Annotated in this window: 41 protein-coding genes (1 of these 41 running past the window's edge); 23 read left to right on the top strand and 18 right to left on the bottom strand. The window is 34.5% G+C overall.

Going from position 1 to position 57,671, the window contains the following annotated elements; translation table 11 throughout:
* The first annotated feature begins 422 nt into the window (after nucleotides 1-422).
* The 9 genes from rsgA to Q0X14_RS01060 all read left to right on the top strand — a co-directional run bounded on the left by rsgA (nucleotide 423) and on the right by Q0X14_RS01060 (nucleotide 10,528).
* Complete coding sequence (gene rsgA, locus Q0X14_RS01100; RefSeq protein WP_366522791.1) at nucleotides 423-1,379, top strand: ribosome small subunit-dependent GTPase A; 957 nt, start codon at nucleotides 423-425, stop codon at nucleotides 1,377-1,379.
* A 144-nt stretch (nucleotides 1,380-1,523) separates the two neighbouring features.
* Nucleotides 1,524-3,278: a hypothetical protein gene (locus Q0X14_RS01095; protein ID WP_297841288.1), complete on the top strand. Its 1,755-nt coding sequence runs from the start codon at nucleotides 1,524-1,526 to the stop codon at nucleotides 3,276-3,278.
* 154 nt (nucleotides 3,279-3,432) lie between these two features.
* Nucleotides 3,433-4,791, top strand: a complete 1,359-nt coding sequence (locus Q0X14_RS01090) for an isochorismate synthase (protein WP_297841285.1) — start codon at nucleotides 3,433-3,435, stop codon at nucleotides 4,789-4,791.
* On the top strand, nucleotides 4,781-6,505 hold the full coding sequence (gene menD, locus Q0X14_RS01085; RefSeq protein WP_297841282.1) for a 2-succinyl-5-enolpyruvyl-6-hydroxy-3-cyclohexene-1-carboxylic-acid synthase: 1,725 nt from the start codon (nucleotides 4,781-4,783) through the stop codon (nucleotides 6,503-6,505). The genes Q0X14_RS01090 and menD overlap by 11 nt, the downstream gene beginning before the upstream one ends.
* 9 nt (nucleotides 6,506-6,514) lie before the next feature.
* On the top strand, nucleotides 6,515-7,360 hold the full coding sequence (menH, locus tag Q0X14_RS01080) for a 2-succinyl-6-hydroxy-2,4-cyclohexadiene-1-carboxylate synthase (protein WP_297841279.1): 846 nt from the start codon (nucleotides 6,515-6,517) through the stop codon (nucleotides 7,358-7,360).
* A 12-nt stretch (nucleotides 7,361-7,372) separates the two neighbouring features.
* Nucleotides 7,373-8,215 carry a 1,4-dihydroxy-2-naphthoyl-CoA synthase gene (menB, locus tag Q0X14_RS01075; RefSeq protein WP_297841276.1) on the top strand — a complete coding sequence of 281 codons (843 nt, stop codon included), beginning with the start codon at nucleotides 7,373-7,375 and terminating at the stop codon, nucleotides 8,213-8,215.
* A gap of 19 nt (nucleotides 8,216-8,234) precedes the next feature.
* A complete protein-coding gene (gene menA / locus Q0X14_RS01070) occupies nucleotides 8,235-8,795 on the top strand; it encodes a 1,4-dihydroxy-2-naphthoate octaprenyltransferase (protein ID WP_297841273.1) in 561 nt (186 codons plus the stop codon).
* Entirely contained in the window at nucleotides 8,785-9,120 is a 336-nt protein-coding gene (locus Q0X14_RS01065; protein ID WP_297841269.1) for a UbiA family prenyltransferase, read from the top strand. Before menA ends, Q0X14_RS01065 begins: the two co-directional genes overlap by 11 nt.
* Nucleotides 9,121-9,127: 7 nt before the next feature.
* Nucleotides 9,128-10,528 carry an AMP-binding protein gene (locus Q0X14_RS01060; protein WP_297841267.1) on the top strand — a complete coding sequence of 467 codons (1,401 nt, stop codon included), beginning with the start codon at nucleotides 9,128-9,130 and terminating at the stop codon, nucleotides 10,526-10,528.
* Here Q0X14_RS01060 and Q0X14_RS01055 read toward each other — a convergent pair whose 3' ends face one another.
* Nucleotides 10,529-10,930 carry a thioesterase family protein gene (locus tag Q0X14_RS01055; protein ID WP_297841264.1) on the bottom strand — a complete coding sequence of 134 codons (402 nt, stop codon included), beginning with the start codon at nucleotides 10,928-10,930 and terminating at the stop codon, nucleotides 10,529-10,531. It abuts the gene before it with no gap.
* Nucleotides 10,931-11,051: 121 nt separating this feature from the next.
* Here Q0X14_RS01055 and Q0X14_RS01050 point away from each other — a divergent pair, with 121 nt between their 5' ends.
* Together Q0X14_RS01050 and Q0X14_RS01045 are read left to right on the top strand one after the other, a co-directional pair.
* Nucleotides 11,052-11,459 (top strand): YbaN family protein, encoded by a 408-nt coding sequence (locus Q0X14_RS01050; protein WP_297841261.1) that lies wholly within the window; start codon nucleotides 11,052-11,054, stop codon nucleotides 11,457-11,459.
* Nucleotides 11,460-11,593: 134 nt separating this feature from the next.
* On the top strand, nucleotides 11,594-12,793 hold the full coding sequence (locus tag Q0X14_RS01045) for a T9SS type A sorting domain-containing protein (protein WP_297841258.1): 1,200 nt from the start codon (nucleotides 11,594-11,596) through the stop codon (nucleotides 12,791-12,793).
* A gap of 25 nt (nucleotides 12,794-12,818) precedes the next feature.
* Here the strand turns inward: Q0X14_RS01045 and Q0X14_RS01040 are convergent, their stop codons facing one another.
* Both Q0X14_RS01040 and Q0X14_RS01035 read right to left on the bottom strand, forming a co-directional pair.
* On the bottom strand, nucleotides 12,819-13,580 hold the full coding sequence (locus tag Q0X14_RS01040; protein WP_297841255.1) for a carbon-nitrogen family hydrolase: 762 nt from the start codon (nucleotides 13,578-13,580) through the stop codon (nucleotides 12,819-12,821).
* Between the two features lie 4 nt (nucleotides 13,581-13,584).
* Entirely contained in the window at nucleotides 13,585-14,064 is a 480-nt protein-coding gene (locus tag Q0X14_RS01035; RefSeq protein ID WP_297841253.1) for a hypothetical protein, read from the bottom strand.
* Between the two features lie 130 nt (nucleotides 14,065-14,194).
* On the opposite strand from Q0X14_RS01035, the gene Q0X14_RS01030 reads away from it, so the two are divergent.
* From Q0X14_RS01030 to Q0X14_RS01005, 6 genes are all read left to right on the top strand, one after another.
* A complete protein-coding gene (locus Q0X14_RS01030; RefSeq protein WP_297841250.1) occupies nucleotides 14,195-15,616 on the top strand; it encodes a PAS domain-containing sensor histidine kinase in 1,422 nt (473 codons plus the stop codon).
* A gap of 14 nt (nucleotides 15,617-15,630) precedes the next feature.
* A complete protein-coding gene (locus tag Q0X14_RS01025; RefSeq protein WP_297841247.1) occupies nucleotides 15,631-16,986 on the top strand; it encodes a sigma-54 dependent transcriptional regulator in 1,356 nt (451 codons plus the stop codon).
* A gap of 164 nt (nucleotides 16,987-17,150) precedes the next feature.
* Nucleotides 17,151-17,510 (top strand): hypothetical protein, encoded by a 360-nt coding sequence (locus Q0X14_RS01020; protein ID WP_297841244.1) that lies wholly within the window; start codon nucleotides 17,151-17,153, stop codon nucleotides 17,508-17,510.
* 240 nt (nucleotides 17,511-17,750) lie between these two features.
* Nucleotides 17,751-18,098: a c-type cytochrome gene (locus Q0X14_RS01015; RefSeq protein ID WP_297841240.1), complete on the top strand. Its 348-nt coding sequence runs from the start codon at nucleotides 17,751-17,753 to the stop codon at nucleotides 18,096-18,098.
* A 20-nt stretch (nucleotides 18,099-18,118) separates the two neighbouring features.
* Nucleotides 18,119-20,296 (top strand): cytochrome b/b6 domain-containing protein, encoded by a 2,178-nt coding sequence (locus Q0X14_RS01010; RefSeq protein WP_297841236.1) that lies wholly within the window; start codon nucleotides 18,119-18,121, stop codon nucleotides 20,294-20,296.
* 56 nt (nucleotides 20,297-20,352) lie between these two features.
* Nucleotides 20,353-21,849, top strand: a complete 1,497-nt coding sequence (locus tag Q0X14_RS01005) for a NapC/NirT family cytochrome c (RefSeq protein WP_297841233.1) — start codon at nucleotides 20,353-20,355, stop codon at nucleotides 21,847-21,849.
* Between the two features lie 7 nt (nucleotides 21,850-21,856).
* Here Q0X14_RS01005 and Q0X14_RS01000 read toward each other — a convergent pair whose 3' ends face one another.
* From Q0X14_RS01000 to Q0X14_RS00980, 5 genes are all read right to left on the bottom strand, one after another.
* Complete coding sequence (locus tag Q0X14_RS01000) at nucleotides 21,857-22,945, bottom strand: peptidoglycan DD-metalloendopeptidase family protein (RefSeq protein ID WP_297841229.1); 1,089 nt, start codon at nucleotides 22,943-22,945, stop codon at nucleotides 21,857-21,859.
* A 73-nt stretch (nucleotides 22,946-23,018) separates the two neighbouring features.
* On the bottom strand, nucleotides 23,019-24,032 hold the full coding sequence (locus Q0X14_RS00995; protein WP_297841226.1) for a PorV/PorQ family protein: 1,014 nt from the start codon (nucleotides 24,030-24,032) through the stop codon (nucleotides 23,019-23,021).
* Nucleotides 24,033-24,051: 19 nt separating this feature from the next.
* A complete protein-coding gene (locus Q0X14_RS00990) occupies nucleotides 24,052-27,498 on the bottom strand; it encodes a hypothetical protein (protein WP_297841223.1) in 3,447 nt (1,148 codons plus the stop codon).
* 15 nt (nucleotides 27,499-27,513) lie between these two features.
* Nucleotides 27,514-30,240 carry a TonB-dependent receptor gene (locus Q0X14_RS00985; RefSeq protein WP_297841221.1) on the bottom strand — a complete coding sequence of 909 codons (2,727 nt, stop codon included), beginning with the start codon at nucleotides 30,238-30,240 and terminating at the stop codon, nucleotides 27,514-27,516.
* A 150-nt stretch (nucleotides 30,241-30,390) separates the two neighbouring features.
* Nucleotides 30,391-31,977 carry a T9SS type A sorting domain-containing protein gene (locus tag Q0X14_RS00980; protein WP_297841217.1) on the bottom strand — a complete coding sequence of 529 codons (1,587 nt, stop codon included), beginning with the start codon at nucleotides 31,975-31,977 and terminating at the stop codon, nucleotides 30,391-30,393.
* Nucleotides 31,978-32,154: 177 nt separating this feature from the next.
* On the opposite strand from Q0X14_RS00980, the gene Q0X14_RS00975 reads away from it, so the two are divergent.
* A complete protein-coding gene (locus tag Q0X14_RS00975) occupies nucleotides 32,155-33,087 on the top strand; it encodes a hypothetical protein (protein WP_297841214.1) in 933 nt (310 codons plus the stop codon).
* 179 nt (nucleotides 33,088-33,266) lie between these two features.
* On the opposite strand, the gene murQ is transcribed toward Q0X14_RS00975, so the two are convergent.
* On the bottom strand, nucleotides 33,267-34,208 hold the full coding sequence (gene murQ / locus Q0X14_RS00970) for an N-acetylmuramic acid 6-phosphate etherase (protein WP_297841211.1): 942 nt from the start codon (nucleotides 34,206-34,208) through the stop codon (nucleotides 33,267-33,269).
* A gap of 143 nt (nucleotides 34,209-34,351) precedes the next feature.
* On the opposite strand from murQ, the gene Q0X14_RS00965 reads away from it, so the two are divergent.
* On the top strand, nucleotides 34,352-36,715 hold the full coding sequence (locus tag Q0X14_RS00965) for a glucosamine-6-phosphate deaminase (RefSeq protein ID WP_297841208.1): 2,364 nt from the start codon (nucleotides 34,352-34,354) through the stop codon (nucleotides 36,713-36,715).
* 40 nt (nucleotides 36,716-36,755) lie between these two features.
* Nucleotides 36,756-37,883, top strand: a complete 1,128-nt coding sequence (locus tag Q0X14_RS00960; protein WP_297841205.1) for a dipeptide epimerase — start codon at nucleotides 36,756-36,758, stop codon at nucleotides 37,881-37,883.
* A 64-nt stretch (nucleotides 37,884-37,947) separates the two neighbouring features.
* Here Q0X14_RS00960 and Q0X14_RS00955 read toward each other — a convergent pair whose 3' ends face one another.
* The 9 genes from Q0X14_RS00955 to mutS form a co-directional block, all read right to left on the bottom strand.
* On the bottom strand, nucleotides 37,948-38,103 hold the full coding sequence (locus tag Q0X14_RS00955) for a hypothetical protein (RefSeq protein WP_297841203.1): 156 nt from the start codon (nucleotides 38,101-38,103) through the stop codon (nucleotides 37,948-37,950).
* Between the two features lie 62 nt (nucleotides 38,104-38,165).
* Entirely contained in the window at nucleotides 38,166-41,153 is a 2,988-nt protein-coding gene (locus tag Q0X14_RS00950; protein WP_297841200.1) for a fibronectin type III domain-containing protein, read from the bottom strand.
* 122 nt (nucleotides 41,154-41,275) lie between these two features.
* A complete protein-coding gene (locus Q0X14_RS00945; protein ID WP_297841197.1) occupies nucleotides 41,276-43,672 on the bottom strand; it encodes a family 10 glycosylhydrolase in 2,397 nt (798 codons plus the stop codon).
* Between the two features lie 146 nt (nucleotides 43,673-43,818).
* Entirely contained in the window at nucleotides 43,819-46,719 is a 2,901-nt protein-coding gene (locus tag Q0X14_RS00940; RefSeq protein ID WP_297841195.1) for a T9SS type A sorting domain-containing protein, read from the bottom strand.
* A gap of 190 nt (nucleotides 46,720-46,909) precedes the next feature.
* Nucleotides 46,910-49,444: a reprolysin-like metallopeptidase gene (locus Q0X14_RS00935; RefSeq protein WP_297841193.1), complete on the bottom strand. Its 2,535-nt coding sequence runs from the start codon at nucleotides 49,442-49,444 to the stop codon at nucleotides 46,910-46,912.
* An 80-nt stretch (nucleotides 49,445-49,524) separates the two neighbouring features.
* Nucleotides 49,525-50,841: a toxin-antitoxin system YwqK family antitoxin gene (locus Q0X14_RS00930; protein WP_297841191.1), complete on the bottom strand. Its 1,317-nt coding sequence runs from the start codon at nucleotides 50,839-50,841 to the stop codon at nucleotides 49,525-49,527.
* An 83-nt stretch (nucleotides 50,842-50,924) separates the two neighbouring features.
* Entirely contained in the window at nucleotides 50,925-51,938 is a 1,014-nt protein-coding gene (aroF, locus tag Q0X14_RS00925; RefSeq protein ID WP_297841189.1) for a 3-deoxy-7-phosphoheptulonate synthase, read from the bottom strand.
* 26 nt (nucleotides 51,939-51,964) lie between these two features.
* Nucleotides 51,965-52,600 (bottom strand): DUF1684 domain-containing protein, encoded by a 636-nt coding sequence (locus tag Q0X14_RS00920; RefSeq protein ID WP_297841186.1) that lies wholly within the window; start codon nucleotides 52,598-52,600, stop codon nucleotides 51,965-51,967.
* Nucleotides 52,593-55,205 (bottom strand): DNA mismatch repair protein MutS, encoded by a 2,613-nt coding sequence (mutS, locus tag Q0X14_RS00915; protein WP_297841181.1) that lies wholly within the window; start codon nucleotides 55,203-55,205, stop codon nucleotides 52,593-52,595. The genes Q0X14_RS00920 and mutS overlap by 8 nt, the downstream gene beginning before the upstream one ends.
* Before the next feature lie 514 nt (nucleotides 55,206-55,719).
* Between mutS and Q0X14_RS00910 the strand changes: the two genes are divergently transcribed.
* The 3 genes in view from Q0X14_RS00910 to Q0X14_RS00900 are tightly spaced (at most 46 nt apart) and all read left to right on the top strand, a layout consistent with a single transcriptional unit that may run on beyond the window.
* On the top strand, nucleotides 55,720-56,442 hold the full coding sequence (locus tag Q0X14_RS00910) for an alpha/beta fold hydrolase (protein WP_297841179.1): 723 nt from the start codon (nucleotides 55,720-55,722) through the stop codon (nucleotides 56,440-56,442).
* Between the two features lie 46 nt (nucleotides 56,443-56,488).
* On the top strand, nucleotides 56,489-57,448 hold the full coding sequence (locus tag Q0X14_RS00905) for a hypothetical protein (RefSeq protein ID WP_297841177.1): 960 nt from the start codon (nucleotides 56,489-56,491) through the stop codon (nucleotides 57,446-57,448).
* Nucleotides 57,449-57,459: 11 nt separating this feature from the next.
* Nucleotides 57,460-57,671, top strand: partial view of a carboxylate-amine ligase gene (locus Q0X14_RS00900; RefSeq protein WP_297841174.1) — the start only. The gene runs 904 nt beyond the window's last position; only the first 212 of its 1,116 coding nucleotides appear in the window; it begins with the start codon at nucleotides 57,460-57,462; its stop codon lies beyond the right edge, outside the window.

Genomic DNA, 57,671 nt, shown 5'->3' with positions numbered 1-57,671 from the left:
AAGTGTTTCAAAAGTAGTGAGAAGCGAAAAGATAGTTGCGGGTAGATCGAAGAGTTCTGAATTAGAGTTCACAGCAATAATTGTAATTCATTTACAGAAGCAGAGTATTGATTTTAGTGAAGATGAGTTAAATTGTTAATTAATTAACTAATTCAGGTTTTAAGTATCCGATAATCGAATATTGGGATGATACAATCCAATCAACATTACAAGTCTCATTTAGTTATTAATCTATCCATTCATCCATTCATTCATTCGCTTTTGTGCTTTACATAGTTGTGTTGAAAGATTTCTCCCCCGACAGGTCGGGGTCGAAATGACAATCAGTCATTCTATTCAATCATCCAATCAAATTTTGTTTTCGCTATAAATGTTGATTTTCAGTTGTATTTTTGCATCAGTATAAATAAAGGAGTAATGCAATCGAAGGAATTATTTCGAGAGTAGAAAGCAAAGATTACTATGTTTATGAATTAAAATCGCACGCACTTATTCGTTGTGTGTTGCGTGGTAAATTCAAAAAAGATTTTTCTCTCAAAAAAGATAAATTATACCAGACAGACATTGCTGTTGTTGGTGATAAAGTTAAGTTTGATCTGAACGATGATGGAACCGGTTTTATATATGAAATCTTTCCGAGAGAAAATTATCTTTCCAGAAAAGCACCAAGAATTCGTGGTGCGAGTTATAGAGGAGAACGACTTGAACAAATTATTGCTTCAAACATTGATCAGGTTTTTATAGTTACAAGTATTTCAGAACCGAACTTTAACAACAAAACTGTTGACAGATTTTTAGTTGCCTGCGAGAGCTCTCGTCTCAGTGTTAAAATTATAATCAATAAAACAGATCTTGATAAAAATAATTCAGTAAAACATTGGCAATCTCTATATACTAAAATTGGTTATGAAGTGCTTTTAACTTCCATCAAAACAGAAACAGGAATTGATGAACTAAAATTAAAACTTCCGGCTAAAAAGAATTTATTTTGGGGTCAATCCGGTGTTGGGAAATCATCTCTTCTCAATAAAATTTATCCGCATCTTAACCTGAAAGTTGGGGAAATCAGCAATTACACTTCCAAAGGAACTCACACAACAGTTACAAGCACAATGTTTTTTGTCGGAGATAACACTTATATTATTGATACGCCAGGCGTTCGTGAAATTGATCCGTATGGAATCAGAAAAGAAGACCTCGGTCATTATTTTATTGAGTTCTCCGGATTTATTAACGAATGCAGATTCAATACCTGCACACACAACCACGAACCGGGTTGTGCAGTTGTACAAGCTGTTAAAGAAGGATTGATTTCCGAAGAGCGTTATGATAGTTACTTAAGAATGCTTGAAACAGTTGAAGAGGATATAAACTTCTAATAGTTCATCTTAATAAATTATTTTGAATTGATATTATTCACATTGTTTATCTGCCTTACTCTTTTTATTAATTTTGAGTTAGTAAATCAAAATAATTTTTTAATCTCTTGTGTGGTTCTTTAATAAGATTTCTGGAGGATTCAGATGAAAGTGAACCTCTTAAATTTATTTGTTTCATTTTCTCTAATTGTACTCTGCAATCAACTCATAATCGCACAAATTAATGATACTCAATTGCAGGTTCGACAAAAGGTATTTTATAAAAATCCTCAACTAATAAAAATCTCATCAGAAAAATTTCAGCTAAACAAGCTAAAACCAATTCAGTTCAAATCTTTTACTTACCATGATTTTAAGTTAAATAAATCGGCATTAATTAAATTAAAAAACGGCAGGTCTGTTTCTGCAGAGAAATTTCTGGATGAAGTAAATGAGATTGAGAAGAAACTCAATGAGTTTGGTTATTCACTTCGTAATCAGGATGAGGAAATAATTTTAGGACGATTTAAATATTCATACGATCATCTGCAAAGACAATCATCTTTGCTAAATGAATCAGCAAATTATTCTGCTAAAGAAAATCTAAGAGTAACTCCTTGTGGTTTGCTTACTGAAAAAGAAGTTCAATCGGCACTAAAATCAGGGACGCCCAAAGAGTCCTGGCCAATCAAAAAAAATAAAAACTGGTCTGTTCAATTTGGTGATGACAATTTTGGTATCGGATTAGAATCCAGACTAAAATATTCTGCAGAAGAAAAGAATTCTTCAGTTATGGTAAATGCAGATACAGAAGTTGATATTCAAATAAAAATTTTCAATGAAAACATTCCTGTTCTTAAACTAATTGACAGAGTTTTTAATTCTCCGGCTCAGAATAATTTGATGCTATTTCTTTTAAACAATGAAACAATTAAGGATAATCTTAATTCGACTGCAAAGAAAAATTATTTCAGAGAATTAAATTGGGAATCAGGTATTGAACTTTCGTTAGGTCCGTTTGATGTTGAAGGAAATATCAGAACAAAAGGCAAAGCCGGAATACAAAAATATTTTAATCCTTCAAACCGAAAACTTGAGGAACAATTATCTCCATTCATTGATTTAGATTTTTCCGGTGAATTAAATGCAGGTTTTGAAATAGCTGAAGCTGGTATTGATGGATTTGTTAAAATCATAGATGATACACTGAAGCTTTCGAGAAATATTCAACTGAAAAACTTCTCCTCAGAAAATTATTTTGATTATGAGACAGATGCCACCAACAATTTATCAGCACTGAAGGGGAAGATATATGCTTACATTAAAATTGATTATTTGATCGGTTCAAAAAAATTCATTTTTATTTTTTATGATAATCAAGAAGGTTTATCATTAACTCAAAAAATTCTAAAAGATCACTACACACAACCATCCAAACGGGATCGTGAATTATGGCTTGAGATAAGCAGAATTAATGGAATAACAAATTACACAGCAAGAAATGAAAAACTTGAAATAATTCCTAAAAGTTTTATTGTTGAAGTTGAGGCGGCTGGTCAAAGTTTTTGTGATACAATTGTTGATTGGAATAATGATGGGATAATCGGATCACCAATCAAATTCAAAATTCCGATACTCAGTTCATTAAGCATCTCAATTAAAATCGCTGTTATTGAGAAGTATAAAATCGGTGAATTTAAGTTCGATGCAAATCTTGATTTGGTTAAAGGAGAGTCAAGGGATATACAAATTTGTTACAATCCTGTTACAAGGAAAATTTCCGGAGACCTGCAGGGTGAAGAAGAACAGGAACTAATTTCGACGGGTGATAAGAATTATTTCGGAGAAAGAAATCATTCAGTTAAGTTCAAATTAGTTCCGGAACTTAAATTCAATTTGGCTCCGACAAAAGCAAAATAAATTTTTTGTATTGCAGAATATCATTTCGCATCTTGATAAAATATCATTAAAACACGCTGAAGAAGTATCAACTTTAACCCCACAATCCTCAATTGTGAACTTTTAGCACAAAAACTTAATTTTACAATAAGAGATAATTAAAGTTTGACAAGGTTTGAACATTTCAGAGCAAAATATCTTAACAGATTTAACGAAAGACGATTTAATTTTTCATCAGATTGTTTTTCCTCTCGAAGGGATGAAAGTTTCTGATTTAATTGACGCAGTAGATAAAAATTCCGATTCATTTGTCTATTATTCAAAACCTTTTTCACATACCGAATATATCGCTGCAGGCAAATTATTTCAGGTAGAAAATTCAGTTGAAAATCTTTCAGAACTTGATCAACTAATTTTGAACTTCCGTGAGAATGTAACTGCAGGAGATTTGGTCGAAGGTCTTCCGATTTTTTTTGGTTATGTAAAATTCCCATCCACAGTAAAAGAAAAAATATGGACAAACTTCAAAGAAGTTTTTTGGTTTATTCCGCAGTTTATAATATTTAACAGAGAGAATAAACTATACTGCGCACAGAATTTTCTTTCATCTTCGCTTCAGGATGATTTGAATTCAAAGCATACTGGCGAAGCTCAAAAATTTATTAAAGATATTGCCCACCTGACTTTGAGCAAAAAGTCTTCCGCAACAATAGAAAAAATTTCTGATATTGATTTTGAAATCTGGAAGAAAAAGGTTGTTGAAGCTGTAAATGAGATCAAAGAAAACAAACTTCAGAAGATTGTTCTTGCGCGAAAAGTTGATTATAAAATATCCGGAAATTTTTTATGGAATGATGTCTTCGATAAGCTCAACTCTGAATATCCGGATTGTCTGAACTTTTTAATTAAATCTCATCAGGATTATTTCTTTGGTTCAAGTCCGGAATTACTTGGTAAATTTGAAAAAGATTTTTTCAGAACCGAAGCTCTTGCCGGCTCTATAAACAGAGGTTCAGATGAATATGAAGATTCGGATCTTGCACTTTTACTTTCTGCAAGCAAGAAGAATAAAAAAGAACACGATATTGTTATTGATCATCTTCGTGATAATCTTCAGAGGCATTTGATTGAAATTGAAATTGACGAAACTCCTTTAATCAAAAGATTAAAAAATATCCAACATCTTCAAACAAAAATTTCCGGACGGTTGAAAGAATCACCAAAATATTTTCAACTAATAAATTCAATTTTCCCTACACCGGCAATTTGCGGCATACCAACCAGGCAATCCTTAAACGAACTTAAAACTCTCGAAGGTTTTGACAGAGGACTTTATTCCGGTATTGTTGGCTCATTCAACTTATCAGGTGATGCGGAATTTTTTGTTGCAATAAGATCTGCTTTGGTTTCAGAAAATAAACTTATGGCGTTTGCAGGATGCGGAATAGTTGAAGAATCAAATCCCATTGAAGAATATACCGAAACAGAATTAAAGCTTCAGCCGATAATTTCTCTTTTCAGTAATGAAGATTAAAGTCAACAGAAATATTTTGTGGGCAACTCTGTTCACAGATTTTCTTGTCAAAACCGGAGTTAAACATGCGTGCATTTCGCCTGGCTCAAGAAGCACACCATTAACATTTGCAATCGCATCTGAAAAGAAAATAAAATCTTTCCCTGTTGTTGATGAACGAACATCAGGATTTTTAGCACTCGGAATTGCGAAAGCAACTAACTCACCTGTTGTAATTGTGACTACATCCGGAACAGCTACTGCAGAATTATATCCGGCAATAATTGAAGCATATCAAAGTCGTGTGCCATTGATAATTTGCACCGCTGACAGGCCAGCGTATTTAAGAAACACTGGATCAAATCAGACAATCAATCAGAACAACATTTATAAAAATCACATAAGATTATTTGCTGAACTTCCTCTTCCCTTTCCTGATAAAATAAATTTGAAGATACTTTTAACTTCTGCTTATGAAGCAATTATAACTTCCATACTTTTGAATAAAGGTCCTGTTCATTTAAACTTTCAGTTTGAAAAACCATTTGAACCGGATTCAATTACTGATACAGTTGATGAATCATTACTTGAATTTGCTGATAGTTTTTCAGAAAGTTTATTATCCGGAAAAACTTTAACGATTGTTAATCGAAAATCTGAAATTAAAGTTCGTTCGATTGATCTGATAACTATAGGCGCGGGCTTATTTAATAAAAGATTTATTCAACTGCTTAGTAAATTGTCGGCAAAATTAAATATACCAATCTTTGCAGATGCAAATTCAGGATTAAGATTTTCTAGAAAAGAAATTCCGAATCTAATTTCAAACTATGAAGCATTGGTGCGAAGAAAAGATTTAAAAAAATTTTTCCTACCCGGAACAGTTATACATTTCGGAAGAAATCTGACTTCACAAAATCTTGAAGATTTTATTGTTCAAACCAAAGCAAAGAGAATAGTAGTTAATGAGCACGGAGACAGATTTGACTCCACAAAAAAAGCAAAGATAATCAAATCTCAACCTGAATCTTTCATAGAAGAATTAATCAATAAAAAACTTGAAAAATCTTCTTCAGATATTCTTAATTATTTACGAGATTTTAATAACAAAGTTGAATCAGTTAAAGACAAGATTTTCGAAAATTCTTTGAACGAAGTAAATGTTATCCTGCAATTGTTAGAATTAATTCCGGAAGATTCAAATTTATTTATCGGAAACAGTTTGCCTGTCCGGGACCTTGATTTTTATGCTCCGATTCATAATAAAAAGATAAATGTATTTCAAAATCGTGGGACAAGTGGTATTGATGGAATAATTTCAACTGCAATTGGTGTTGCTCTGGCATCAGGAAAACTAACATATCTTGTAATTGGTGATTTATCGTTCTATTATGACTTGAATGCACTGCTTCTGGCAAAGCAATTTGCCATTCCTATAAAAATCATTCTGATAAATAACAACGGTGGAAGAATTTTTAACTATCTGCCTATCTCAAAACAAAAAGAAATTTTTCAGAAATATTTTGTAACGCCAATCAGTATAGATTTCAAGAAAATATCGGAAAGCTTTGGCCTATCCTACGAGTTAATTAAATCACTTAATGAGTATAAAAAATTGATTGTCAATTCTAACAAATCAAATTCATGCTTAATTTTGGAAGTAAGAACTGATTCTCTCTTTACCAAATCGCTTAAAGAAAAATTCTGGAATGCTACAAAGAAAATTTTAAAGTGAGTTACTTATATGGAATTATTTTTCAAAGACATTAAACTGAATGTAGAAATACCAAAAGAATTTGATGCATCAAAAGACACTGTAATTTTTATTCACGGTTTTACAGGCAGCGCCGATGAATGGTTTCCTGTTATTGAGCAATTGCCTGATACTTTCAACTATGCTGCAATTGATTTGATTGGTCACGGTAAGAGTGATAAACCAGTTAATCCTGATTACTACACAACTGAAGCTATTATTGAGCAGATAAAATTTATAAAAGATAAACTAACCTTAAGCAATCCGGCAATTTTGATTGGCTACTCGATGGGTGGTCGTGCTGCATTGTCATTTGCCACAGCTTATCCAAAAGAAATTAAAGGTTTGATTCTTGAAAGTTCTTCTGCTGGAATAAAGAATGATGCTGAAAGAAAGAAAAGATATGAAGATGATTTGAAGTTAGTTCAGTTCATTCACGATCATACTATGGAGGAATTTATTGAACTCTGGTATGATCAGGAAATGTTTAACACACAGCGAAGGTTTTCAAACGATAAAATTAAAAAGCTTCACCGGAAAAAATATGATAACAGCAAAATCGGAATGATGAATATTCTCAAGGGATTTTCAACGGGAATAATGCCACCACTTCACGACAAACTGAAAACCATTCCGGTTAAAGTTGTTTTAATCAGCGGAGAGCTTGATAGCAAATACACTTTTATAAATTCAAAAATTGTGCGTGGTTTTCACAAAGCAAAACATAAAGTTGTAAAGAACTCGGGACACAATACTCACTTAGAAGAACCAAAAAGATTTATTGAAATTGTTACAAATTATCTTAATCAATTATTACCAGCACAAGTACAGAAATAGAAAAGGAGAACAATGAAATACAACTGGAAAAAAGTTAAAGAATACCAGGACATTATCTACGAAAAACTTGAAGGCGAAGGTATTGCAAGAGTAACAATAAACAGACCTGAAGTTAGAAATGCATTCAGACCAGAAACAGTTAAAGAAATGATTGATGCATTTAACGATGCAAGAGAAGATCAGAGTATTGGCGTAATTTTACTTACAGGTGCTGGTCCGGCAAAGGACGGCAAATATGCTTTTTGCTCAGGTGGTGATCAGAGAATTCGTGGTGATAAAGGTTATATCGGAAGTGACGATAAAGTACCAAGATTAAATGTTCTTGATTTACAAAAAATTATCAGAAGCATTCCAAAAGTTGTAATAGCTGTTGTTGCAGGATATGCGATCGGTGGTGGACATGTTTTACATGTTGTTTGTGATTTAACAATCGCTGCGGATAATGCAATCTTTGGACAGACTGGTCCAAAAGTCGGAAGCTTTGACGGAGGATTCGGTTCAAGTTATCTTGCAAGAATTGTCGGGCAAAAGAAAGCACGTGAAATCTGGTATTTGTGTCGTCAGTATAATGCACAACAGGCATTAGAGATGGGTTTAGTAAACACAGTAGTTCCGATTGACAAACTTGAAGATGAATCTGTTCAGTGGGCAAGAGAAATAATGCAACACAGTCCGATGGCAATAAGAGTTCTTAAATCTGCATTTAATGCCGAGCTTGATGGACAAGCCGGAATTCAGGAGCTTGCAGGTAATGCAACGCTGCTTTATTATATGAGCGAAGAGGCTCAGGAAGGAAAGAATGCTTATTTGCAAAAGCGCAAACCTGACTTCAAGAAATTTCCAAAACTTCCTTAAACTTAGTTAATTAACTAAGATGAAAGCTGAAAGTAAACTTCAATACTGGATTTTAGCAAGCAGACCGAAAACACTTCCAGCAGCGGTTGTTCCTGTAATGGTCGGCTCTGCTCTTTCAATCAATCAAGGGAAATTTTATCCGCTCTATTCTATTGTTGCTCTTGTTTGTTCCCTACTCATTCAGATTGGAACTAATTTCACTAATGATTTATACGATCATCTGAAAGGTGCTGATACTGAAAAACGAAAAGGTCCTTTAAGAGTTTTATCAGCAGGACTAATTTCAATTAAAGAAATGAGAAATGCCATCATTCTGGTTTTCGGATTGACTTTCATTCTTGGTCTTTATCTGGTTTATGTTACTGACTGGAAAATTCTTGCAATAGGAATTTTTTCAATCATCGCGGGACTTGCATACACTGCTGGTCCATATCCGCTTGCATATCACGGACTTGGTGATTTATTTGTTTTTCTTTTCTTCGGAATCATCGGAACGATGGGAACTTACTATCTTCATCATCTTGAGTTCACGACTAGTTTCTTTTCTGGTTTCACTTCCTGTCGGTGCATTGATAACTAACATTTTAATCGTAAATAATTACCGTGATATTGAAGAAGATAAAGAAGCTGGTAAAAACACTCTTGCAGTAATACTTGGAAGAGAATTTTCCAGATATGAATACATTTTCTTTTTATTGTTATCTTTTTTTGTACCGTTCATCCTGTATTTTGAATTTAATTTTGACGAAACAATTTTCTTACCTTATCTGACTCTTCCTTTAGCAATACTTTTAGTTAAAATGATTTTTAATTATCAAGGTCAGCAACTGAATAAAACTCTGGAAGTAAGTGCAAAATATTCTGCGCTTTATGGTTTATTATTTTCCGCAGGAATGATTATTTAACTTTTTGATGAAAGATTTTTTCTACAAATATGCAAACCGTGATGACTTAATCGCTATAAGAACTTCCACGAATAATATTACTTACAAAGAATTATTTAATTCGACAGAAGTACTTTCAGCAAAACTTTCTGCCATAGATGATTTAACAAACCGGTTTGTTCCGATTCTATCTTCAAATAATTCAGAATTTATTAGAATAACTTTAGCGCTTTGGAATAAAGGTTTCGTACCTGTTCCAATCAATACAAGATGGACTGAAATAGAAATTGAAAGTGTACTGACCAGACATAAATTCGATTTGGTTTTTTATGAGAATATTTTTTTTGATAAGATAAAAAACATCAAAGTAAAAAAATTCTCTTTTGACGAACTATCATCATTACCTGGCAAAGAAATAAAATCAACAAGTAATGATGAAGCTTTAGTTATTTTTACATCAGGCAGTACAGGTGAACCAAAAGGTGTTGTACATTCTTTTAACTCGCTTGCAAACAGTACTATCAACGGAGCAGAAATTCTTAATCAAAATATTTCTGACAGATGGCTGGCTTCACTTCCCTTTTATCATATTGGTGGCTTTCAAATTATTTGCCGAGCATTAGCTTCCGGTTGTGAAATTATAATTCCAGATAATCTTGAAACTGAATCATTAAAAAAAGCAATCCAACAATTTAATCCGACACATATTTCATTAGTTTCAACTCAATTACAGAGATTGATTGAATGTGATACAAAATTAGATAAATCCTTAAAGTTAACTTTGGTTGGTGGTGGTTTTTCGGAAGATGAACTGATAATCAATTCAGATAAAATCGGATGGAGACCAATCAGAGTTTATGGATCTTCGGAAACTGCTTCATTTATCACAGCAGCATCAGCAGAGGAGATAAGAAAAAATCCAGGAACAGTTGGCAAACCAGTTAATAATACTAAAATAAAATTATCTGACGAAGATGAAATTTTAATTTCTACTAGCAGTTTATTCAGTCATTATCTGAACAATCCGGAAGAAACAAAATCAAAATTGAAAAACGGATTTTATCACTCGGGTGATTTAGGAAAAATCAGCGGTGAATATTTATTCTTAGAAGCAAGAAGAAACGATTTAATAGTTAGCGGCGGAGAAAATGTTAATCCTTACGAAGTAGAAAAAGCTTTGATGGAAATTCAAGGTATTAAAGAAGCTTGTGTTTTTCCGATTGAAGATAACGAATGGGGTCAATTGGTTGCTTGTGCAATAGTGGCGGATAAAGAAATTAGCGATGAAGATATAAAGAAAGAATTGAAGAGTAAACTTGCGGCATTCAAGATTCCTAAAAAATTTTATTTTGTAAACCAACTTCCCAAAATATCTTTGGGAAAAATTGAAAGAGAAAGAATTCGTGTAATGTTCAGAACTGAAAAATAATTATTCAGCCAGTTGCCTTTGTAGTCCAATCATAATGTTATCAGGTATGTTCATTTTATTCCAATCTTCCCTGCTAACAAAAACATGCACGGTTTTAACCACTGCACATTTTTCACCATTCAACAATAATGAATAAGTGAGTTCGAATGAAGAGTTTTTAAGGTTTGAAACTGATAATTGTATTTCTATTTCATCACCATATTTTATCGGTCTGTAATAATCACACTCCGTATGAATAATTGGAACTACATATACTGAATTATCCCAGTAATCTTCATCAAGTTCAAAAGAATCAATCAATTGTTCGTAGGCAGAATGGCAGAAATCAAACAAGCGGGAAAAAAAGATTATTCCGGCCGGATCACAATCAAAAAAATTTATTCTTCGTTTAACCGCAAACATAAAGTTTTATCTTTTGTTTATTGAATGGATAATTTTTTTCAATGTGAATATAAATATTATCTATTTGTTTTATAAATTGAGATAGATAAAGTTTGCTTGTAAATTAAAAACATATTTTGATATGAATAAAAATTCCGAAATAAAGAATATTCAGTTGCCAAAATTCTACAGATACTTTTATCTGATAAGTGGATTTCTTTTAGTAGCCATTGGTGTTATTGGAATTTTTCTACCGGTTTTACCAACAACAATTTTTCTGATCTTGGCTTCTGCGTGTTTTGTTAAAAGTTCACCTAAAGCAAATGAATGGCTAAGAAATCATAAAGTGCTTGGAATGTATGTGAAAAATTATCAGGATAAAACCGGATTAACTATAAAAGCAAAAATTTTTAATATAGCTTTTTTGTGGATAATGATTTTACTATCAGCTTTTTATCTCACTGATGAATTCTATATAAAAGTTGTTTTACTGCTGATTGCTATTGGTGTAACAATTCATTTACTGATGATTAAAACAAAAAAAGATTAGCCAATTCATTTTAGCACATTTTAATTTACATCCCATCAAAAACTTCATTTTGAAATTCACACGTAAGATTTAATTAATTTTGTATCAGAATTTCTGAATTTTATTATAGCTCACTTCGATTAGGAGAAAATCTGATGAAAAAATTTGCACTTCTCTTTATTATGTTCTCTCTTCCGATCAATTCCCTGAACGCACAATGGATTTCTGCAGATGATTCAAATATTGGTGGCGATATAATGGCTCTGCTCGAGTATAACGGAGTTCTTTACGCAGGTGGGACTGCTTTTCTCTTTCGCAGCAGTGATCAGGGAAATTCATGGACAGGATATTTTGGTCCGCTTGCTTTTGCCTGGACATTAGCTAAATCAGGTGCAAATGTCTATTGCGGAATTAGTTATCCAACACAAGGAATTTATAAAACAACAAATAACGGATTAGACTGGAATCTAACCTCTTTTGCATTTCAGCCAATGTCACTTGCTGCAGGAGATACATTTATTGTGGCTACCGGAATTGGCAATCCTCATGTTTTCATATCAACAGATGAAGGTCAATCCTGGTCTCCGATATCCAATACTGTCGGTTATTTGTTCGTTTCAGGAAACAGAATTTATTTAGCTTCATCAGGACTAAATGTTACTTCTGATTTTGGTGCTAACTGGATAACAATTCATAACGATCCGGGGATTTCAGTGGTTGCAGATGATTCGATAATCTTCTTCGGAACTCAGAATGGAAAGATTTATCGTTCAACGAATTATGGACAATCCTGGGAAACAGCATTCAACAAACCGGGAGCTTATGTTTATTCTTTATATAAGTATGGTCAATATGTATTTGCAGGAACAGATTCAGGATTTTATATCTCAACAAATAACGGAGAATCATTTTTTAGTAAAAATGATAATCTTGGTAATTGCAGAGTAACTTCCATTCTGGTTTACAACAACTTTGTTTTTGTTGCAAATGGCAATTATGGCGCTATTCCTGTATCGGTTTGGAAAAGACCATTAACTGAAATAGTTTCAGTTAAAGAACAAAATGAAAATCAACTTAATTCTTTTTTACTTTCACAGAATTATCCTAATCCATTTAATCCAAGTACAAAAATCAGTTGGCATTCGCCAGAGGGCAGTTGGCAAACTTTGAAAGTATTCGATGTTTTGGGGAATGAAATTGCAACACTTATTAATGAATACAAACCAGCTGGCACTTATGAAGTCACCTGGGATGCAGAGTTGCTACCTAGCGGAGTTTATTTCTACAGAATGGAAGCTAGTTCTCCAATTGGACAGACATTCTCTGAAACGAAGAAGATGATTTTGATGAAGTAAACAGAAGCAAGTAGAATATTTATAATTAAATCATTTTCATATCATCGAGGAAAGGAAATTTTTCTCTTACCTCGTTGATATAATTTTTATTAAGCTCAACTATCAGAAGTTTTTCTTCTTCAACTACTTCAGAAAGAAGATTTCCCATCGGATCATAAAAACTTGTGCATCCGTTATAATGCAGCTTTGGATCATCTCCAACGCGATTTACTCCGGCAACATAACATTGATTTTCGATTGCACGTGCTTTTAATAATGTTCTCCAATGTTCAATTCTTGTATCAGGCCAATTAGCAATATCAACAATCAGATGAACACGCTTCTTAGCATATTTTCTATACAATTCAGGAAATCTTAAATCGTAACAAATTGAAAGTCCGATAAGATTTTTTTTAATCTTTGTAGTTACTGGTTTTGAACCAGCGTTATAAAACTGATTTTCTTTTGAATATGAAAATGGATGAACTTTCCGATAAAGTTTTATCAACTTCCCTTTTGAGTTAATATGCAATAGAGTATTAAACGGTTTTTGTTTTCCTCTTTCAATAATTCCGACAAACACATCAAACAATTTTTCCTGAGCAAGTGCAGAGAAAAATCTGAATGTATCACCACCAATCCCTTCTGCAAATTGTTCAGCATTCATTGTAAATCCTGTAAGACTCATCTCAGGCAAAATCAACAAATCAATTTTTTCTTCTGTCCTCTCGACAAAAGATAAAATTTTTTGCTTGTTAGATTCTTTATCTTCCCAAACGGGATTGTATTGTAATAATCCTATTTTCATATTGTTATAAAATTATAATCAGGATTGCAATAATAATTCCAATCGTTGCCTGAAAAATAACTTCAAATTTTGATAAATCACCTTTAATAATTCCAAAAGGAGTCCATTTCATCCAGGTAAATTTGTCTGGAATTTGCTTCTGCAGGAATAAATAGTAAAGCAAATCCTGTAATCCAAACCATTTTAGTATTGCACAAGTGATTGAATATTGCCAGCCGAATATTAATCCAATCAGAACAGCTATAAGAATTTCAAAAAGCAGTTGATGAACTCTGTAAGCTTTTACAATAACTTTGTCAGGAACATGAGTACTTCTTCTGATTAAAGTAAAATGGTATCCAAGTATATCATAAAGGTTAATCAGAAGCACAAAAGCAAGTAATGATATTATTTTGTAATGAAACATCAACACTATCGATAATGCTACAAGAATCAGATTCAACCAAAGCAAACGATATCTGAAAATTTCAAAAAGTTCTTTCAATAAATCTCCTTGCATTTTGCTATCAAATATCGTTAAAAAAATAAAATTCTATATCACAGAATAGCTTTTTACATTTAATCAGGAAACAAATAATCGCTATTTTTGTACACTAAAATCCGATAAATATTGAATGAACAACCTGAATTTTGATTTTACATTATTCGATAACTTTCCTGATATGTTCTTTCTTGTTGAGCCAAATGGCAAAATAACGAGAATGAACAAAGTAGCTACAGAGACTTTGAAACAGGAAGTTAACGACACAGAAATTTTTTTTGATTATATAGAATTATGTGACAGAAATAATTCAGAAAAAATCTTTTCAGAAGCATTAAATGATGGATTGTCCAAAGAAATTGAAACTCGTCTCTTTATCAATAGAAATTTCTTTAATGTTAAGATTACCATTATTCCCTTTACTGATACTATCCCTGAAAAAAGACTCGCAATCATTAATGTTCGAGATATAAGTGACGAGAAAAGAAAAGAAGCCGAACTAATCAGATTTTTTAATGTTGCGGAAAACAGTGTTAATCCAATTGAGATAACAGATTTGAACGGAAAGATTATTTATGTAAATCGTGCCTTTGAAGTTGCCTCTGGTTATTCTAAAGAAGAATTGCTTGGTAAAAATCCACGAGTGTTCGGCAGCGGAAAACTACCATCATCATTTTGGGATAAAATGTGGGCTACAATATCAAGCGGAAAAGTTTGGGTTGGAGAGGTTGAAAACCGCAGGAAAAATGGTGAGCCATTTTATACCCAACTTCTTATTTCACCTATTCTTGAGAAAGATGGAAAAGTGTCCGGATATTTTGCAATTCACAGAGACCTGACAGAAAAAAGAACCTTAGAGCGACAACTGATTCATACTCAGAAAATGGAAAGCATTGGAACACTTGCAGCAGGAATTGCTCACGAGGTGGGAAATCCGCTCGCATCTATTTCTGCTTTGGTACAGGTTGCACAGAGAAGTTCTAAAGATCCATTTGTTAATGAAAAACTTAGCTTGGTAAAAAGTCAGATAACAAGAATTTCAAAAATTATTCGTGACCTCGTTGATTTTTCAAGACCATCAAATTATGAACTTGAATTAACTGATGTTAATAAAGTGATTACCGAAGCAGTTGAGATTACTCGAGTCGGCACTAAAGCCAAGGATATTACTTTCGAAACCAAACTCAGTGACTCAATCCCAATGCTGCCATTAATTGCTGATCAGATTCAACAGGTTTTTCTTAATATTCTTCTTAATGCAGTTGATGCAATTTCAGAAAAGAAAGAAAAACATAATGAAAAAATATCAGTTACATCGGAAGCAGATTCTGATTGGCTTACAATAACCTTTGTTGATACCGGACCAGGAATAAAAGAAGAAAACCTCAATAAAATATTTGAACCTTTTTTCACAACAAAAAAAGAAGGCAAAGGTACAGGGCTTGGACTTTGGGTTAGTTACGGCATTGTAAAAAGTTTTCAGGGCGACATAAAAGTAAAAAGTAAATTAAACGAAGGAACAACATTCATAATTAAGTTACCGATTCATAATTAGTGAGAGGAAAAAATATGGCATTTAAAATTTTAGTCGTAGATGATGAAGAAATAATTCGTGATTCAATCTCCTACATTTTGGAAACCGAAGGATATGAAGTTGAAAAAGCAGAAAATGGTAAGATTGCTTATGACAAAATAAAAGAAAAACATTTTGATCTTGTCATAACAGACATCGAAATGCCTGCGATGAAAGGCACTGAGCTTCTTGAAAAAATCAAAACCCTTGACCCGCAAACTGCAGTAATCATAATAACCGCTTTCGGTTCGCTTGACACAGCTATTACAGCACTTAGGAATGGTGCGAGCGATTATATTCTTAAACCAGTTGAGTTTGATGAACTTCTTATTAAAGTTAAAAGATTATTCGAAGTAAAAGATTTGCTTATTGAAAATAAAGTTTTGCGCGAAGAGATTAATCGTAAATATGATTTCGATAATATAGTTGGTAAAAGTCCTGCAATCAAAAAAGTTTTTGATATGATTCAGGCAGTTGCTGAAACAGATTCAACAGTATTAATTAGCGGAAACAGCGGAACCGGAAAAGAGCTTGTAGCCAGAGCGATTCATTATAGAAGTAAAAGAAAAAATAAACCATTCATTGCCGTTAACTGCGGAGCTATTTCTGAAAATCTTATCGAGAGTGAATTGTTTGGTCATAAAAAAGGAGCATTTACCGGTGCAATTTCTGACAAAGAAGGTTTTATTAAAGCCGCAGATGGTGGAACTTTATTTTTAGATGAAATCAGTGAAATGCCTCCTCAACTTCAGGTAAAACTTCTTCGAGCAATTCAGGAAAAGGAATATACTCCGGTTGGAACAACCCAATCGTTGCCGGTTAATGTAAGATTTGTTGCTACGACAAACCGCAATCTTGAAGAAGAAGTTAAAGCCGGAAGGTTCCGTGAAGATTTATACTACCGACTAAATGTAGTTGAGATTCATCTTCCATCATTAAAAGAACGGGAAGAAGATATTCCACTTTTAGCAGACCATTTTCTAAATAAATACAGAAAAGAACTTAACAAGAATATCAAAGGAATAGACAACGATGCGATGAGAGCATTGCTTGCTCACGAATGGAAAGGTGAAGTTCGTGAATTGGAAAACATAATTGAAAGAGCTGTAATCTTCTGTAAAGGCGAATACATTTCTACGGATGATTTACCTCCTTCATTTGTACCCGACAGAGGAAATTTCGAATTGAATTTTTCTAACTCGCTTGAAGATAGTGTAAGAAAATTCGAAAGAGATTTTATTATGCGTGCACTTGAATCGAATAACTTCAATAAAGAAAAAACTGCAGATATTCTTAAGGTTGGGTTATCCACTCTTTACCGAAAACTCAAAGAGTTGGATATCAAGATTTGATTAGTAAAACTCTTTTCATTTAAGAGAATTCATTTTTCAGTTTATTTCACAAATGGAAAATAATCTCTGAAATTTCGGAAATATTGATGTCATTTCTTTGATTTTAGCTTTGGCATATAAGTAGCAAACTTTTTCCGAATATTTTCGGAGAATCAGTTTATTAAATGAAAAGAGTTGTAATCTATAGTCCGGATTTTAGTCTGTGTTACAGTCTGATGATGTATTTACAGACCCACTATCGGGTCATAGCAACTACTGATCTTGATATAGTTTCCGGATTGATATGTAATAAAACGGCAGACCTTGTAATAATTGATGCTGAGCCAGATTCTGAACTTATTGATAAGTGCGAAAAGTTTAAGAAGTGTCGTTCTGAAATTCCAATCATTCTTACTTATGTCTTCACAAATAAATCCAAAGACTCTGAAAGTCGTATAAAGCAAATCGTTGATGAAATTTTCTATAAGCCGTTTGATCTTAATGAAATTACATCAAAGATTCCGGAACTACTTTTTCACAACTAATTCAAATTTAGCATTTCGAACAAATCATATTTATTAATTATTTGTAATTGCTTAATATTTATTCGAAAATAAATTTTCTAATAATTGCGAATTGTAAAAGGATTGTATTCCCTTTTGTGAGAAATTCTATACATACAATGAATCAAAAGCTTAAAAAAAGTTAGAAATTATAATATTAATGTGGTATTTATGTTGTAATAAAATTAAACAACTTAATAAAAAACAAAGTGAGGTTCAGAAATGAAAAACATTATTGCTTATCTTGGAATTATAATCGCAATCGTAGCACTTTATGGATTTGCTTTCACAATTTCATCAAATGATGATCCCGCTGGCAAAAAAATATTTGTTGATCAGAAATGCAATATGTGCCATACTGTTAAAAGTGCTGGTATTGAATCAAAGAAATCGGATGCAACAGATTTATCGAATGTAGGTGCTGAAATGAAATCAGAGGATATGATAAAATATTTGAAAAAGGAAATGAAATTAAATAACAAAGATCACAAAACTGCATTCAAAGGATCAGATGAAGATCTAAAGAAATTAGTTGAATGGTTATCTACTCTCAAAACTGAATCCAAATAACCAATTAAAGAGGTTTTACTGTGGCACACAGACTTTCTCGATTTATTAAAAAGAAGATGCTTCCCAAACATCTTAAAATTTCCCTCCTTATAATCGGATTAGTTATTCTGCCCTCTAAGATATATGCTCAATCAATCGAAGATTGTCTGATGTGCCATAGTGATAATGAACTCACTATGGATAAAAAGGGAAAAACAATTTCCCTGTTTGTTGATGAAAGCATCTTTAAAAAATCTGTACACTCAAAATTAAATTGTGTTTCTTGCCACAAGGGATTCAATCCGGAAGATATACCGCACGCTGATCCAATTAAAGAAGTAAACTGTGTTAGCTGCCATAATGCAGCATTAACAAAACATTCTTTCCATCCTCAAATTCTCAAGAACAAAGGACTTGGTGGTGGAAAGGATGTTTCCTGTGTAAGTTGTCACGGCTCTCACGAAGTTGCTTCAACAAAAACAGGCAAATGGTCTGCAAAAAGTACTCCCGAATCTTGTGGTAATTGTCATAAAGATGAGTTGGAATCGTATAAGAAGTCAAATCACGGAATAGTATTTTCTCAGGGAGATGAAAGTGCTCCAAGTTGCATCACTTGTCATAAAGGTGCTATAACCAAAGTAGCATTTAAGGATGACAAAACATCAATGAAACAAGCTCAGGAAAAACTATGTCTTTCCTGTCACCTTGATGATCCAACAGTCAGGAGTAAAACCAAACCAACAACAAAATTTATCTTAGCTTATGATAAAAGTGTTCATGGAAAAGCATTACACTCTGGTAATGGTGATGCGGCAAGTTGTGTGGATTGTCATTCTGCTCACGATGTTATAAAAGCTTCGGATTCTCAATCTTCCGTTTACAGATTAAATATACCAAACACTTGTGGGAAGTGTCACTCAGAAATAAAAAATGAATATGCAGAAAGCGTTCACGGTATAAGCGTTGCTAAAGGAAATATTGATTCACCGGTTTGTACAAGTTGTCACGGTGAACATAATATTTTAAAACATACTGATCCAAATTCACCGGTTGCTTATCAAAATGTTTCTCTAATGGTTTGCTCGCCTTGTCATGCATCGGTTAAGCTTTCGGAGAAGTATGGTTTATCTGCAAACAGATTTAAAACTTTCACTGAATCATATCATGGTCTGGCATTAAGAGGTGGTTCAGCAACTGTAGCCAATTGCGGAAGTTGTCACGGAGCCCATAATATAAAACCATCGACCGATCCTACATCAACAGTATATAAAGATAATCTTGTTAAGACTTGCGGCAAATGCCATCCGGGTGCAAATACAACATTTGTTGCCGGAAAAATTCATGTTAGTCTTGAAGAAAAAGAAGAACCAATTCTTTACTGGATTGCTACAATTTATATTGTACTGATTGTCTCAATTGTCGGCGGAATGTTTTTACATAATGCTGTTGATTTTTATAGAAAAGGAAAAATCAGAAAGCTTATCCAGGCAGGTGAAATTAAAGTAGAACATCACGGACATGGTTTATATTTAAGAATGACCTTAGCTGAGCGAATTCAGCATGGTACGATGGCTCTAAGTTTTATTATTCTTGTAATAACTGGATTTATGCTTAGATTCCCTGAATCCTGGTGGGTAAGCCATATAAGAGATATCAGCAGTCACGCTTTTGAATACAGAAGCTTAATTCACAGAATTGCTGCAGTCGCAATGATTGTTGTGAGTCTCTATCATCTGTATTACATTCTTTTTACTCAACGAGGCAAACAGCTTGTAATCGATTTATTACCTCGTTGGCAGGATGTTAAAGATGCAATTGGAGTGGCAAAGTTTAATCTTGGACTTTCAAATCAAAAACCAAAACTCGATCGATTCTCTTATGTTGAGAAAGCTGAATACTGGGCTTTAGTCTGGGGTACTGTTGTTATGAGTGTTACCGGCTTAATAATGTGGATTTATACAGATCAGGCCGGAACATTTTCAAAATTAGAATGGGACATTGCACGCACTATTCACTACTTTGAAGCATGGTTAGCTTTCCTAGCAATAGTAGTCTGGCACTTCTATTTCGTTATTTTCAATCCTGATGTTTATCCTATGAATCTTGCCTGGCTCAAGGGTACTTTGACTGAAGAAGAAATGGCTCACGAACATCCGCTTGAACTTGAAAGATTGAAAAAACAGGAGTCAAAAGAAAATTCTGAAGATAAAAATTCATAGTTAAATTTAAGTCAGAATATTAATTCTTTAATCTTTCCTATTGATTGAGGAGAAAGATGAAAAAAATTTTTCCGCATTATGTTTATAATCCCATAACACTTTCCGGGGCAGCATTAGCATTATTAAGTTTTGGATTAATTGTCTTCCTCTTCATAATTGATATATTCAGCCCTTCTGAAAAACCTTATATGGGAATTATTACATACATAGTACTTCCAATTTTTTTAATAGCTGGATTATTACTCATTGCATACGGAATAATCAGGGAAAGGAAAAGAGAGAAGAAAGGAATTTTCAGAACCGGAACTTTACCTGTAATTGATTTAAACGATCCAAAAAAAAGAGCTATGGTTGTCGTTTTTTCAGTGGGAACACTTTTGCTTTTAATTTTTTCTGCATTCGGAAGTTTCAAAGCATATGAATACACTGAAACAGATGCTTTTTGCGGAACTATCTGTCATCAGGTTATGGAACCGGAATACACTGCTTACTTAAATTCACCTCATTCAAGAGTTGGGTGTGTTCAATGTCATATCGGTTCAGGAACAAGCTGGTATGTGAAATCAAAATTAAGTGGCGCATATCAGGTCTATTCTGTTCTCTTTAATAAATATAACAGACCAATACAAACGCCTGTTAAAGAACTTCGTCCGGCTGAAGGAACTTGTGAACAGTGTCATTCACCTTCTCACTTCTTCAGCGAAAAGAAAGTTGATCATACTTATTACTTATCTGATGAAAAGAATACCAAATCCGGTTTGACTATGCTTGTTAAAATTGGTGGCGGCAATAGTGAGTTTGGAACTACCGGTGGCATTCACTGGCATATGAATATCAGTAATCAGGTTGAATACATTCATACAGATGAAAGAAGACTTGTAATTCCCTGGGTAAAGCTGATTACTTCTGACGGGAAAGAAATTATTTACAGAGATAAAGAAGCAAACTTTGATGAGAAAAATTTCAAAGCAGAAAACTACCGAAAGATGGATTGCATTGATTGCCATAACAGACCTTCACACATTTATCATCAACCTGATAAGATGGCAAATCTTTATATGTCACAAGGAAGAATTGATGAAACACTTCCATACATTAAGAGTTTGATTGTTCTTGCCCTCGAAGGAAATTATACAACAAGAGAAATCGGACTTGACAGCATTCAAACAGTAATTGATGAATTTTATAAAGTAAACTATCCTGAAATCTATTCAGCTAAAAAAGATAAGATTGAGCAAGCAATTGAAAACACTAAGAAAATTTATCAGCGAAATTATTTCCCTTATATGAGAGCCGATTGGAAACATTTTCCTGATAACATTTCGCATGTTTATACTCCGGGATGTTTCAGATGCCACGATGGAAAACATGTGAGTAACGATGGAAAAGTTATATCCAATGATTGTAATAGTTGTCATATTATTATTTCGCAGAGAATGAATGACGGAACTGTTAAAACTTCATTGGATGGACTGGAGTTCAAACATCCTGTTGATCTTGGCGAATCGCTTTCACAGCATCTTTGTACTGATTGCCATTGGAAACAAGATTAGTTTTAGCTTACTTTAAGAACATCATCTTTTTACTTTCACGAAAAGCTCTGCCTGATGAAGATTGAGCAACTATCGTATAAACATAAACACCTGAACTTAAACCATAAGCATCAAAAAATTGATGGTACTCACCTGCTGATTTCTCTTCATCAACTAAAGTAGCAATTTCATTACCAAGCATGTCATAAATTTTCAGTTGAACAAATGACGGTTCAGGAACTTTAAATGAGATAACAGTAGTCGGATTAAATGGATTCGGATAATTTTGCATTAAAGCAAAATCTTCCGGAACTGTAATATTAAAATCGACATCATTTGGTTGATCAGCATTAACAATTTGTCCCGGACCGACTGTTACTGTTCGAACATAAGTGTTATTCATTGATCTAATAGTATAAGTGCCGGGCTTCACATCTCCAATCGCATAATTTTCATTATAAACTTCATCACTTCCGATGTATGGATCATTAAAATTATAGGTTAATGCATAACTGAAAGTAGTATATGGTGGTCGTGGTTTTGGATCGGGATAAATATCAACCCGAGTACTGTTTGGTGCGTTCGGAACCCTGCCAACAATAGCGCCCATTCCTGTTATTGCACACCAAAGTTCCGGATTTCGTGTCTTTCTTGAAGTTGAATATGGTGAATCATATCTGATTTCAAAATGTAGATGCGCACCCGTTGATCTTCCCGTATTTCCTGATATTGCTATCGGCTGACTTGATAATACGACATCATTAGTATCAACCAGTGGTTGTTTTAAATGCATATAGTAGAAATAAGTTAATCTTCCATTAAACATACTTTTAATCACTACATAATTCCCCGCTCCATTTGGTTCATATCCTCCTATTGTATCATTTGGATTATAACCGACAAAATAAACTGAGCCATTTGTTGCAGAGCGAACAGTGTCCCATCTAATCAGAATATCAATTCCACGATGTGCATTTGCCGGATCCTGATATCGTGGTTCTCCAAATAAATAACTTCCATTCGTTTCAATTGTGTCAGGAACAGGACGATTTACTCTGAATGTTTGAGAGAAAATAATACTGCTAAAAACAATCAATATAAGTAATGATATTTTCATTGAATTTTTTTATTAACTTAAAAAGACCCTGAAACAAGTTCAGGGTGTTATAATTATTATTTGATTTATGAAATTAAAAAGTTATACCAAATGAAAAATAATGTACATTGGTTAACCTTCCGAAATCCTGAAATGCATAATCCAATTTAATTTTTATTGCATCAATCAGACGGTAATTCAAACCAAAACCTAAAGTTAATCCTTTCTCTGAATCGGTTTCAAAAAGTGAATTGTAACCACCTCGTATAAATACGATTTCATTCCAGGAATATTCCAGACCTGAATTGATATACTCAGAATGATCATTTGGATGAACTGCATCAATACCAGCGGTTAATCTTGAATTTTCATCTTTGATTAAATCTGCTGATACACCAAATCTGAAAAGCAATGGTAAATCAAAATGATCAAGCTCAAAATTAACATTCAGAATATCTCTTCCTGTAGAGCCGGAAGGAAAAGTCTTAGTTACATCCCTTCCGCTTAATTGCATTTTGGTTCCGAAGTTTGAAATGCTGGCAGCAATTCTGAATTCATTTAGTATTGGAATTTTGTAAAGTGTACCGATATCAATTGCAAAACCATTTGCTGACATATGCCAGATAGATTCATTGATATACTTAAAATTAAAACCGATTGAAAAATTTTCAGTAAGATATCTGGAATAATTAACTCCAATTACTAAAGCACCTGCATCAAAGAATTCTCCTGTTCCCTCAGGTTGTTCTATTGTTCTGACTTCCATCTCATCCATCGACAGAACAGAAACAAATAATCCAACCGTGCCTAAATCAGAAAGATTTGTAGCGAATGCTGAATAATCATGTTTTATATCCAGATACAAATCAGTGTGATTAAAAAATACTTCATTGGAATTAATTGAAGCAGTTCCTGCCGGATTCCAATAAGTTGAAAGAATGTCATTTGAAACAGAAGTATAAGCCCCACCCATTCCAATTGCTCTTGGTCCAACATTGAATTTAAGAACCTGTGCAGCAGTTGTGCCGGTTTTAAGTGTTTGTGCACTTGCAATGCTGACAAAAATAAAAGTTGTAATCAGAACTTGTATAATATTTATTTTTTTCATTTTAAACTCCTGCATCCGATTACTTGATTAATGCAAATTTTATAATCTTCTCACCAATTCCTGGTGCATCTATGTGTGCTAAATAGATTCCGTATGCAACACTGAATCCATCACGATTAAGAAGATTCCAGAATTCTCTTCCGTTATCCATTCCGGAATCGTGTTCAAGCGTTGTAACTAATTCACCCGACAGAGTAAATATTCTAATCGTACATTTGGGTGGAAGATTTTCGAAATAAATTCTTCTTTCGCCACGATTTTTATCCGGTAATCTGTTACCCGGCTCTATTTCGTTTGCAGCAACATATGGATTTGGAACCACATAAATATTATCCAATCTCGACTTTGCAAGGTCATTGTTAACAAATCCAGCTTTTGTTGTTAACTTATATACATCGTTACGATTAAATGGTCTCTGAGTGTAAAAGAAGAACTGATCACCATCTCCTGGCATTGAAGAATCGCTTGCGGTCATTTGTCCGAATATAATTCCCCAGGTAAGTGTATCAGTTGAAATTGCCTGCGCGCCGGGTTTGTAGAAAATAATTTCATCTCCCCTTGACCAGGCAGAATCAACAATGGTATTTTCTTTTAGTATTGTCCAGATTCTTCTTGGAACCCCACTGGTTACTTCTTCAACTTTGTATTTAACAGGAATTGTACCTAAAGGAGAACCAAGCTTAAAGTATTTTGCTGAATCAATAAAAGAGTTTGAAAATGTAATCACATAATCTGCAGGCCATAATGTTTTTCTGTTGGCAGCACCAAGTGAAGATAATCCAACTGAAACCGCAATATTTAAATCACTTCTGCTCCACTTTGATCTTTGCTGGTCGAATTGCAATGCATCAAAATCATTAATAATCAGTTTTATGCCATTAAATACCGGATTGGAATCCTCACCTTTTAGTGCAGTGCTCTGATAGACCGGATAATAACGATATGTAATTGTGTACTCGGAATTATCGGGCATAGATGTGGTTTCAGTTCGTCGAATAGCACCTTTTTCAAAATTTATTATAAAATCAGTATTAAGATTATACTGATTCCCTTGTTTATCCCGCACCTGAAGTGTAGCATCATTAATAATATTAGTATGTGAAAGTGCAGCAAACTTTGTCCCGAATAAAAAGATATTTTCAGTCACGGACTTATCACCGATTACAGAATAGTTTTTCTTTAACAGAACAGTATCTTGTAATCTAAGAGTATCTGAAAATGTAAGAGTATAATTTTCATCGATTACAGAAAGATCATCTAACACCAGAAAATTAACATCACCATTTCCTATTCCACTCGGATGAAGAACATCTGTTGATTTGATTGAAGGCATCTCATAACCCGAAGCGCGAGGTCCGGGAATTACCTGAACAGTATTCTTATCGAAAATTAATTGTGATGTGATTGGATCAACATTTATCTTTTTTGTTGTTTCTGTTGGTGGAATTCCAATTGAATCGCCGTGATCATAAGCAACAACAGCATAGTAATATGTTTGTCCGTTCAAAACTTTATTCGAATCGACGAACATATGACGAAGTCCTGTATCATCGCCAAGATAATAATGAATTCCTCTTCCTTGATAAGCAACAGGATGGTAACCTTTCCAGTTATTATTAAGATCAAATTTTGCATCGAAACCATTAACATCTTTCAAAGGATCATATAAGAATGTTGAAGCTCTTCCATCGGTTATTTTCTGAATGTCGGCAAAATCCGGGCGAGTGCTTCTGTAAATAACATAACCTTCAAAATCTTTTCCTGTAATCGGGTCTATACTTTCTTCGGCTTTGGTATCCCAGAATAAAGTAACTTTCTTATCACCGGGAATTGCAGTAACTGTTGGCAAATCAGGTGGTCTGAAGAAACGATAATTTTTATTATAGATATCCTGAACTGTTTCTGCAGTTACTAATAAATCCTGTAAATTGTCACCAAAAAGGAAAGCCATAGAAATTCTTTTTGATTCGCCTTTCTTCAAAGAAATTTTTCCGGAACCAAAAATGAAAACTATGTCTTCGTTATTTGTAATTTCGCTGAAGTTACCCGGTTGAACTCTGTTCCAGATATCAGGATCATTACCAATTGCAAGTGATGTTGCCCAGGACTCACTGTTGAAACTTGTAAGTCCAATTTGGTCAGCTTCATCAAGGTCTGTGTATTCGAAATTTGGTTCGCCCGGTGCAAGTGGATCCGGTCTTCCATCAGGAAGTCTTTGACCTGCAGTAGGAACACCATCACCTTCGCCCAAATCTCCTGTGTTTGGAATTCCATCAATTCCTACATCGTCGGTTTCCGGATTCCAATCACCGTCATTATCAATTCCATCATCCTGTCGTTCGTCAACAATTCCGTCTCCATCATTATCAATTCCGTCATTTGGATTTCCAGGACTTTCAAGGAATTTACAACCAAGATAACCTAACCCAACACCACGGTCTCCAGTCATATCAGGATCCCAGAAATAAACCATACTTCTTGCATAAACCGGAATGTTCTGAACATCATCTCCGTAGGGTTTTATGAAGAAACCATTATCATCATCATTATCAGTTCCACCAACATCAGGATCACCATAAATTCCGAATACAACTGAATCTAAATCTTTATCACTTACATTTGTAATTGTCCAAACAAAGAAAATTGCATTGGCAGCTAAAGAATTGCTCCACTGAAAAGCTCTTCCATCAATCTGTACTCCCAAACCTTTTCTGGTGGTATCATTCAGGAAAGGATAGTAATTAAATTCCTTGTTATCTCTGTCGTCCATTGCCCAGTAAACTTCAAGGTCTGCATTGTTCTCACCAACTTTCAGATAACCAGGCCAAACATATTCACCAAGAGCTGAGTTGTACCACTCTCTTGGCCAGCTATCTGGTTTACCATCACGGTCAGAATCGAACGCTGGATTGGAAGCCATAAATTCCTGATCTGGATCAGCATAACCTGGTAATGGTTCAAAAGTCCACCATAATCCGGTTGCAGGGTCTCTTTCTCTTAACTGTGGTCTGTCATAATCGTATAATCCATCAGAAACAATGAAAATGGTATCGCCTGTTTCTGATTGAACTTTAGAAGCAACCAACGGAGTAAATTGGAAAATATATGGAGCATCTTTCCAAACCATTGCGAGTAATTCTCTCAGATTTGCGCCAGGATAGCCGGGACCAATTCCACCATAATTCCAGATTTCACAGGTTACATTGTTTCCGTTCATCAGATATCTTTTTCTATCTTCAAATGCGTTCAGCTTTGATAATCCTTTTGGTCCGCTGTATTTGAGTGATGATGTTTTAACTGGATTAGGATTAACAGGATAATTCGGATGATGTGATTGGATATAATCAATAACTGCCTGATGTTCTCTTTGCCTTCTTTGTTGAACAGATTCCTGAGCAAATAAATTCGTAAAGAATATAAACCCTGTTAATATTAGTAATAAAATCTTTAATGATAGCTTAGACATATTTTTCTCCGATGCTTAATATTCAATTGATAAACCTAAACGCACCTCCCGAGGTGCAGAATAATACTGAGGTCGAGTGAAATATTCATCTGCGGATTTTAAACCGGGAATAATTTGCGATAACCTGTTAGTTTCCTGAGGTCCACCTTTCGTTGATTCCAAAGTGTAAGTTGCTCTTCCCGTATCATCATAAACAAATCTTTCATTAAGAGTATCGAAGAGATTGAAAACTTTAACAAACAGAGTTACTGCAGCTACTTTGAAGTCAAAAGTTTTTTCAATCAGCAGATCAACATTTGTTTGAAGCGGTTTTCTTTCGCTGTTTGTTTTAAGATAAATTTCTCTTTCGAACAGAATTGGTGTATAAGGCAAACCTGTATTTAATGTTCCCACAAGAGTAACAACCCAATCTTTATAATTTCCAAAAGTAATAGAACCATTAAGAGTATGTGTCTGATCCCAATCTAATGGAACAGGAATTTTTTCGCTTTGTCTTCCGGATGATAAATCGAGGAAGAAAGACGAAGCTCCCGTCTCATTTCCTTCAGCAACCTGAAAAGTATAATCGAGTGATGCACCGAATAAATCATCTGCTAATTTTCTTTTGGTTAATGAGAAAGTAATTCCTTTAATGTTAGCATAATCTTTATTTACATACTTAAAGTAAGATTCGCTTGTACTAATTCTTATTTCCTGTAGTGCGAGAAGATCACGCACATCTTTATAAAATCCGGTGATATTAAATGCAACTGTTTCTGTTAATTGCTGTTGCAAACCCATTTCATAAGTAACGGTTTTTTCTGGATTAAGATTTGCATTACCGTAAGTTGGAGTGCTTCCGGATTTTTTGAAGTTAGGATTTGTAAATAAATACCTGTAAGGTGGTAACTGATAAAAATGTCCGTATGAAAAGTGAATTATTCCCTGATCAGTTATCGGGAATGAAATACCGATTCTCGGACTGAAAATACTTTTTGGTTCTGCATCAGTTAATCCGGTTGTTGGGTTAAAAATATCCGGAGCATATTTGGCTTTTGGATTAAGATAGTCGAAACGCAATCCGACATTCAAAATCATATTTGTGTATTCCATCTTATCCTGAAGATAAGCTGAAAACTGATATGGCTCTCTTGAATAAATGTCGTGATATAATGTATTGGTATCCGGAATTGTTGGTTGTAGATAAGTTGTTGTATCTCTGAATATTGTAAAGTACTGATAATCTAATACATCATATTTCCCTCTTAATCCGAACTTAACTTCATGTTCATTCGAGACCTGACTTGTTAAATCAAATTTAATTTCACTCGCATAAGACCTTTGATAAAAATGTTCATTAGATGTTCCACCTGAGCGAAATGTGTACGGAGTTAACTTAAAACTTTTGTGCGATGGTTGATATCTCGGGTCTGGTCTTAAACCATCCAGACTCATCCCAGGCCTGAAGCTAACTTCATTTCCCGAAGCATCAATCAAAGGAAAGAGATATCGTTTGAAATCATAAACATTGAAAGCGCCCTTCAATGAGTAGAAAGTATTTGAGCCAATTGCTTGTCTTATTTCAAGGGAATTTAATAATCCCCATTCATAACGATGATAATTAGCATCAGGAACATATTTAAGTTCGTGATTGTATGTTTGATAGTCAGAGTTGGTGTAAACAACATCATAATTAATTTTCATTGCTGTAAAAGGTTTAACAGTAATCTTTCCGGTGAGATTTAAATCTTCCGAAGGATTCATAGATACGATTGAGTTATCGCCTGTTAATGATAGTCTTATATCGCTCGGATTGTTCGGATTTCGATAAACAGAATCATAGATGGTATGTTGACGTTGTCCGTAAAGAAATCCTTTATCATAATTATATCTTCCGGATAAGAAAAAAGTAACACTGTTATCGGTAAATGGTAATGGACCTCCGAATGTTCCTTCCAGAACCTGATTGTTTATAGGATTTATATCGCCGATGTTGAAGAAAATATTTTTGTGAGAGCTGAAATAGTCTCCGGTATAATATGAAAGAGAGCCGGAATATTTATTCCCGCCTTCTTTAGTAATAGCATTAACAACGCCGCTCAATGCATTTCCATACTCAGCATTGAATGTTCCGCTAACTACAGATAATTCCTGAATGGCATTAGTAGAAATCTGAACAGTTCTTCCAAAGTCATAAGGATTTACTGATGAAACTCCATTTACATTGTATGCAATTTCGGTAGATCTTCCTCCTCTTATATGAAGTTCTCCACCAGCACCTTTGGTAATTCCTGCCTGCAATACTAAAAGCTGGTCAATGCTTTCAACGGGCAGAGCTTCTATCTGTGTGTTATCAATTACTGTATGAGATGATGTAAGATCTTTTCTGACTAATGGACGTTTTGCTTCAACAACAACAGTTTCAAGTCCAATTGCTTCTGAAGAGAGCTGAACATCAATTCTGGTTGTAAAGTCACTGGACACTCGCACATTAGTTACAATCTTTTTCTGATATCCAACTCCGGAAAAAATAAGATTATAGTTGCCCGGCTCCACATTATTTATAATGTAAGTTCCATCCATTCCGGTAGCGGCACCCATCGTAGTTCCTTCTATAATAACATTTATTCCGATGAGTGGTTCTCCTGTTTCAGCATCTGTAACTTTACCAGCAATTTTTCCTGTTACATCTGCTAACAAATCAGATTGAAATAATGTGAAGCAAATAAATGTAAAAAGCAAAGTGGTAATTAATTTTTTCATTGCTACCTCTTGGCAAGTTAGTGATTGCCTTCAATAATAAATCAACTAAGTGTCAATTGTTTTTAATTGGAAAAGAACAATAAAAAGAAAGGGCTGCCTGAAAGATTTGCAAATGTATTTCAGACAACCCTTTATCAAATTCATAGTGGTTTATTTAATTAACTGCATTTTCTTTGTAACCTTTACATCTCCAGCTTTCAACTGATACAAATAAAAACCACTTGATAATCCATCAGCATTGAATTTAACAGAATAATTTCCTGCTTCCATAAACTGATTATCAACAATTACAGATACTTCGTTACCAAGCATATCAAATACTCTTAAATCAACATTAGAAGCTTTGGTAACACCAAATTTAATTGTAGTTGATGGGTTAAATGGATTTGGATAGTTTTGATCAAGATACATATCAGTTGGGATAAAGTCAGCTATTCTTTCAACTGATACCGGAGTAAATTGATAATCGAGAATTACAATTGGAACCGGTTCATCAGTTGGATTTCCTCTTGAGTATCCTTGGGTATAAAGAACTTCACTTTCCGGATCACCATCAACATTACCACAAACAACTACATCGTAATCACCACCAGCAGCAATTATTGCAGAGTCAACGACTGAAGAAACAAAATTAGCCGGATTTGTGGGATCACCACCGAGATATTCCAAACGGAAAATCATAGCATTAGGTTGCGCTGTTCCGCCTCTTGTTCCAAAGAACATATCTATTTTTTGATCGCCATCAACATCTCCCCAGTCAGCACCGTTCAGTCTTAATTGACTGCTTGGATCCTGATCAAAGTTAATAAAATCAGCAACTTCATATGAACGAAGAGTATCAACATTATCATCTTTAGTTATGTAATAAACTTTAGAGCTGAACCATCCGCCTACAAAAACTCTGGCCCCATCACCTTCAGGAAAAGCAACCGAACCTTTGAATGATGAATTATTTCCTGCAATTCCGGATTGAGGTGGATTTACTATATAATTCCCGGCATCATATTTAATAAGGAAAGTTCTCCCATCTGCATTGAATAAACCGATATAAGGAGGAACTACAACTAAATCCCATTTATTTCCTGAAGCAGCAAGAACAAAATCACCGATTCCGGAGAATTCCGTTATCCAGGTTTCGGTACCGCTACCATCGTCAGGAATATTATCAACAGATAAAACCCCAAGATGATAGTTTCCAGAGCTGGCAGCTCTGTCAGCAAAAATTAGTTCATCAGTTCCGTCGCCATCAATGTCAGCAACAACAAATCTTATCGGGCGAAGATTAAACATATTATCCTGAACTATCGTAGTTTTTGCATTTGGTAAAAATCCACCGAAACCATCATCAACGCCCATATTATCGCTTCCGTCGCCGGGATATTCATAAACGATAACACGGGCAGGATTTGGATTTAATGAAGCATCGAGATTGTTAACTGGTCCCCAGTACAATTCGGCTTTTCCATCGTTATCCAAATCACCCCAGGTTAAAGCAGGCCATGTATTTTGTAAAGGAACATCGGAAGTAACTCCCCAAACTGAGTCCCAGGTTGATGTAACCGGATTCCATTCAAACTTATAAAGTCTTGGAACCAACTCATAAGGTTCATCAATCATATTAGTGTTGCACGCATAAATTTCAGGCAAACCATCGCCGTCGAAATCAACACCAGCAACAACTCCTCCGAATCCTCTTTCGAGTTGTGAAGGATCACGAACCAAGGCTGTGCGTGTCATAAGTTGTGCAAAGGTCTGAGAAATTAAAAGGAATACAAGAACGGGAAGAATTGTATAAAGTCGTTACGGGCATAATAGTCAAAAAGTGTGGCTGAAATAGCTGTAAATAGTTCTTTGATATATATTTAGAGGAAGTAAAGTCAAAACAAATGAGATTCTAATGAAAAAAAACATTGTTTGTATTGTTTTTCTTCCAAAGTAAAACTTAATGGAAAGACCAATCAGAATAAACAAAGATACTTGTGTTTAAGCTGCAAGAAATCTTTTCTTTGGAAATCATCTAAGCCTTTAGAAGAACGAAGGTTTAGTTGGTTCAAACTCTGGATAACAGAAGGTTACAGTATAAGAGAATTGTCATCACTTAAAAGAGTTAGTCAATCTACTGTAAGAAGAGTAATCCAATATTGGCTTAGCAAAGTTCCAGGGCAAAGTAAAATGGATTTATCTAAAGTAAAGCATATAATTCTTGATGGAACTTTTCTAAAACGGCCAAGAGGTATATATGCGGCAATGGATTCAGAAACACATAAACTGATTTATGCAGAGGTCAATGTAAGAGAATCTAAAGCAGATCTTTTCAAGTTTTACAATAAGCTATCAGATGCAGGATTAAATCCAGAGAGTGCCACAACAGATGGAAATACAGTACAAACAAGACAACTATCTGATTGTTGGCCAGAGATCAAACTACAAAGATGCATAGTCCACGTTCAAAGACAAGGATTAAGTTGGTGTAGAAGAAATCCTAAACGAACGGATGCAAAACATCTTAGAGAACTTTTACTTAATCTAACAGAGGTTAGAACAAAACAAGATTCTCTGAGATTTATAAAAGGATTTTATGCTTGGGAAAACAGATTTGGAAACGGAATCGAAAACTCTACAAATCGCGGTTGGGTTTTTAGTGATCTTATCAGAGCAAGAAGTTTAGTTGTTAAAGCTTTACCCAATCTTTTCCATTACATAGATGATCCAAAGATAGCTCGTTCTACTAATGCATTAGAAGGCTATTTCAGTCGTGTCAAAGAACATTACCGCTTACATCGCGGTTTATCTAATAAGAACAAAATAAATTATTTTAAATGGTACTTTTTCTTAAAACCTAAATAACTTTTTAGCAACACTAAATGATTATTATACCGATTCGATTATTGTGATATGTTTAGTGTAGTTAATTAGTTAACAATTCTGGTTCGAAAATAATATTTCTTCAAATGCTTTTCAAATAATTTTTGAATTATGCGAATCTATATATTCAGATGGAAGTAGAATAATTATCAAAAGAATATTTAAATCTCTTTTCCTAATTTTAACTCGATTGCTTTACGAACAAATCCATCTGCCTCTTTAAGTAGCTTCTGTGCTTCTGGAAAATCTACTTTTGCTTTAATCATAACAAGTGCACTTTTAACATGATAATTTGCTAACTCAAGATATTTTGTTGCTTCTTCATAACTAACACCAGTAATTGTCATAACAATTCTCTTTGCCCGTTCAATTAATTTCTTGTTAGTCATCTGTAGGTCAATCATCATATTTTCATAAGTCTTACCTAATCGAACCATTGCAGTTGTAGTAATCATATTCAATACAAGTTTTTGTGCAGTGCCGCTTTTCATTCTGGTAGAACCCATAATTACTTCCGGACCAACATAAGGACAAATTGCAACATCAACTTCTTTTATGTTGAAATGCTCTCGCGGATTTGTTGTAACAAATAAAGTTTTAGCTCCAAGCTCTTTCGCTTTTTTTACTGCTCCAACTACATAAGGAGTTCTTCTGCTTGCAGCAATTCCGCAAACAACATCTTTTGAAGTTACTCCGGCAGCAACTACATCTTTAGCTCCGTTTTCTTCATAATCCTCAGCACCTTCCTGCGCACGGAACATTGCTTCCTTTCCTCCGGCAATGTAACCTTCAATTAATCCATAAGGAGTTCCGAAAGTTGGCGGACATTCAGAAGCATCTACAACTCCTAAACGACCACTGGTTCCGGCACCAAAGTAAAGTAATCTTCCACCGTTTTTGATAGCGTGAACAACAATTTCAACTGCCTCAGCTATATAAGGAATTTCTTTTTCAACAGCGAGTGGAACAAGCTTATCTTCTTCATTAATAATTTTCAGAATCTCAAGAGTAGGTAACTTGTCTATATTCATTGAGCGTGGGTTTCTCTGCTCAGTGGTGAGTTTACTTATCTCTTCAAAAATTTTTTTTGATTCAGATGACATTCTTTATCCCAGGAAATTGAAATTAAATTTCACAACAAATATAAAGATTAAGCTATTTAATATTGCCTTTTTTGACACTTCTCACTCAATTTTTTCAATCATAAATAAGCTTGGTTATATTTGGATAGCTTAAAAAGAAATTAATGTCTCACAAAAAAAGAAATATCACTGCCATGCTTTCAAAAGTAGAACAATACTATCTCGATCAATCTGGTCGTGAACTAATCTATAAACCAACAGAAAAAATTCCTGTTATTCAGGTTCCAAACTTTCCTGAACTGGGTAAAATGACAGCGCTTCGATTTATTGAGTGGATGCAGGAAAATCCTGGTGGAGTCATTTCTTTACCAACCGGAAAAACTCCTGAGCATTTTATAAAATGGGTAGCTCATTTTCTTAAAAACTGGGATAAAGAAAATGTTGTTAACGAATTAAAAAAAGTTGACCTCGATCCTGGAAACAAACCTGACATATCAAGTTTCAGATTTGTTCAGATTGATGAATTCTATCCGATTGATACTAATCAGCATAACAGCTTTTACTATTACATTCAGAAATTTTATTTCAGTAATTGGGGACTTGACAGAAACAAAGCTCTTTTCATGAATATCAATGAAATTCCTACGCCAAATAATTTAACACTTGACGAAATTTTCCCTGATCAGGTTGTAGATTTATCATTGCGAACAAGATGGGCTAGTACAACTCTCGAAAGACTGCAGAAACAAACCATTGAAATTGTTGATCAGTTCTGTACCGATTACGAAAAGAAAATTCGTGAGATGGGTGGAATTGGATTCTTCCTTGGAGGAATTGGTCCTGATGGTCATATTGGATTTAATGTAATGGGAAGTGATCACTATTCTACTACCAGATTGATTCCAACTAATTATGAGACACAAGCAGCAGCAGCAACAGATTTAGGCGGAATTGAAGTTGCAAAGAAGCGCCTCGTTATAACAATAGGACTTGAGACAATTACATATAACCCGGAAGCAACTGCCATTATTATTGCTGCCGGTGAAGCAAAAGCAAACATAGTCCGGGACTCAATTCAGAATGAAAGAACAAATAAATATCCGGCAACAGTTCTTCAGAGATTAAAGAATGCAAGATTTTATCTTACAAACGGAGCAGCTTTCAGATTAATTGAGCGAAGATATTTTGATGTAGCAAAGGAAGACCCGATTTCTCAGGTTTCTGTTGAAAGAGCTGTAATAAATCTTGTTGTGGACAAAAAGAAATCCTTGCTCGAATTAACAAAGGAAGATTACAACTCAGATAATCTTACCAAACTTGTTTTAAGTAAAACCGGAAAAACTCCAAAACAAATTGGTCAGGAAATTTATAATTCTATAATCGAAAGACTTGCGCGTGGAATGGCCCCTGTATCAAATCAGGTTATTCTTCACACTGGTCCTCATCACGATGATATTCCACTTGGCTATCTTCCTTACATAAATCATCTTGTAAGAGACCCGAGTAATAAACACCATTTTGTAACTATGACAAGTGGATTTACTGCAGTAACAAATTCATATATGCTTGGTTTGCTTGAAGACCTCAAAATATTTCTCCACAACAATGAGTTCAGAGAAAGATTTAAAGAAAGATACTTCGATCCTGAATTCAGAGAAGGAAAAGACAAAGATATTCACTTGTATCTTGATGGATTAGCAGCGCACAGCAGAACAGTTCGTAAAGAAGCTGTTTCAAGAAGACTACTTAGAAATATGATAGAGATTTATGAGGAAGATAACATAAACTATCTTGAAGATCGTGTTGATGAACTGATTAATTATTTCAAAACTCAGTATCCCGGAAAGAAAGATATTCCACATGTTCAGAAATTAAAAGGAATGATGAGAGAATTTGAGGAAGAAATAGTCTGGGCATTTTTCGGATTCAATACAAGTTCTGTAACACATATGCGATTAGGATTTTACCAAGGAGATATCTTTACTGAAAATCCTGAAATGAATCGCGACGTTCTGCCAATACTTGAATTGCTAAAACAAATTAATCCAACAATTGTAACTGTTGCATTAGATCCTGAAGGAAGCGGACCCGACACACACTACAAAGTTTTGCAGGCAACATCCGAAGCACTTAAACTTTACGAACAGCAAACCGGAAGAAGTGATATAAAAGTCTGGGGCTACAGAAATGTTTGGTATCGTTTCCATCCTGCTGAAGCAAATGTTTATATTCCGGTAAGTCTGAACTCTATGGCAATTATGGAAAACACATTTTTGAATAGTTACGGCTCACAAAGAGATGCAAGTTTTCCAAGCTGGGAATATGATGGGCCTTTCTCACGACTGGCTCAGAGAATACAGGTTGAACAATATGAAACAATAAAAAAATGTCTTGGCAAAGATTTCTTTATAAAGCATGAGCATCCGAGAGTGAGAGCAGCATACGGAATGGTTTATCTTAAAGAATTAACTTTAAGTGAATTCTATACTCATTCGATGGAATTAAGAAAACTTACGGAGAATTATTAGAGTATATTTTAATTCAATTGCTCAAACAAAAGAGTAAAATATGAAACAGAACAGAAGAGATTTCTTAAAGACAACTTCCCTGCTTACCGCAGCATCAATAAGCGGTTTAAGTTCAAAATCTTTTGCCACAAACTTTATAAATAGCAAAGGCACAAAAATGAAATTCTCATTCAAACCATACACACTTGAACTAAAACATGTATTTACAGTTGCAGTAAATTCAAGAACTACAACTCCTGTAATGTTAACCGAAATTGAATACGATGGCGTCAAGGGATACGGCGAAGCTTCAATGCCTCCATATCTTGGTGAATCACAGGAAACTGCAACAAAGTTTTTATCGAAAGTTAATCTTGAGCAATTTGATGATCCTTTCGAAATAGAAAAAATACTAGAGTATATTGACTCAATTGATGAGAAGAACACAGCAGCAAAAGCTTCAGTTGATATCGCTTTACACGATTTGGTTGGAAAGTTAATCGGCAAACCATGGTATAAAATCTGGGGATTCGATAAAACAAAAACACCATACACAACTTTTACAATTGGGATTGATACTCCTGAAGTTGTCAGACAGAAAGTTAAAGAAGCCGATGAGTTTAAAATTTTGAAAGTGAAACTTGGTCGTGAAAATGATCGTGAGATGATTGAGACTATTCGATCAGTTACTGATAAACCATTAACGGCAGATGCTAATCAGGGTTGGAAAGATAAAAACTACGCGCTGGAAATGATTCAATGGCTAAGCGAGCAAAATGTATTGTATATCGAGCAACCGATGCCTAAAGAAATGATTGATGAAAATGCCTGGATAACCGAAAGATCACCAATACCTGTTCTGGGTGATGAATCAATTCAAAGAATTCCTGATTTAATCAAAATGAAAGATGTTTATTCAGGTGTTGTAATAAAATTAATGAAGTGCACAGGAATGCGTGAAGCTTATAAAATGATAACACTTGCACGTTCACTTGGAATGAAAGTAATGCTTGGTTGCATGACAGAAACATCCTGCGCAATTTCTGCAGCAGCACAACTATCTCCTGAAGTTGATTGGGCGGACCTTGATGGAAATCTCTTAATTAAAAATGATCCGTTTGAAGGCGTGAAAGTAATTGACGGCAAAATTACTTTGAATGACTATCCTGGAATAGGACTGAAAAATTAAAAAAGATGTCACACTCTGCTTAAACTAAAGGATTGGCAAAGTGTGACATCATTTTTGTTAAAAATCAGAATCCTGCCTGAATATCATCAAAATGATTCCAAGCACCAGTGTAAGCATCTACAAACCAGGGCAAACCACCACAGAAGAAATCAAGTACTCCCCACCAAAAACCAATTTTAGGATAAACCTTTACAAGTTTTTCGTTATCTCCCGTTTTCAATAAAAGAGTATGTGCCCGATCGCTTCTTAAATAAATAAAATGAAGATTTGATTATTTATGAATTATTTAACTTCAAGGTAATCCAATACTGCTTTCATTACTTCATTTCTTTTTGTTTCATCCAAAATGGTTTCAAATGGAAAGCCGAACACAACAACACCCCTGCCTTCGTTAAAACCAACCGCTGCACTGAATTCATTTTCAGTGTATCTTAAAAGAATTTCACTACCGTTTATCGGACCAATTTCATCGGGTGCTTCTACTTTATAAATTTTCTCATTATACTCTGTATTGAATTTTACTAAAGAATTTTTGTTCAGGAATTTTTCATTTACCGAATAAACTTCACCCCTTCTTGAAGCAAAACCGGTTTTTAATTTTATTCTGAGTACTTCATTGGCAAACTTAATACCAACGCTATCTGCATCAGTGTATAGGTCACTTCCGATATATGAACCGCTCATAAACACCTTTCCACCAAGCTGAATATAAGTTCTCATTTTTTCTTTCAGCGCATCCAGTATAGTTTGATAATCTATTCCTTTAGGACTGTTTAATTTGGGTGGTAATGTTTTCTTTTCTTCTCCGAGAATAAAATCAACAAACGGATATTTAGTTAATGATAATTTTCCATCCCAAACACTTTCATCACTAACACTGCAGAATGAAAATCCGTTATTTAGCAAAGCTTTTCCGTGAGTATACGAGAAATCAAAAGTGTTACCTGCTATGATTTTTGTTTCGTGATCAGATGCACTTGCACCGTGTCCGGGATTATCATCTGTCTCCCACTTTGAATCAGGATCGAAATTAAACTGAACACCTGTGTAGCCAAAATCATACATATACGGAACACCTTCATCAATAATGTTAAAGAAGCCCATAAACTCTGGAGATTCAATCGAAGCCGGTGGTGATACTCTGTCAAATCCATTAACAATTAAAACCGGTTGAGGATTCTTTTTTGAAATTCCAACTGATAAAATTTCTGATGGAAAACTTTCACCGCCTTTATTTAATGCAGTTACTTTGAATGAATAAATTTTGCCGGCTTCCAAATTCTCAATGATAACTGAAGTGCTGTCAATTAATCTTCCGTTATCAAATCCACCGTCATCTATTCTTGTATAGACTATATACTTTTCAGGAACAGCAGTTGGTTCAAGCGGATCTTCTTTTGGTTGCCAGCTAAGTTTTACTTTATTTTCAATCAACTCAGCAGCAAAATGAGTAACAGGTAATGGCTGAACTACATATTCATAGTTATATTGATAAGCCAGAAATTTCAGAATGCCTTTATAAATAGCTCTTGAAGCATCAAATTTAAATCTTGGATCAAGATGAAATTTCATATCAAGAAAATTCTGATGCGAAAGCAATTCAAGTAGCATCGAGGGAAAATTTGGTCTGGCAGCTTCGCTATACATTGCATCCATAAGTTGTCTTCTTGTCCAGGCAGAATCATAAAGAGTTTTTAAATCTTCAACAATTTGAGTCTGAACAATATCTGCTAAATCGCGATTCGCAAGTCTGGAAACACCATCAGGAAAAACATCAAGCGAGTCCAAACCCGGAGTACTATAAATCATTAGAGTACCGATTACAGTATCATTTCTTGTTATACCTGCATCTGTATGAAAAGCAAGAGAAACATCAATAGGAATTCCCAATCCTTTTTCATCCCGTTTTCTGTTTGGTCCATAAGGTTTTCCGAAAAGATAATTTCCATACTCAGCTCTCGACTGATAATCATCTTTATAATCATCTGCACTTTTATTCAAGTTATACACAAGTGTGTCAGGCATTCCGGCGAATTGAAGCCAATATCTGGAACCTTCAATAAATTTTGCCCGCTTGCTAATCTGACCTTCTCTTTCAACAATTCCAATTCCTCCACCAAAACGAACAGCATCACCTGAAACAATTTTTCCTGAAGAATTTGCTTTGTTGGATAACATCACAAACTGATTTTTATCTTTTCCTTTTCTGAATAAAAATTTTCCAAGATGAATCCACGTTCCGCCACCAATCTTCTGATTAATTCTGAATTCAGTTTTACCACCAGCGTGAGAAACGATATAAATTGTTTCATCATTACTATCTTCAAATGATTGATATGAAATATAAACTGTGTATTCTCCTGTTTCGGGAATATCCGGAGACCATTTAATTGATGCAGTTTCAGTTGTGTCTGTTTCAATGTATTTGCTTGTACCGAGTAGAAATGGATTTTCACCTTCAACCAATACTTTTTTCTTTAGTGCAAATCCTGTTTCATAGGTTTTCCATTTTAATTTTTTATTCGCAACCGATTCTACATAAGCTGGTTGCTTATCAACATCATTGTCAATGATTACTTCATTTGTCTGAGTATCTCTTTCTCTCGGCACAAATACAGTTGCGCCGGCATTTTCAAGCATTGGAATAAGAAATGGAATCGTAAAACTCAGTGGTCCTATATCTTCAACTGTTTGGAATAATCTGGCTCGCTGCCACATCCATCTTTTCTCCTGATTGTTGTAATACCAACCGTGACTATGCCAGAGGAGAACATTTTTATCATTCAAACCATTTGTAATCTGATATGGCTTGCTGAGATTTTTAATGACAGGATTTTTCTTTTCTCGCGGAAGCGGTAATCTTGCTTTGTCAATTTCAGTTTTTGATGAGCGATAGTAATTCGGAATAAGCTCATCTAGCGGATATTTCTCAACATAAAAATCAAAACCATAAAGTGAATATTCTTCTCCGAAAAAACTCTTTACTGAATCTTTAATTGCAGCTACATTTTCTTCTCTCAATGGTATTGATGCAAATTGTTTGTTGAATTTGAAAATTATTTTTTTCTCAACATCATCATAAAAGATTGAATCAATCCTGCCTGATGAAGGAATTCCAAAATATTTTCTGAAAGTCGGATAATATTCCTTAAACTCATTAGTCTTTAGATTGAATTCTTCTTCGTCTATGGTTTCTTTTACAACTGCGCAGGCATTCCAGAGAGTAAATGAAATGATGAGTAAAGTTGAGTAGTAAAGAAATCTTTTCATAAAGATATCCTTTTTAGGTTTTGATTCCGAAATGAACAGATTTTTATTAAATAAAATAATGCTTCCGGCTTATAAACAGGAAATGAAATCCAAAAAACCGGAAGCATCATTTGATAATTTAGTTAACGAAGCAAAATCATTTTTTTTGTTGAACTGAATTCTCCCGCTGTTAATCTGTAAAAGTAAACTCCGCTCGAGAGATTGCCTGCAATAAATTCAAATTCATACTCCCCTTCAGGCAAAAACTGATTATCAACTAATCTTCCTACTTCCGAACCAAGTGTGTCGTAAATTTTCAGAGAGACATATTCTGATTCAGGAAGAATAAATTTAATCCTTGTTGATGGATTGAAAGGATTTGGATAGTTCTGCTCGAGTTTAAATGATTGAGGATTATAAAGCTCATCATCTACACTAATTGGTGCAACAGTTTTGAATCGCCAGATTGTTGACCAGCCACTCGAGCCATATTGATTGATTGCTCTAACTCTCCAGAAATAAAATGTATTTTGATTTAAACCACTGATGTGATAAGTAGTATCCGATACAACAGTATCAACGATGATTGTATTTTGTGCAAAATCAAGTCCTCTTGCAACCATCAAATGATAAGATTGTGCTGTGTTTGATGATAACCAGTAAAGAATAGTATCAACAGGAATTTCACCAACATTGTTTGGTGGATAAAATAAAGAAGGTGCTTGTGGAAATCCGGTTGTAAATGAATAAGTAGGAGAAAAATCACTTGCTCCACCTGCATTTGAAGCATTTACTCGCCAGTAATATGTGGTCAGACCATTCATTCCGGTTATAACTTTGAATGAGTCCGTCAATCCTGCCTGATCAACTAAAATTCCTGTTGAAAAATTTGGATCAGTAGAAACCTGAATTCTGAATGATGAAGCAAGATCAGGGAAATTCCATCTTAAAGTTATTGTATCTCTTTGATTAGTAGCTCCATTGGATGGAAAAATTAAAGTTGGTACCGGCGGCGGTGAAACATAAAGAATATTACTCATCACGCTTTCATTATAATTTCTGTCAAGAGATGTAACTACGAAATAATATGGACCAGTCGGATTTGGCGGCTCACTAGGAACACTTTGTCTGAACCCTTCAACTCCAAGAATTCTGGATGAGTTTTCCAAATCGCCTTGCTGAATGTTTGAAGTTTCAAATCTGTAAACAATGTATCTTGTTGCAGTATCACCATCACTTGCAACTAAAGGAACATCCCATTTTAATCCTGCCTGTCCATTTGCAAGTTTTTCAAAACGTAAATTTCTTGGTGGATTTGGTGGAACAACATCTTTCCAGTTCATTGTAGGAAGTATTGCAGTATAACGATACAAATCTGTTTTCAAAGTATCAGTAACACCTTTGAAATTTGAAACAAAACTTTTTGCACGGAAGAAAACTCCACCCTGAACTTTAGGATTTGCTCTATCGAATCGTATCTGGTTAGGAATTTCACTTGCAGTCCAGTTTCCGGAACTTGGATCAACTCTGTATAATGCGTGTCCGGGATAATAATGTCTTCCGTGAGCATAAACAGAATCTCCCCACCATGGCTGAAGTTTTGCATAATCTTGTCCGCCACCAAAGGGCCAATAAAGCTGAGGAGTAAGGTAATCAATTGATTGCGCACGAAGCCAGGCAAGTGCATCAGCATAAATTGTTGCATACGCATCCATTCCTGTTATTCCGGGTGGATATCCTGGTCTCCAAATTCCAAACGGACTTATTCCAAATTTAACCCAGGGTTTAACAGATTGTATTCTGTTATTAACCTGAGCAATCATTATGTTAACATTATCACGACGCCAATCTTCTTTGTTGGTGAATCCTCTTGGATCTGCGGCGAATGCTGAATCATCGAGAGCATTGTTTGTCGCATTGGCAGTCATATTATTTGGAGGATATGGATAGAAGTAATCATCGAAATGAACACCATCAACATCATAGCGACTAACTACATCGTAAATAACATCAGAGATATAATTTCTTACTTCCTGCAATCCCGGGTTCAGAAATCTGAAAGAACCAATTCTCAACACCCAATTTGGATGAGCATTGACGACATGATTTGGAGCTAATGGATAACTTCCAACACTTCTTTCTGCGCGATAAGGATTAAACCAAGCGTGTAACTCCATTCCTCTTTTGTGCGCCTCTTCGATCCAGAATTCAAGAGGATCAAAATATGGATAAGGAGGATTTCCCTGTGAACCAGTCAACCAATATGACCATGGGTCATAAGCGGAGCTATACAAAGCATCGCATTCGGTTCTTATCTGGAAAATAATTGTATTAACTCCTGCACTTTTTAATTGATCGAGAAGATTAATTGCTTCCTGCTTTTTCTGGTCAGTTGAAATTGTCGGGGATGATGGCCAATCAAGATTCGTAACAGTTGCCACCCAGGCAGCTCTCAATTCTCTCTTAGGTGGATTGGACTGAGAGAAAAGAAAGTTTGTCAGCAAAACATTAAATGCAATCAGGTAAATAATACTTTTCATTTTTACTCTGTGATGTTAGTGAAATTACTATTGTAAATTTAATCAACTGCGGTTGGAATGAAAACAGAAATCGGAAAGAAATAAGAAAATTGGTTAAAAATTTGCTAATTGATAAATACTTTTTATTTAATGATAACTACTTTCATTTATTTAATTACCACACATTTCTTCGTTGATATAAAACCTCCTGCAGTTATTTGATAAAAATATACGCCACTCGATAAGTTGTCTGATTTCATTATAACTTCATATTCACCTGCAGGCTTGGTTTCATTAATTAATGTTACAACTTCACTTCCGGTAATATCAAAAACTTTTAACTTAACAAATTCTGTTTTAGGAATCTCAAACCTGATTCTTGTTCCATTGTTAAACGGATTTGGGAAATTCTGATAAAGTTTATATTCAGTTGGTAAAATCTCAATCGGAGGAATTCTTTCTTCATTTACAGGAAAATTTTTATAAAAACGAATTGCACTCTGAGTATTCTTTTTCATCTCAGTTATTGAATCAAGTGAATCAACTCCACGACCAGCAACATAAACTCCCCAGATATCAACAGGTTCATCTTTCTTTAGTTGAAAAAATCCTGTAGTTAATAAATACCGGATGTCACTTGTAGTGTTCATTACCCAACCATCGGGAATAACAGGATTGCCTGAAAAATGGAAAAGGGGATTTATTTCATTACAATTATAATTTCCATAGACAGTTCCAAAGAGATTATTGCATATATCGATGTAACTTCCTGCATTCATAAATCCTTGTTGATTTAATCTGAAATTTGCTTGGAAATGCATTGAGTGAAGTATTAGGGCAAAACTTGAAAAGAGTTCAGAGTTTTTTGCTCCAATAATTTTTTTCGCCGGTATCAGTGAACCATTTTTAAAGACTGCTGTATCAACTGCAATATCAATGGTTTCATCAAATATTCCATTACTATTATTATCAATAAAAGTTTCGCCCGGAATAAAGACAGGCGGACCTTGCAGCAATGCAATTCCGCTTGCCGGCGGGTTTAACCCAAAATTTGGATCTTGCTGACTATAACAATAAGCAAGATTCAAGGTTGTATCTGTGCCCATATAGTCATTCTGATATTCAGTATCAATGTCAGGATCTGCTAAGAATGAGAATAATACTGAATCAAGAACCTCACTGACATTTCCACGGTTTATAATTCTGTAACGGATATAAATTTTTTCATCCGGCTGATTGTTTTCATTTTTATCAAATGAAAAAACAGACTGCTGAATTTCAATGCCTAAAGGTTTCATTGTATCATTCCTTCTAAAAAAAGATGGAACTGCATCATTAAAAACACACCAGGTAGTAACATCACCAAGTATTTCCGGAGCATCTTCATCTTCATCCCAAATTCCATTATTATTTTTATCAACCGGATTATAGACTCCGTCGAAATCTCCGTCATAAAATGGAGCATTTAACATAGTTGCATATTTATAAAGCTGCCAACTTTCACCAAATGGTGGATCATCTGCTCTGACGATGTAAATTTGATTTTTGGGATCATCCTGTGAACCATTGACTATACCAGGTATATAATCCTGAAATCTGGATGGACTGAAAACTAAACTTTCAAACAAATTGCTATTTTCATATCCTGTCAATAAAAATCCTCCACTAAATAAAACTGTACTTTCATCAAAATTCCCAAGAGGTGGATTAATATCTGCCAAAATTCCTGAATTATTAAATGATAATTTGAAACGATTATTTGTTAGTGAGCAGACCGTCATTTGGTAGTCGATTGGCACGAAAAGATTATTCACTTCGCTCTTTGTTTTATTTCCGGAAAGATCTTCCGCTAAAACAAAATAACTTGCTGCATCACCTTTCTGGAATTTCCTCATTAAAGTTACTGTGTAAATTTTATCAAATTGCCGTTCATCCCCATCAAAACCTTTGTCATTCATAAAAACTTCAACAGGTGCTTCATTATTAAACTTTAAATTAAGCTTTGCATATTTCAGAGGTTCATCATCATCAATCTTTGCAAAGAATCTGAGTGCATTTATGTTTTCGGGATTCTCACTTTCAGGTTGAATATCATAAACGAACGGAGGTGTATGTTTATCAGAAGCAGTTAGTAAAAATCCAAAATAATAATCAGGAAATTCTTTTTCTCTTTTCGATGAGAATGATAAAATGAAATCATTTTTCGCCGCTGTGAGTGATAATAAATTATCATCACCTTTAAACTTTGTTATCGATGTGAGTGAGCTCCAGGTGCTTCCGTAATCTACACTTGTTAAAATCAGGATATCTTTCTGTTTGAATTCTGAGAAAGGTGTGGAAATAAATTTTTCCAATGCAAGTATAATTTCACCGGAATCATTTTGTTCAGCTACAAATCGGGTACTATCGGGAATTCCAGTTAAAAGAGTCTTAGGCACTTGCCAATTAATCATATCATCACTGAAAGTGTAATAGAGATTTTCTTCATTTAGTTTAGTGAATGCAAGAAAATATTTATCGTTTTTTAGCTTTAATATCTGAAACGAATTAACCTCAGAATAAATTGTATTTGCCGGTAATGACCAATTAATTAAATCGCTGGAAGTGAATGCATAAATATTGTTTATACTCGAATAAAAAATTCCTGCACCGTTGCCGAGTTTCCTGATTTGCAGGTTTGATGTGCCTGTATTTATCTGGAAGCTTTTTTCGAAAACATTTCCATTAATATCATAAGTTTTTATTTTAAGCGAACCTAATAAAATATAGCAAATGACTCTCCTGTTATCATCTGTATGTAGAACATCAAACTGATTCCATATTCCCAAATATTCCGGAGAGGACCAATTCTTACCTTTGTCATAACTTATAGAATGATAACCTTGATTACCGTAACGAAAAAAAGAATAATAACAATGAAGTGTATCTTTTGTAGCGTTTGACTGTGGGAGTATTTTACCTTCAGTGAGGCTGTAATTTAATTCAAATGGAATTTTTACAAATGAAAATTCCTGAGAAAATGCAATAGTAAAGTTCAGGAGGGATATTATTATGAATAATTTTTTCATAAACACCTCAGTTAGTTAGTTTGACTGAGATTTTTCGAAATTAAAATGCACTAAAAAAATCTAAGTGTCAAGCAATAAAATTATTTCGTTCAAATGATTTTGATTGAAGTGTTAGTTATTAATATCGTGAATTGAAGAAATGATATATTAAAAAAGCCCCTCTCGTATTGAAAGGGGCTTTATGAAGATTCTATTTTGTCATCAACATTTTCTTTACATCCGAAAAATTACCTGCTGTCAGTCTGTAATAATAAACTCCACTCGGTAATTCTGAAGCATTGAATTCAATTTCATAAACACCGGCTTGTTGATATTCATTTACCAGATTTGCAACTTCGTTACCAAGGATATCAAATACTTTAAGCGACACTAATTCAGGATTGCTTAATGCATAAGAAATTTTTGTTGATGGATTAAATGGATTCGGATAATTCTGTTCTAGTACGAACTTTGTTGGTAATCCGATATTAACATTTACAACATTCAGATACTTAAATGTACCATCATAATCGGTTTGTTTAAGCCGATAAAAATATGTTCCCTGCTTTACTGAATTATCCAGATAAGAATAAACAGTTGGTTCTGTTGTAGTTCCCTTTCCACCTACAAATCCAATCTCTGTAAAATTCTCACTATCTGTTCCTCTTTCGATAGTAAAACCAGCGTTGTTGGTTTCAGTTGCTGTAATCCAATTCAATACAACGCCTTCTTTTGTTGATGTGGCTGTAAAAGAAACTAACTCAACAGGAATTGCAGTGGTTATAGTAAAATTCACATTTGAAATATCAAAGAAAACATTTCCAACTGCTTCGACTTTTATTCTCGCAGTGGTTGTTTGATTATCCGGTAAAATAACAATTTCACTTCCGTCATTTGGAGTATTTGCAGCAAGAACAAATGGATAAGTTTGACCGCCATCAACTGAAAGAAGAATATTTACATTAGCACAATTAACCGGAGCTATATTTGTATTTGCAACATCCCAGGTTACAGTTTGTGAAGATAATCCGGGCCAACTTACATTAGTGTTGGGAGAAGTAACTAAAAACGGACCTGAATTTCCATCTACCTGAAATTGCATCTGAGCATAATTAACTCCTCCTCCAGCAGGTCTGTTGTCTCTTGCTACTAAGCGGAAAGTTAATGTTCTGGCATAAGATGGAAGAATTTCTCCAATCACCTGTGTGTTGTTTAGCAGAGAAGATAACTTCGGAAAAGTTCTGGTTGGTGAAGTAGTTGGATTAAAAACTCTGAATATCGGTGCATTGCCTGATGGCGAATTAGGATGTCCTGCAGGACCCAAATCAAACTCTTCCCAACTGTAAGTTAAAGCATCACCATTAGGATCAGTTGCTGAGCCAGTTAATGCAAATGGTGTGCTCTTTGGAATATAAAATCCACCAGCAGGAACTGTAACCGTTGGTGCAGAATTTCCTGTATTAGTTATAACAGCACAGCTGTTTCCATTTCCGAAGTTCGTGTATGAAACTATTTCATCAAAGTTTACAACATGAAAATAAGGGTCACTGTTGTTCTGTAAATTTTGAGGTGAGCATATTCCTGCATAAGCCATAATAGTTGAACCGCTTCCTGGCTCATAAGCAGTTGAAGCATTTCTGTTTCCACCGCTGCAGGAACCCGCATTACCGTTAAATGAATGATTACCTCCGAACTGATGTCCCATTTCGTGCGCAACATAATCAATATCAAACGGGTCACCAATAGGTTGAGGAGAACCAGTTACTCCTCTTGCCTTCGAACCATTAACACAGACAACACCCAAATACGCAACTCCACCTCCACCGGTACTAAACACATGTCCAATATCATAATTTGCAGGTCCAATCCTTGCATCAACAGTTGTTTGATTTTGTGATAACATTGCAAAACCATCATTATTTGTGTAGGGATCAGAAGCTGCATTCAGAAAGATTAGAGTGTCGTTATTAGGTACTAAAACCATCCTTACAGCTAAATCAGTTTCATATACACCAACAACACGATTTACAGTAGTTACTACTGCAGACATAACTGATGGAATAGTGCCTCCGTGATAAGTGGAATACTCTCCTGTTGTTGCAACAGCTAACCTGTAAGTTCTTAACTGAGGACCTGTAGGAGTTAATAATTTATTTTCTTTTAAGTAATCGAATTCAGGTTGTCTTGATTCATCAACCAGTAATTCGCAATCGAACAAAGCACTTTCCTTAACATAATCTCTTGAGTAGTAAGAAATGTAATTATCAATATCTCCTTTGCTATATGGATCAATAAAGACTCTTCCATTTGGAGAAAGAATCATTGCGTGAAAACCCTGAAGTGTATAATCAAATCTACAAACAGCATAAGGATCAGTTATTCCTTTTGCAAGGTATGTTTTAATCTGAGGAAACTTTGTGGCTAACTCTGGAGCCATTACCGGTGATTCGACAAAAGCAAATTTTTGCATAGAACCATCAGGCATCGGAAGCTCTATCTGAATTGTTCTTTGAGAGATGAAGTTTGGAGTTTCCATCGGTGCCTGGCTTAGCAAATTTTCTAAAGCCACTCTATTTAATGAAACAGTCCGGTATGCCTGTGGAATAATAATTCTTTCACCTGCTAAAGCAATTTCTGTTTCCTGTTTATCAGTCCATAAATTTTCCTGCGGAAAGATTGGAGGTGAGAAAAATGTAAGGAATGAAAACAAAAGCGTCATTCCAAAAATGGATATTCTTATTTTCATTTATGCTCCTTAATTGTTGGTTGGTTGATTACTATACAAAGTTAGGAATTCAATGGGATAAATCAAATTGCTTTCTGGAATTAGTTATATCCAAAAGTTGAGACTAACAATCCTTCTCTGCTATAAGTTTTACTGCGTTGAAGGATTCCATCAAAATAATATTCTTCTTTCAAAAGGGAACCATCATCATAATATGTTTTTACCCATCCCTGCAATTTTCCATTAAAATAATTTTCAATTTTCTCCAATGCACCGTTTCTGTAATAAGTTGTTCTCTTTCCTTCACGTTTACCATCTTTGATAATTTCTTCTGATCTGAGAATTCCGTTTTCGAAAAATGTTTTGAATTCTCCAACTTGTTCATCATTTACGAAAGTAGCAATCGTTGCAAGATTACCGTTTGGATGATAGGTAACCTGTGTTCCGTTTTTTCTGTTATTCTCATAAATTGTTTCAGACTTCAGAACTCCGTCCGGATAATATTCTTTTTCATTACCGATTTTCAATCCATCAACATAATCATTAACCAGGCGTACTACACCGTTTTCATAAAACTGGAATGATCTCCCATTTAAAACATTTTTTTTGAAATTGAATTGGTAATTCAAAAATCCTGATTCAAAATAAATCTTCATTGAACCATCCTTTACACCATCTACCAGGTAAGTTTCATCCTTAAGATAGCCAGAAGGGTATTTTGTTCTTACAACTTCTTCTTTGGATTCAACTTTTCCTTTGTAATCATAGCGTTCACGGTTCACAAGTTCATCATTAACATAAAAATCTTTTACCCGCAAGGTTTTCATTTTATCATAGATGTAAACATTTCCTTCAAGTTTATCATTTACGAAAAATGCTTCAAGTGCAAGTGACTTATCATCGTGATAAACTTTTGTTGTTCCGTGAAGCTTTCCGTCCACAAACTTCTTTTCAACTTCAACATTTCCATTAGTGAAAAATGTTCTTGAGATTCCCTGCAAAACTCCGTTAACATAATTCCATTCACCTTGCTTTTCACCTGACTTGTAATAAGTATAAGTTATTCCCTGCAAAACACCATTTTCATAATTCTGTTCAGCCCAAAGTTCGCCTGTTTCATAATACCATTTTGAAATTCCTTCACGCAAACCGTTTCTGTAATTCCATTCTATCTGAACTTTACCATCAGGAAAATACCATATCGAAATTCCTTCTTCTTTTCCGTCAACGAAATTCCATTCTTTCCATAATCTACCTGATGGATAATATTCTTTATACTTTCCATCAAGTTTATCGTTTACATATTCTCCTTCAGTTTTAACTTTTCCATCAGGGAAATATGTTCTGCGAATTTCTTTTTGTTGTGCAAAAACAGAAACTGTTAAAATGATTATTGATAAGAAAACTATTTTATTCATATTGCTATATTTAGTTGAAAGCAAACATAAAGCTGAAAGTTGATTCACAAAATGATTAAAACAAGATTTGATTACGGAATGATTCAGATTTTTTTCCCAATCACTTTTGCAATTTCTTTAATCTGTATCATTAACTCAGAAAATTGATCAGGCAATAATGCTTGCGGACCATCTGATAATGCATTGTCCGGGTCGTGATGAACTTCAACCATAAGTGCATCTGTTCCTGCAGCAACTGCAGCACGAGCCATTGGAATAATTTTATCTCTGTAACCAATTGCGTGCGATGGATCTGCACAAACAGGTAGATGAGTTTTTTCGTGAGCAGTTACAATTGCCGATAAATCAAATGTGTTTCTTAATGATGTATCAAAAGTTCTGATTCCTCTTTCGCAAAGAATTACATTTGGATTACCTCCGGCGAGAATATATTCGGCAGACATTAACCATTCATCGATTGTTGCAGACATTCCGCGTTTGAGCATAACTGGTTTTTTAGAAGTTCCAAGCAATTTGAGTAAAGGATAATTGTACATATTTCTGGAGCCAACCTGAAAAATGTCTGTGTATTTTTCAATCAATTCAAAATGCGAAGGTTCTATAATTTCAGTTACTACTGAAAGTCCAAACTTATCTCCGGCTTTTCTGAGAAGTTTTAATCCTTCTTCACCCAAACCCTGAAATGAATATGGCGAAGTTCTTGGTTTGAATGCTCCACCTCTCAGAATTTTTGCACCGGCATTCTTTACAATCTCAGCAAGCTTCATTATCTGATTTTCATTTTCAACAGAGCAGGGACCAGCAATTACAACAATTTCATCTCCACCAATTTCAATATCATCGATTTTTACAATTGTCTTCTCAGCTTTAAATCTTCTGCTTGCAAGTTTATATGGTTCTGTAATTCTGAAAACATCAACAACACCTTCGAGCATTTTAATTTTTCTTGTATCAAATCCCGGTTGAACTCCCAACGCACCAAGAATAATATACTTTTCACCAGTTGATTTGTGAACATCAAAACCATTCCGGTTCAACTCTGCGATAATTTTTTCAACTTTCTCCTGCGATAAATTTTTATCAACAACTACTACCAATTTTCTCTCCTTCTTTAAAACAATTTTTATCTGAATTTTTTCTCACCAGCTTTCACTTCAAAAGGAAGTGAATCCTGCTCTGTAGGAACAGGGCAATTAAACAAATCACTGTAAGCACACAAAGGATTTGTAGCACGATTAAAATCAATCGTGTATTCAAAATCATCATCCAAATTCTTTTCGAACTTAAGATACCTGCCATGTTCAAAAGTTTCTTTTCCTGTTGTACCATCCTTAAACCAGATGTTATATACTTTCATACCTTCCGGAGTTGTGATATTATAAAGATAAAGTTTGTACTGATTACCCTTATAATTAAGGTTGAAATATCCATAACGAAGATATTTTCTCGAAGTTCCTTTCGTTCCAAAAATATCTACTGAATCCGGTTTATCAATACGATAGAGTTTTGATTTAAAGATGAATTCGGGATTTGCTTCATAAAATTTCAGTGGTTCATATTTCACTGATGTATCCATTAAAAACGGAGATGCTGACGGATTATATTGCATCTGCCAGTTTCTGTCTGCTCTTTCCTGTTCAAGCAATGTTAAATATGATTTTGTAAGCTCAGTTCTATTCTCATCAGAACAATTTGAGCCGGTTGTAATAAAAAATAAAATTATAAGAACACCAGTTAAAAATTTTATTGACTTAGTCATTTCTCTCCATCTTTCTTTTCAGCTCATTTAGTTTGTTTAATGCTTCAATTGGTGTCAGAGTGTTCAGCTCCAGATTTTTTATTTCAGTTCTTAATTCATCATCTTTGAATTCAAACAAACTTATTTGATTATCAGTTTCACTTTTAAGTTTTTTAAGTCGTTCTTTTTTGACTTCATAAGGTGTGAGTTCTTTACTTTCAAGATTATTCAGGATTTCTTTTGCCCGGTTTGTAACAAACACAGGCAATCCTGCCATCATTGCAACCTGAATTCCATAGCTATGATCAGCCCGACCAGGATTAACACGATGAAGAAAAATTACTTTATCATCGTACTCACGAACTTCCACTTTGTAGTTTTTAATTCTGGGGAAAAGATCAGCCATTTCATTCAGTTCATGATAATGAGTTGCGAATAAAGTTTTAGCCGCTACATCAGGATTCTCATGAAGATATTCGGTAATTGCCCACGCAATTGAAATTCCATCAAAAGTACTTGTGCCTCTTCCGATTTCATCAAGCAGTATAAGACTTTTTGAAGTTGCATTGTTAAGAATATTTGCTGCTTCCTGCATCTCAACAAGAAATGTACTTTCACCAGCGGTAATATTATCGCTGGCTCCAACACGAGTAAATATTCTGTCAACAATTCCAATTTTTGCTTTTGATGCCGGGACGAATGAACCAATCTGTGCAAGCAAAACGATTAAACCAACCTGTCTTAAATAAACAGATTTGCCAGCCATATTCGGTCCGGTAAGCAGAATAATTTGCTGGTCTGTGTTATTCAGTTTACAATCATTAGGAGTGAACTTTTCTCCGGGCGATAAAATTCTTTCAACAACAGGATGTCTTCCCTGAAGTATTTCTATTTCATTTCCTTCATCAACTTCAGGTTTTACATAATTATATTCTTCGGCACATTCAGCAAACGAAAGAAAAACATCAATCATTCCAATCAATCTTGCATTGGTTTGAATTGCTTCAGCTTCAAGCGCAACTAAATTTCTGATTTCGTTAAATAACTGATATTCAAGCTCACCAATTTTTTCTTCAGCATTAAGAATTTTTTCTTCGAAAGTTTTAAGCTCAGGTGTGATATATCTTTCGGAGTTTACCAATGTCTGTTTACGGATATAATCTTCAGGCACTTTTGATTTATGAGCATTACTGATATCAATGTAATAACCGAACACATTATTAAAACCAACTTTCAGCGAAGGAATTCCGGTTCTTTCTCTTTCCTTCTGCTGAAGATTTGAAATCCATTCTTTACCGTGAAAAGCTATTTCACGAAGTTCATCGAGTTCAGGACTGAAACCACTTTTAATTATTCCACCTTCAGTTAAAGCTGCCGGAGGAGAATCAATAATTGCTTCTGAAATTTTTTCAACAAGGTGTGATAAATCCTTTAATGAATCACCAATCTTTTTTAGTGTACTATCGGAAAGTCTATTTAATAATTCTTTTATATCAGGAATTTTCTTCAAAGAAGTTTTAACAGCAACAATCTCTCTTGGATTTGCTCTTCCGGTACAGACTTTTGAGATTAATCTTTCGAGATCACCAACTTCTTTAAGATGATTGATTAAATCTTTGCGGACCGATTTTTCTTTTATCAGATTTTCTACTGCATTTAATCTCTGGTTAATTGCATTCACATCGCGCAATGGTGCAGAAATCCATTTCTTCAACAATCTTCCGCCCATTGCTGTCTGGGTTTTATCGAGAATTGAAATGAGTGAACCTTCTCTTGTTCCTTCCTGCATTGAAGTTATGATTTCGAGATTACGTTTTGTTGAGTAATCCAGAATCATATAATCGGAAGGATTGTAAATTGAAATTTTATTCAGGTGCGAGAGATTTACTCTTTGAGTTTCCTGCAAATAATGAAGTACAACTCCAGCAGCAACAATTCCATTTTGAAGTCGTTCAATTCCAAAACCTTTAAGAGTAACAGTCTTAAAATGATTTAGCAAAAGTTCATTTGTATAATCGAAATTAAAAATCCATTCATCAATTTTGGTTAACCGGATTTCAGGATTAATCTTTGATAGAATTTTTGTCAGATAATCTTTATCCCGTTTATGAAATAAAATTTCAGAAGGATTAATTAGTTGAATTTGTTCGGTGAGTTGCTCCAACTTCGTCTCATAAACATAAAACTCACCTGTTGAAATATCTGAGAATGAAAGTCCAACCAAATCATCTTTTATAAAAACACCGAGCACATAATTATTTTTTTTGTGATCGAGCAATTTATCTGAAAGAGTTACGCCCGGAGTAACTACTTCTATCACTTCACGCTTAACAATTCCTTTAGCAAATTTTGGATTTTCCATTTGCTCGCAAACAGCAACACGATAGCCGGCACGAACAAGTTTAGGTAAATATGCATCAATTGCGTGATGAGGAAAACCGGCAAGAGGAACATCATCGGCGGCACCGTTTGACCGCTTGGTAAGAGTAATCCCAAGAACTTTGGAAGCTATTTTTGCATCATCTTCAAAAGTCTCAAAAAAGTCACCAACCCTGAAAAGCAAAATCGTATCAGGATGTTGCTGCTTAATCTTATAATATTGGGCCATTAAAGGTGTTTGTTGCATAATCCTTCATTAAATAGCGTGTAAAAATACCTTTAAGTGCAACGAATTTCAATTTAATTACTGATGGAGGCAAGCAGAAAAATACGGAAAGAAAGAATGAATGGATGAATGGATGGGTGAATGATGAATGAATGAGTGAATGGATGGATGGATGATTGAAAGATTGAATGTTTGAATTTTTAAACGAATGGTTGAGTGATGAATTAATTAAAATTTGATTTATTCTTTACCAATCTTTCCAAATTCCATATACCTTAAACCTCATACGTTAAACCTTCTTCCTTATACCTTATACCTTATACCTTATACCTTATACCATATACCTTCTACCTTTTTCCTTATACCCTATACCGTTTACCTTATAACCTTCGACTTCCCTCTCTCCAAGCAACCTCAAAAAAGATTAACAATAAATTCAACTTTCCCTCTTATTGATTAAAAATCTTTTTTCTATATATTTGCTCACAAAAAGAGTTCTTGTTCATATTCACTCATTCCGGTTAATTCTGATTTAATGGAAGAAAATTATCATCAGTGGTTCTCTTTGCCGCTGCAGAGAGAATTTGAAATGCTTACTTTCGGTTCGTCTGGTTTGCCTTTAATCGTATTTCCTACTTCTGGTGGAAGATATTATGAAGCTAAAGACAGAGGGTTAATAAATTCAGTTTCTGATTTAATTCGCTCAGGTTCTTTAATGATATTTTGCCCGGACAGTGTTAACAACGAAAGCTGGTATAATTACAATGTTCATCCGTCCGAAAGAGTTAAAAGACATATTGATTTTGAAAAAGCAATTCTTAACGAAGTTATAGAATATGCATTACATCAAACTGATAACAACAAAGTAATTGTTTGCGGAAGTAGTTTTGGTGGTTATCACGCTGTGAATCTTGCTTTCAGACATCCTGATAAAGTTTCAGGATTATTTACTATGGGCGGAGCTTATGATATTAAAAGATTCATATTCGGTTATTATGATGATAACTGTTACTTTAATAATCCGCCTGACTATTTACCAAATCTTAATGACAATTGGTATTTGAGTCGGATGAGAAGTATGAAAATAATATTAGGCACTGGTGATGCAGATTTTTGTTTGCCGGAAAATTTACGCTTATCAGAAATTCTTAAGTCCAAAAATGTTGATCACAAACTTGATGTGAGAGCTTTTACCGGACACGATTGGCAGTGGTGGAAAAAAATGTTCAGAGATTACATAAGCTTATTTCTGGACTAAAAACTTTTAACAGATATCAGAACTTAAAACATTACAGAGGAGCTAAATGAAAAAAATTGGAATCTTATACGGACAGGAAACAACTTTTCCTCCCGCATTTGTTGATAGAGTAAATTCTAAAAAGGAACCCGGAATTGTAGCTGAATCATTAAAAGTTAATAAAGTGATTCAGGGCGAACCAATCGGATATGATGTTATTATTGATCGCATCTCTCAGGATGTTCCTTTTTATCGTGCAATGCTTAAGAATGAAGCTATCTGCGGAACTGCCGTAATTAATAATCCTTTCTGGTGGACTGCTGATGATAAATTTTTTAATAATGCACTTGCGACGAAGATTGGTGTTGCTGTTCCCAAAACAGTAATACTTCCATCAAATCAACATCCACCAGATACCAATGAAAGATCATTCCGCAATCTTGAATATCCGTTGGATTGGAAAGGCATTTTTAATTATGTCGGATTTCCGGCTTACTTCAAGCCATTTGCTGGTGGTGGATGGAAGAATGTTTATAAGTTAAACAACGAAGAAGAATTCTTTAAAGCTTATAATGAAACCGGACAACTTGTCATGATGTTGCAGGAAGAAATTATCTTTACAGAATATTTCCGATGCTACTGTCTTGATCGTCAGGATGTTCACATAATGCAATATGATCCGAAGCAACCACATCATCTCAGATATGTAAGAAATCCGAAACCGGTTGAGCAAAAACTCTTACAAAAAGTTCACGATGGAGTTATTGCTTTGAATAAAGCTTTAGGATATGATTTCAATACAGTTGAATTTGCAGTGCGTGATGGAATTCCTTATGCGATTGATTTTTGTAATCCGGCTCCGGATGCAGATGTGAATTCTGTTGGACAGGAAAATTTCGAATGGATAGTTGAAGCTGCAGCAAATATGGCTATCAGAAGAGCTAAAGCACACAAACCGGGACAGAATAATCTTACCTGGGGTGAATTTGTTAATGCATTTGTTAATAACAAACCAATAAAAATCTGACGAGATGATTTATGTTTAATCCTGAAATATTCACACTTGGTGTGGAAGAAGAATTTCAGATTGTTGATCCGCAATCACGCGAGCTTAAATCCCACATTCAACAAATATTGGATGAAGGGAAAATAATTCTTGCCGAAAGAGTAAAACCAGAAATGCATCAATCAGTTGTTGAACTTGGAACTGATATTTGCAGAAATGTTGATGATGCAAGAAGTCAGGTAAC

The sequence above is a fragment of the Ignavibacterium sp. genome (assembly GCF_025998815.1).
GTDB lineage: Bacteria > Bacteroidota > Ignavibacteria > Ignavibacteriales > Ignavibacteriaceae > Ignavibacterium.
The sequence above is the reverse complement of the archived record's forward strand: the minus strand, read 5'-3'. Positions and strand labels throughout refer to the sequence as shown.

Excerpts from the sequence above, each read along its gene's own strand:
- Q0X14_RS01095 (WP_297841288.1), top strand. The coding sequence starts at position 1,524 with ATGAAAGTGAACCTCTTAAATTTATTTGTTTCATTTTCTCTAATTGTA.
- menD (WP_297841282.1), top strand. The coding sequence starts at position 4,781 with ATGAAGATTAAAGTCAACAGAAATATTTTGTGGGCAACTCTGTTCACA.
- menH (WP_297841279.1), top strand. The coding sequence starts at position 6,515 with ATGGAATTATTTTTCAAAGACATTAAACTGAATGTAGAAATACCAAAA.
- menB (WP_297841276.1), top strand. The coding sequence starts at position 7,373 with ATGAAATACAACTGGAAAAAAGTTAAAGAATACCAGGACATTATCTAC.
- menA (WP_297841273.1), top strand. The coding sequence starts at position 8,235 with ATGAAAGCTGAAAGTAAACTTCAATACTGGATTTTAGCAAGCAGACCG.
- Q0X14_RS01060 (WP_297841267.1), top strand. The coding sequence starts at position 9,128 with ATGAAAGATTTTTTCTACAAATATGCAAACCGTGATGACTTAATCGCT.
- Q0X14_RS01055 (WP_297841264.1), bottom strand. The coding sequence starts at position 10,930 with ATGTTTGCGGTTAAACGAAGAATAAATTTTTTTGATTGTGATCCGGCC.
- Q0X14_RS01050 (WP_297841261.1), top strand. The coding sequence starts at position 11,052 with ATGAATAAAAATTCCGAAATAAAGAATATTCAGTTGCCAAAATTCTAC.
- Q0X14_RS01045 (WP_297841258.1), top strand. The coding sequence starts at position 11,594 with ATGAAAAAATTTGCACTTCTCTTTATTATGTTCTCTCTTCCGATCAAT.
- Q0X14_RS01040 (WP_297841255.1), bottom strand. The coding sequence starts at position 13,580 with ATGAAAATAGGATTATTACAATACAATCCCGTTTGGGAAGATAAAGAA.
- Q0X14_RS01030 (WP_297841250.1), top strand. The coding sequence starts at position 14,195 with ATGAACAACCTGAATTTTGATTTTACATTATTCGATAACTTTCCTGAT.
- Q0X14_RS01025 (WP_297841247.1), top strand. The coding sequence starts at position 15,631 with ATGGCATTTAAAATTTTAGTCGTAGATGATGAAGAAATAATTCGTGAT.
- Q0X14_RS01020 (WP_297841244.1), top strand. The coding sequence starts at position 17,151 with ATGAAAAGAGTTGTAATCTATAGTCCGGATTTTAGTCTGTGTTACAGT.
- Q0X14_RS01015 (WP_297841240.1), top strand. The coding sequence starts at position 17,751 with ATGAAAAACATTATTGCTTATCTTGGAATTATAATCGCAATCGTAGCA.
- Q0X14_RS01005 (WP_297841233.1), top strand. The coding sequence starts at position 20,353 with ATGAAAAAAATTTTTCCGCATTATGTTTATAATCCCATAACACTTTCC.
- Q0X14_RS01000 (WP_297841229.1), bottom strand. The coding sequence starts at position 22,945 with ATGAAAATATCATTACTTATATTGATTGTTTTTAGCAGTATTATTTTC.
- Q0X14_RS00995 (WP_297841226.1), bottom strand. The coding sequence starts at position 24,032 with ATGAAAAAAATAAATATTATACAAGTTCTGATTACAACTTTTATTTTT.
- Q0X14_RS00990 (WP_297841223.1), bottom strand. The coding sequence starts at position 27,498 with ATGTCTAAGCTATCATTAAAGATTTTATTACTAATATTAACAGGGTTT.
- Q0X14_RS00985 (WP_297841221.1), bottom strand. The coding sequence starts at position 30,240 with ATGAAAAAATTAATTACCACTTTGCTTTTTACATTTATTTGCTTCACA.
- Q0X14_RS00980 (WP_297841217.1), bottom strand. The coding sequence starts at position 31,977 with ATGACACGCACAGCCTTGGTTCGTGATCCTTCACAACTCGAAAGAGGA.
- murQ (WP_297841211.1), bottom strand. The coding sequence starts at position 34,208 with ATGTCATCTGAATCAAAAAAAATTTTTGAAGAGATAAGTAAACTCACC.
- Q0X14_RS00965 (WP_297841208.1), top strand. The coding sequence starts at position 34,352 with ATGTCTCACAAAAAAAGAAATATCACTGCCATGCTTTCAAAAGTAGAA.
- Q0X14_RS00960 (WP_297841205.1), top strand. The coding sequence starts at position 36,756 with ATGAAACAGAACAGAAGAGATTTCTTAAAGACAACTTCCCTGCTTACC.
- Q0X14_RS00950 (WP_297841200.1), bottom strand. The coding sequence starts at position 41,153 with ATGAAAAGATTTCTTTACTACTCAACTTTACTCATCATTTCATTTACT.
- Q0X14_RS00945 (WP_297841197.1), bottom strand. The coding sequence starts at position 43,672 with ATGAAAAGTATTATTTACCTGATTGCATTTAATGTTTTGCTGACAAAC.
- Q0X14_RS00940 (WP_297841195.1), bottom strand. The coding sequence starts at position 46,719 with ATGAAAAAATTATTCATAATAATATCCCTCCTGAACTTTACTATTGCA.
- Q0X14_RS00935 (WP_297841193.1), bottom strand. The coding sequence starts at position 49,444 with ATGAAAATAAGAATATCCATTTTTGGAATGACGCTTTTGTTTTCATTC.
- Q0X14_RS00930 (WP_297841191.1), bottom strand. The coding sequence starts at position 50,841 with ATGAATAAAATAGTTTTCTTATCAATAATCATTTTAACAGTTTCTGTT.
- Q0X14_RS00920 (WP_297841186.1), bottom strand. The coding sequence starts at position 52,600 with ATGACTAAGTCAATAAAATTTTTAACTGGTGTTCTTATAATTTTATTT.
- mutS (WP_297841181.1), bottom strand. The coding sequence starts at position 55,205 with ATGCAACAAACACCTTTAATGGCCCAATATTATAAGATTAAGCAGCAA.
- Q0X14_RS00910 (WP_297841179.1), top strand. The coding sequence starts at position 55,720 with ATGGAAGAAAATTATCATCAGTGGTTCTCTTTGCCGCTGCAGAGAGAA.
- Q0X14_RS00905 (WP_297841177.1), top strand. The coding sequence starts at position 56,489 with ATGAAAAAAATTGGAATCTTATACGGACAGGAAACAACTTTTCCTCCC.